Here is a 56,035-nt window from a genome sequence, read left to right as displayed (position 1 = left end):
GATCAAAGACATGGTCGTGTTCAGGCGTCGTCGGACAGGCGCGCCAGGAACGCCTGGGCGGCCTCCTTGTGGCGAGGTTTCAGCGTCTTGCCCAGGATCGCCACCAGGGCGGCGATCACGGCGGCGTCATCGGTGAAGCCGATGGCCGGCAAGACGTCGGGCAGGGCGTCGGTCGGCAGGACGAAATAGGCCAGGCCCGCCAGCATCATGCCCTTGGCCGCGATCGGCGTTTCAGGATCGCGCGCGGCCCACCAGACCGACAGGGCGTCGGCTGCGAACGGGATCTTCGCGGCCACCTTGCGGATCTTCGGCAGGAAACCCTCGCGGACCTTCTCCTCGTTGACGCGCACGGTGGCCGGGACCAGCGCCTTGGCCGGATCCAGCACCTCGTTGACGTTTACGTCGGGGGACGGTTTGGCGTCGCCGCTCATCGGGATAAACCTCTGTTCAAATTCGATCCTAACCGCGAACGCTTCAAACGCGAACTAGCAGGGAAACGTCCAATGAAACTCGACAACACCGTCGCCGCCGTCGTCACCGGGGGCGCTTCGGGCCTCGGCGAAGCCACCGCCCGCGCGCTCGCCGCCCAAGGCGTCAAGGTCGCCCTCTTCGACATGAACGAAGAGCGCGGCCTGCAGGTCGCCAAGGAAATCGGCGGCGTGTTCTGTAAGGTCAATGTGACCAGCGACGCCGATGTCGACGCCGGTTTCGAAAAGGCCCGCGCCGCCCACGGCCAGGAGCGCATCCTGGTCAACTGCGCCGGCACCGGCAACGCGGCCAAGACCGCCAGCCGCGACAAGGCCACCGGCGAGACCAAGCACTTCCCGCTCGACGCCTTCGACCGCATCATCCAGATCAACCTCGTGGGCACGTTCCGCTGCATCGCCAAGTCGGCCAAGGGCATGCTGGATCTGGAGCCGCTGGAAGACGGCGAGCGCGGCGCCATCGTCAACACCGCCTCGGTCGCGGCGGAAGACGGCCAGATGGGCCAGGCGGCCTATTCGGCCTCGAAGGGCGGCGTTGTGGGCATGACCCTGCCGATCGCCCGCGACCTGATGGGCGAGGGTATCCGCGTCAACACCATCCTGCCGGGCATCTTCAACACCCCGCTGATGAACAACGCGCCCGAAGCGGTGAAAGCGGGCCTGGCCGCCAGCGTGCCGTTCCCCAAGCGCCTGGGTCACCCCGAAGAGTACGCCCAACTGGCGGTCACCATGATCACCTGCGGCTACTTCAACGGCGAGGACGTGCGCCTGGACGGCGGCATCCGCATGGCGCCGCGGTAGTCTGCGCATAAAAATCCTCCCCTAGCGGGGGAGGTGATCGCGAAGCGATCGGAGGGGGAAGCGATGCGGAGGCCCCGCAGACACTTCCCTCTCCGTCGCTCCTTCGGATCGACACCTCTACCCGAGGGAGAGGATTTCCCGACCTACTTCGCTTCCGGCCGCACGATCGTGCTGGCCAGGTTGGCCATGATCTCGCGGGCGTCATAGGCGCGCGGCTCGCCCTGCGGCTTCTGGCCCTTGTGCATGACGATCTCGGCCCCGGCCTCGAACTTCTCGATCGTCCGGATCTGGGCGCGGTCGGCGAAGAAGGGGTCACCCCAGAAGGGATCCCAGGTGCGCCAGCCGTAGGCCGGGCCGTAGTAGCGCCACGCCGGACGCCAGTAGCCGTACGGCCCCCAGCCAAAACCCGGTCGCGAGAACGGATCGGCCTCGACATAGGTGCGCGAGGTGCGGTCGGTGCGATGGTCGGCGGTCTCGAACCAGTCATAGCCCTGCTGCACCGTCAGCTCGGCCGACCGATACAGCAGATAGCGTTCGACCGTTTCCCGCGAGGTCAGGCTGTTGCCGGCGAAGCTGATCCGATAGCGGTCGCTTTCCAGCTTCTGTTCCGAGAATCCGCCCGTGACCGCGCCCGAGGTGATCCGGGGCTGATAGGGCGTTGGCGTCGCACAGGCGGCGAGACCGGCGGTCACCACCAGGGCGGCGGCGAGGGCGACCTTCTTGATCGACATGACGTGCTCCTTCACGCGGAGTCCTTGGACATCAGGCTTAACTCTGGCTGGGCTTTGTGGTTTCGCCAAGGCCGCTTTGCCTCACAGGCGAAAACTTAGCCGCGCGAGACGATCAAGCCGGCGGCGGTGATCAGCAGCACCCCCACCAGGATCGCGAAACCGCGCCGAAAGCCGGGCTCGTTCATCCGGTCGGACAGCGCCGCGCCGCCGACGCCGTAGGCCGACATGCTGATCAGGTCCATGCCGATGGTGGCGCAGGCGAACATCAGCAGCTGCGGGACCAGCGGCCGGTCGACGTCCAGGAACGGCGGCAGGACGGCGGTGAAGAACAACAGGGCCTTGGGGTTGGCGATCTGCACGGCGAAGCCGTCGACAAAGGCGGACTTGCCGCCCCGCACGGCGGCGACCGCGTGGCTTTCGGCGTTTTTCCAGCCGGCCCACAGGGACTTCAGGCCCAGCCAGACCAGATAGGCCGCGCCGGCCAGCGCCAGGAGGTGAAAGGCCTGAGGAAAGGCGATGATCAGGGCGCCCAGGCCCAGGGCCGAGCCGATGAACCAGATCAGGGTGGCGCAGTTCATGCCCGCCACCCCCGCCAGGGCCGCACCCTTGCCCTTTTCCATGCCGGTGGCGATGGCGAACAGGTTGGCCGGTCCCGGCGTGATGGCCATGACGAACATCGCGACCAGAAAGGCGCCGTAGCGGGCGGGATCGACGGGCAGGTGGTCCATGGCGCGGATATAGGCCGCTCCGCCATGGACCACCAAGTGGTGCTAGGCTCCAATCACCGCGTAGACGTAGATCGCCTTACCCAGGGCGCCGAACAGCAGCACCGCGGTCGCCAGCATCTGGATGATGAAGCCCAGCTCGCGCTTCCTGGCGTCGGCCGCGTAGCCGAGGGCGTAGAGGATGCGGCCGATGATCCAGACGACGCCGGCCGCCGCGGCGAACAGGTCGTTCCAGTAGAGCGCGAACAGCCACAGCGAGGGCAGATAGATGACCAGCCACTCGACGGTGTTGGCCTGCACCCGCAGATGGCGCTCCAGCTCCGGATCGCCGGTCATGGCCGGGGCGTCGATGCCGGTGCGACGGCGCGCGCCGCCGATCCTGAAGATCATCCAGACATAGACCAGCAAGGATAGCAGGGTGACGATCGCCACCAGCGCATGGGATTGCTGCATGTGTTTGTTCCCTCCCCACGGCCTTCGCGGCCGCTTAGGGGACGACCCTAGCCGGGTTCGAGGCGGCTTGGCATCCCCGCGCGCGGGGCCTTTAAGGACTTGCGCGTTAAACAATTGTTAGAGATAGCTGTCACCGCGCGCGCGACCGGGCCGTTGGAACCTCGCCCGCGCTCGTTCGCTTTTCCCGATGACGATCCTCATCCGCGGAGGCTTTGCGCCATGCGAGTGGAATCCACGGCGATCGCCGACATCGCCTACACCCCCGAACACGGCAAGCTGTTCGTCACGTTCCATGACGGCGACGAATACGTCTATGTCGGCGTGCCCGAACGGATCAGCGCGGCGTTCTATAGGTCGCGCTCAAAGGGCCGGTTCTTCCAGCGGATCATCCGGGATCGGTATCCGTACAACCGGGTGTAGGGTGGACCGAGATTTCCTTCTCCCCTTGCGGGAGAAGGTGTCAGCGAAGCTGACGGATGAGGGGTTGAAAGGCGTCTCAGGATAGCGGAGCGCGACCCTCACCCGACCGCCTTCGGCGGCCACCCTCTCCCGCAAGGGGAGAGGGGTTCCCGAACGCGCCCCCCTCGCGCCAACGAAAAAGGCGCCGCGAGGTCTCCCTCGCGACGCCCTTTGATCGTCCGGCCCTAAAGCCGCCTAGCCGCGCTTGTCGCGCTTGGCCAGCACCCGCAGGCGCAGGGCGTTGAGCTTGATGAAGCCGCCGGCGTCGCGGTGGTCGTAGGCGACCTTGCCTTCTTCGAAGGTCACCAGGTCCTGGTCATACAGCGAGTAGGGGCTCTCGCGGCCGATGACCGTGACATTGCCCTTGTACAGTTTCACGCGGACGCGGCCGGTGACCTTGTCCTGGCTGTAGTCGATGGCGGCCTGCAGCATCTCGCGCTCGGGCGAGAACCAGAAGCCGTTATAGACGAGCGAAGCATACTTCGGCATCAGCTCGTCCTTCAGGTGCATGGCGCCGCGGTCCAGCGTGATGCTCTCGATGCCGCGGTGGGCGGCCAGCAGGATCGTGCCGCCGGGAGTCTCGTAGACGCCGCGCGACTTCATGCCGACGAAGCGGTTTTCCACGAGGTCCAGACGGCCGACGCCGTTGTCGCGGCCCAGCTCGTTCAGCTTGGTCAGCAGGGTGGCCGGGCTCATCGCCACGCCGTCGATGGCGACCGGGTCGCCCTTTTCGAAGTCGATGGTGATGATGGTCGGGGCGTCCGGCGCGTCTTCCGGCGCGATGGTGCGCATGTGGACGAACTCGGGGGCCTCGACCGCCGGGTCCTCCAGGACCTTACCCTCGGACGAGGAGTGCAGCAGGTTGGCGTCGACGCTGAACGGCGCTTCGCCGCGCTTGTCCTTGGTGATCTGGATCTGGTGCTTCTCGGCGAAGTCCAGCAGGGCCTCGCGGGACTTGAAGTCCCATTCGCGCCAGGGGGCGATCACGGTGATGTCGGGCTCGAGGCCATAATAGCCGAGCTCGAAGCGGACCTGGTCGTTGCCCTTGCCGGTCGCGCCGTGGCTGACGGCGTCTGCGCCCATCTTGCGGGCGATCTCGATCTGCTTCTTGGCGATCAGCGGACGGGCGATCGAGGTGCCCAGGAGGTACTGGCCCTCATAGACCGTGTTGGCGCGGAACATCGGGAAGACGTAGTCGCGCACGAACTCTTCGCGGACGTCCTCGATGAAGATGTTCTCGGGCTTGACGCCGGCGGCCAGGGCCTTGGCGCGGGCCGGTTCGATCTCTTCGCCTTGGCCGAGGTCGGCCGTGAAGGTGATGACCTCAGCGCCGTATTCGGTCTGCAGCCACTTGAGGATGATCGAGGTGTCGAGACCGCCCGAATAGGCGAGCACGACCTTCTTCACGGACTTGTCGGCCATGAGCGGGGTCCTTATCGAGGAAACACAAAGTCGCGCGCCTTCAACGGCGAAAGCCCGCGCGGGTCAAGCGTAAATAGGGCCGCTAGAGCTGGCCCTCGTCCTGCAACGTCTTGATGACGGAGCGCAGGTGGAAAAGCTGGGCCATGGCCAGGACGGCGCCGAGGGTGGCGCGCACGCAGAACACCATCACCGCCTCCAGCCCCTGCGCCCGGAAGGTCGTCCCAGACAGGGTGAAGGCGAAGATGATCGCCATCGACGCCACCGGGATCCACAGCAGGCCGGCGGCCTTGGTGAGCCGAAGCGCGGGCTTGCCCTCGCGACCCCAGACGATCGGCACGCTGGTCCCGGCCGGGATGCGTTTCCACGCGCCGTGAGCGGTGGTGGCGATGATGGTCAGGGCGGCGATCGACAGGCCGTCGCCGAGGATCCTCAGGGCCGTTTCCATCGCCTAGACGGTGACCTGCGCGCCCAGCTCGACCACGCGGCCGGGTGGGATCTTGAAGAAGTCCGTCGGGTTGGCGGCGTTCCGCATCAGGTAGATGAACAGGCGGTCCTGCCACAGCGGCATGCCGCTGTTGGCCGACGGCACGATCGAGCGGCGCCCCAGGAAGAAGCTGGTGGCCATGATGTCGAACTTCAGGCCCTGCTTGCGGCACACGGCCAAGGCTTTGGGGATGTTCGGGCTTTCCATGAAGCCGTAGTTGACCACGACCTTCTTGAAGTCGTCGTTGACCTTCTCGATCTTGACCCGCTCCTCCTCCGACACACGCGGCGTCTCGGCGGTGCGGACGGTCAGGATGACATTGCGCTCGTGCAGCACCTTGTTGTGCTTGAGGTTGTGCATCAGGGCCACCGGCGTCATGTCCGGGTCCGAGGTCAGGAAGATCGCCGTGCCCGGCGCGCGGTGCGGGGCGCGGGCGCGCAGGATGTCCATCAAGTCGGCGACGGGCAGGCTGTCCCGACGGGTCTTGTCGGTCAGGATCTGGCTGCCGCGCACCCAGGTGGCCATGATCGTGAACAGCGCCGCGCCGATCAGCACCGGCAGCCAGCCGCCCGAGAAGAAGCGCAGGGCGTTGGCGCTGAGGAAGGTGATGTCCAGGGCCAGGAACGGCACGAGGAAGAGCAGCGCCATCGGCATGCTCCACTTCCACAGCTTGCGCATGACGATGAAGGCCATGCAGGTGGTGACGATCATCGTGCCGGTCACGGCCAGGCCATAGGCGTGGGCCAGGGCCGAGGACGTCTGGAAGGTGAACATGATGGCCAGCACGCCCAGCAGCAGCATGGTGTTGAGCTGCGGCACAAAGATCTGACCCGACTGGGTTTCGGAGGTGCGGCGCACGTCCAGGCGCGGCAGCAGGCCCAGCTGGATGGCCTGCTGGGTCAGCGAGAACGCGCCGGTGATGACGGCCTGGCTGGCGATGACCGTCGCCGCGCCGGCCAGCAAGACCAGCGGCAGGCGAAGCGCCTCGGGGGCCATCTCGAAGAACCAGTTCAGCTCGGGCATCGCCTTGCCGGCGGCCTGCGCGGTTTCAAGCGTCGTGAGGGCGAAGGCGCCCTGACCCAGATAGTTCATGGCCAGGCACGGCAGCACGAAGAACAGCCAGGCGGCCTGGATCGGCCAGCGGCCGAAGTGGCCCATGTCGGCGGTCAGGGCCTCGACCCCGGTCACGGTCAGGAACACCGCACCCAGCACGATGAAGCCGGTCAGGCCGTGCTCGGCCAGGAACTCGACAGCATAGTAGGGGCTGATGGCCATCAGGATGCCGGGATTGGCCGCCAGGTTCATCAGGCCCAGCGAGAACATGACACCGAACCACACGGCGCAGACCGGACCGAACAGCTTGCCGACCGAGGCCGTGCCCCGGCTCTGGATGAAGAACAGGCCCAGCAGCATCACCGTGGCGATCAGCAGCACGACCTCGTTGGTCACGCCATGTTCTAGCGCGGGAATGGTGCGAAGACCCTCGACCGCCGACAGCACCGACATGGCCGGCGTGATCACCGCGTCGCCATAGAACAGCGCCGCGCCGGCTACGCCCAGGACGAAGACCAGGGTGGTGCGCTTGCCCATGGCATGTTGCGCCAAGGCCATCAGCGACAGGACGCCGCCCTCGCCCTTGTTGTCGGCGCGCATGATGAAGACGACGTACTTGATCGTCACGATCAGGATCAGCGCCCACAGGGCCAGCGACACCACGCCGAAGATCTCCGAGCGGGTGACGCCGTCATGCGAGGCCGCCGCCAGGGCTTCCTTGAAGGCGTAGAGCGGGCTGGTGCCGATGTCGCCGAACACCACGCCCACCGACCCCAGGGCCAGGGCGAAGAAGCCGTGCCCCTTCAGGTCGTGGCCATGCCCGTTGGTCGAGCCGCCGTCCTGTTGCGGAATGTCGGAAGACGCGGGCGCACAGTCGGGTGCGGAATCGTGGGGGGCTTCGGAAGCCATGTAATCCCTCCGGGGAGCCCTCGCAAAACGCTGCTGGCCGACCCATATCGCGATCAAGCGCGGCGCGATACACCCAAACCGCGCCGGGTTCAATCGTCACGCTGCGTTGCGTCATTCGGTCCTGCCATCGATGAAGGCTTTCGGCGCAGGACAGTTTTCGGTTGAACGCGTGGGCGGCCACCTTACGTTCCCGGGTTGAGATGTCGGACAGTCAGAAATTCCCCGTCGCGGCCCACGCCCTGGCCTATCTGGCCCACAAGGCGGCCTTCTCGGCCGACCGCGCCGTGGCCAGCGCCGAACTGGCCGCCTCGGTGCCGACCAATCCCGTCGTCGTGCGCCGGGTCACCGCCATGCTGGGCAAGGCCGGACTGATCGGCGCCCGCGCCGGGGCCAACGGCGGCGCCTGGCTGCTCAAGCCCGCCGAGACCATCACGCTCGACGTGGTGCTCCGGGCCGTCAATGGCTGCGCCCATCTGGGCGTCGCGCCCAAGGGCGTGAAGGGCTGCCCGGTGGGCGAGAAGATCCCGGACGCGGTCCGCGCCGCGATCCTTTCCGCCGACCAGGCCGCCGCCGAGCGGCTTTCCCAGATTACGGTCGCGGACCTGCTGGTCGGGCTTCAGTAGCGCGCTTGCCGGCTTTGGACGGTTGCTTGAACCAAATCGCGGGCCGTGCTCGTCTCCAGCGAAGTCTCGCCTTCCACTGGATCCCCATCTCATGGCCCGTCGTCTCGCCCTGATCACCGGCGCTTCCGCCGGCATCGGAGCCGCCTCCGCCCGCATCTACGCCAGCCACGGCTATGACGTGGCCCTGACCGCGCGCCGGGCCGACCGCCTGGAGGGCCTGGCCGCCGAGATCACGCTGCGCTCGGGCGTCGAGGCCTATGCGATCCCCGCCGATCTCGCCGAACCGGGCGGTGTCGGCGCCGTCCTCGCGGCGATCGCCGAGCAGGGCCGGGAGGTCGACGCCCTGATCAACAACGCCGGCTATGGTTTGCCCGGAACCTATGACGCCACCAGCTGGGAGGATCAGGCCAAGTTCCTCCAGCTGATGCTGACCAGCGTCTGCGAAATGACCCACAAGGTTCTGCCGGGCATGGTCGAGCGCAGGTTCGGCCGCATCGTCAATGTCGCCTCGCTGGCGGGTCTGGTTCCCGGCGCGGCCGGCCACACCCTCTACGCCGCCACCAAGGGCTTTCTGGTGAAGTTCTCCCAAAGCCTACACCTGGAGAACCTGGCCAACGGCGTCCATGTCAGCGCCCTGTGCCCTGGCTTCACCTATTCGGAGTTTCACGACGTCAACGGCACCCGCGCCCAGGTCAGCCAGGGCGTGCCCGAGTGGATGTGGCTGGGGGCCGACGAGGTCGCCGCCGCCGGTTACGAGGCCGCCGAGGCCAACCGCTCGATCTGCGTGCCCGGCGCGCCCAACAAGGCCATCGCCGCCATCGCCAAGATCGTCCCCGACGACTGGGCCCTGGCCCTGATGGCCAGCCAGGGAAGCCGGTTCCGGAAGGTGTAGGGCGACGTATGCTGTCATCCCGGCCAAGCGCGAAGCGCGCCGAGCCGGGACCACAGGAAGCGCCGTGTTTTGGGCGGTCCCGGATCTTCGCTGCGCTCCGTCCGGGATGACAGGGATTAGGTCGCAGGCCGGTCCTTTTGGAAAACCGGGCCTGATCTGCTATAAGCCCGCCTCGACCCCGAAGAGCCGGACATCCCCTTGAGCGTCACCCTTGACCTGTCGCGCGTCTCGTCCGACGCCGCGCCCGCCACCCCCGTCACCAAGCCCCTGATCAACCTGTCGGGCCTGACGCGTCCGCAGCTGGTCGCGGCCCTGGTCGAGAGCGGCGTGGTCGAGCACGGCAAGGCCAAGATGCGGGCCACCCAGATCTTCCGCTGGATGCACCATCGCGGCGTCACCGATTTCGCCGACATGAGCGATGTGGCCAAGGAGACCCGCGCGCGTCTGGCTGAGGCCTTCACCATCGCCCGCCCCGAGATCGTCGAGCGCCAGGTGTCCAAGGACGGCACCCGCAAGTGGCTGATCCGCATGGCCCCGGGCATCGAGGTCGAGAGCGTCTATATCCCCGGGGTCGGCCGCGCCGGCGCCCTGTGCGTGTCCAGCCAGGTCGGCTGCACGCTGAACTGCAGCTTCTGCCACACCGGCACCCAGCCTCTGGTCCGCAACCTGACCGCGGCCGAGATCGTCGCCCAGGTGCAGGTGGCCAAGGACGACCTGGCCGAATGGCCGTCCGACAAGGAAGACCGCCAGCTCTCGAACATCGTGTTCATGGGCATGGGCGAGCCGCTCTACAATCTGGGCCAGGTGGCCGACGCCATCGAGATCATCAGCGACAACGAGGGCATCGCCATCTCGCGTCGCCGGATCACGGTCTCGACCTCGGGCGTCGTGCCGATGCTGGAAAAGCTGGGCTCGACCACCCAGGCCATGCTGGCCATCAGCCTGCACGCCACCAACGATCCGTTGCGCGACGTGCTGGTGCCGCTGAACAAGAAGTACCCGATCGCCGAGCTGATGGCCGGCATTCGCGCCTATCCGGGCCTGTCCAACGCCCGCCGCGTGACCTTCGAGTACGTGATGCTGAAGGGCGTCAACGACAGCCCCGAGGAAGCCCGCGCCCTCGTCAAGCTGATCAAGGGCATTCCGGCCAAGATCAACCTGATCCCGTTCAATCCCTGGCCCGGCAGCGACTATCAGTGCTCGGACTGGGCGACGATCGAGGCCTTCGCCGCGATCCTCAACAAGGCCGGCTATTCCTCGCCGATCCGCACCCCGCGCGGCCGCGATATCCTTGCCGCTTGCGGCCAGTTGAAGAGCGAAAGCGAGAAGGTCCGCGCCTCGGCCCTGCGCAAGCTGTCGCTGGCGGCGATGGCGGGCGTGCTGTCTGACGACGACGAGGACGAGGCGGCTTAGGCCTCTTCCGTCTCCACGATCGTCTTAAGCCGGCTAAGCATGCTTGCCGCATAGGCCGCGTAGGGCCCGATCCAGCGCTCGTGGATGGCGTGGATCGGCAGGGCGTCCAGGTGGTTCCAGCGCTCGCGCCCGCGCCGTTCGGCGACCACCAGGCCCGCCTCTTCCAGCACGCCCAGATGCTGCATCACGGTGCAGCGATCGAGTTCGGGAAACCGCGCGCACAGCATGCCGGTCGTCAGCGGCTCTTCCTTCAGAAGGTCCAGCATCCGTCGCCGGACCCGGTGCCCCAGCGCCTTGAAGATCAGGTCCGATTCGTCCTCGCTTGACATGTTATAGAATTATAACACATGGTCCCGCCTAGCAAGGACGGAGCCTATCCATGCCCTACGAATTCACGGTCGGCGGCCGTATCGCCAAACCCTTGGCCGAGGTCTTTGAGGCGGTGGTCGACCCCGCCAAGCTGTCGGGCTATTTCACCACCGGCGGCGCCCAGGGCCGCCTGGAGACGGGTGCGACGGTCACCTGGGACTTCCACGATTTCCCGGGCGCGTTCCCGGTCGAGGTGGTCGAGGTCATCGCCAACGAAAAGATCGTCCTGCGCTGCGATGCGCCCACGGGCGATACGACGACGGTCACCATGACCTTCGCGGACACGGGCGACGGCCGCACCCTGGTCCGGATTCATGAGACCGGTTGGAGCAACACCCCGGTGGGCGAGAAGGCCGCCTTCGGCAATTGCGAGGGCTGGACCGGCATGCTGTGCGCTCTGAAGGTCTTCATCGAGCACGGGATCAACCTGCGCCAGGGCTTCTAAAAGTAGCGCGCATTTCCCCGCGCACGGGCGCCCCCTACGCAAGCCTTGCCGACCCGTGTTAGTCAGGGGGCTGTAAGTCCACCAGGGTTGATCCGCGTCCATGCCGTCCCAGCTCCAGTCGCCCGAGGTCCAGGCCTTCGCCACCGGCTTTCCGATCACCCTGCTGCATGCGAGCGTGACCCTGGTCATGCTGATCCTGGGCGCGGCGCTCTACGCCCTGCTGACCCCGCACAAGGAAATCACGCTGATCCGCGAGGGCAACTCCGCCGCCGCCCTGTCGCTGGGCGGGGTGTTCGTGGGTCTGGCGATCCCGTTGGCCGTGTCCCTGCGCGCCTCGACCTCGGTGACCGAGATCGTCATCTGGGGCGCGGCCACGATCGCGGTGCAGCTGCTGGTCTTCCGCATCACCGACATGCTGCTCAAGGGACTGCCCGAGCGGATCAACGAGGGCGAGGTCGCCGCCGCCGCCCTCCTGGTCGGGGCCAAGCTGGGCGTGGCGCTGATCCTGGCCGCGGCGGTGGGCGGCTGATACACTCGCGCCTGGAGGTCGTCCGGTGCATTTCCCCAAGCTTCCCGACTGGCTGGTCTATGCTGCGGCGGTGAGCGCCCTGGTGATCGTCGCTGTCGGTCGCCAGGAGCGGTCGGACGCGCCGCCGCCGCCGCCGCCCGTGCCGGGTGAGGAAGGCTTGCCGCTGGGACCATCCTCGCCGTTCGATCCTTCCATCGTGGTCCAGGTGCCCGACAAGCCCTCGCCGGGCTCGGGAACGGCGTTTTCGGTCGGCGACGACGGCGTCTGGCTGACCGCCCGCCATGTGGTCGACGGCTGCAAGCAGGCGGCCATCGTCGTGGCCGACGGGCGCGGCGTCGCCGCCAAGGTCCATGTCGACACCCGCGCCGACGCGGCGGTCCTGACCACCGAAGGCGGCGCGCCCGCTGTGCCGATGGGCCTGGACCAGCCGCTGCGCCGGGGCGCACGCGCCTATCATCCTGGCTTCCCGCAAGGCCATCCGGGCGAAGCCGCCTCGCGCCTGCTGGGTCGCGAGAACCTGGTCGTCCATGGTCGCGGCGCGCGCACTGAGCCCGTTCTGGTCTGGGCCGAGGTGGGCCGCACCGACACCCTGAAGGGCACGCTTTCTGGTCTTTCGGGCGCGCCGGCCCTTGACGCGGCGGGCCGGGTGATCGGCGTGACCGTGGCCGAAGCCCCGCGTCGGGGCCGCATCTACACGACCGCGCCCGAAACCCTGAAGGCCGTGCTCGGCTCACACCGTCGCCCGGCCGCCTCGGAGTTCGCGCCCAGCGAGCCGATCACCACCGAGAACTACGGCCGCGTCGCCGACGGCCTGCGCCGCGACCTGCGGGTGGCCCAGGTGGTGTGCCTGGCGGTTTAGGAGGCGGCGAGGGTCTTGCCCTGGCGGGCCGCCACCATGAACGACAGGACGATCGCGACGACTCCGATCAGGGCCGTGTACAAGAAGAACGCGGTGTAGCCCGCTGCCAGGGCCGGGGCGCTCACCCCCAGCTTGGCGCCGGCGGCCGTAAAACTCTCAGGCGGCAGGCGGGTGAACAGGCCCTTGAGCGGCGCGGTGAAGCCCCCGGCTTCTGCCGCCTTGGCCGACGCCTCGACGATCCGGCCCGACTGCGAGGCGATCAGCTTGCCCGGCAGGGCGTACAGCGACGAGAACAGCGCGTACTGCGTGGCCGTGAAGCCCGCGCTGGTCAGGCTGGACATGTAGGCGATCAGGGCCGTGCCGGCGATACCGCCGGCGATGTTGTCCAGGCAGATTGAGGCGAACAGCATGCCGGTGTTGTGGCCGCTCATGGCCAGCAGCGCGAACATCAGGTTGCTGATCGGCTGGGCGAAGGCGCCGATGACCAGCGCCTTGATCAGGCCCAGCCGCGCGACGATGACGCCGCCCAGGAACACCCCCGCCATCGAGGCGATGATGCCGAACACCTTCCGGATCTCGGCGATCTCGGTCAGCGTGAAGCCCATATCGCGGTAGAACGGGTTCATGATGTTGAGCACGAAGTCCGAGACCCGATAGACGCAGATCGCCGCCAGGATCAGGCCGGCCACACCGTGGAAGCGGGTCAGGAATTCACCCAGCGGCTCGCCGAACGCCTTGGACATGTAGACGCCGGGCTTGGTGCGCACCTTCGGGATCGGCCAGGCGGCGACAACGACGATGGCGAGACCCGTGATCACGCCCACCAGCTGCAGCCAGATCCCGTTCGGCTTGGCGGTCCAGGCCTCGGCCAGTGCTTCGCCGCCGACCAGCTTGGAGAGCAGGGTCGCATCGCCCGACAGGCCAGAGCCCAGCGCCAGCGCGCCGAGCAGGAGGATGGCCAGGCGCACAAGCCACTCGGTGACTTCCAGCGCTTTCGGTTGCTTGACGTCGTCGGTCGGGATCGGGCGGATGGTGTGCTCGGCCTCGCGCGGGGCGCAGAGCGTGGCCAGCACGCCCAGGCCCACGACCAGACCCATCACGGCGTAGGACAGGTTCCAGCCGAACCGCTCGGCCAGCAGCAGCGGCCCGGCGCCGGCCACGATCATGGCGACGCGATAGCCCCACTGGTAGGCGACGACCATCGGGCCCTGCTCTTCCTTGTCGGCGACCTCGATGCGCCAGGCGTCGATGACGATGTCATGCGAGGCCGTAGCGAATCCGACGGTGACCGCGGCGGCGGCCAGGAAGCCCAGCTGGTTCAGCGGGTTCATGGTCGAGATCGCCCAGAGCCCCAGCACCATCACGGTCTGGAACACCAGCATCCAAGCGCGGCGATGCCCGAGAAGCTTGTGCAGGACCGGCACCGTGGTGCGGTCGATCAGCGGCGCCCACAGGAACTTGAACGAGAACGACAGGGTCGCCAGGCTGAAAAAGCCGATCACCGCCAGCGACAGGCCCGCATCGCGCAGCCACAGCGACAGGGTGTCGAAGATCAGCATGAACGGCAGGCCCGAGGCGAAGCCCAGGCCCAGCATCACCAGGCTGCGCCGCTCGCCGAAGAAGGCGAGGGTCTGCAGAAGGCTCTTCTTTTCCGGCGCCTTGGCTTCTTCGGACATGCGGCGATCCCCCAGCGGGGGACGCCCCCCGTATCAGCCGGCGACCTTGGCTCGCGTCGCGGGTTTCGTCCAGCCGCCCGAGACGCCGCCGGTGGTCCAGCGCTTGAGCGCGTCGCGCAGGGCCTCCTGGGTCAGGGGCTTGACGAGGAAGTCGTCCATGCCGGCCGCCAGGCAGGTGCGGCGGTCCTCGTCGAAGGCGTCGGCGGTCAGGGCTGCGATCGGGGTGGCCACGCCCTTGGCGCGCAGGGCGCGGGCGGCCTCGATCCCGGTCAGGCCCGGCATTCGCAGATCCATCAGGATCAGGTCATAGACCCCTGCTGAGGCCGCGGCGATGGCCTGCTCGCCGTCGGCGACGCGGTCGACGATGCAGCCTTCGCGCTCCAGCAGGGTGCGGGCCAGCAGCGCGTTGATCGGATTGTCCTCGGCCAGCAGTACGCGTGCGCCGCTGGCCACGGCGCCGGCGATGCGGTCGTCGTGGGCGGGCTCATCCTCGGCCACACCATCAGCCGTGACCGCCTGCAGCACCTGGGCGACCAGCGAGGCCGCGCGTAGTGGCTTGATCAGATAGCCCGAGAAGCCGGCGGCCTTCAGGCGGTCGATGCGGTCGCGCTGTTCGGGCGTCAGCAGCACCACCGAGCGGCGGCCGGCGGGCGGCTTCAGGGCGCCGCGTGGGCCTGAGAGAGCCGCGTCGATCAGCAGCACCGCGTCGGCGGGCGCGCCGGCCAGGGCCGAGGCGATGTCGACGGCGGCGTAGGCGCGTCCGCCCGCCGCCTCGATCTGGCGGGCCGTGGCGGCGCGGACAATGGCGTTGGGCGAGGCGATGGCGACGTTGCGGCCCTCGAGCGGCGCGGCGCGCACGGGGGCGGCGGCTGTGGCTAACGGCGCCTCGAACCAGAACTCCGCGCCCTGGCCCAGCTCGCCACCGACCCCGACCGCGCCGCCCATGGCGGCCGAGAGCCGCGAGACGATGGCCAGGCCCAGGCCCGCGCCGCCCAGCTGGGTGGCGTGGGTGACATCGGTCTGGACGAAGGCTTCGAAGATGCGGGCGCGGGCGTCTGGCGCGACGCCGGGGCCGGTGTCGGCCACCGAGAAGCGGACGCGGCCGCCGTCGATCGCGCTGGCGGTCAGCAGCACGCCGCCGACTTCCGTGAACTTCACGGCGTTGCCGGCGAAGTTCAGCAGAATCTGTCGTAGCCGGCCTTCGTCGGCCAGGATGGTCGGCAGAGGCGAGGAGACGGCCCAGGCGATCTCGATCCCTTTTTCGTGCGCGCGCGGGCTCATCAGCTCGGCGACTTGGCGCAGCAGGCCCTCGATATCGACCGGGGCCAGCGACAGCTCGATCGCGGCCGCGCCCAGGCGGGCGAAGTGCAGCACGTCATTGACCAGCGACAGCAGGTGGTCGCCGCTCTCGCGCAGGGCGGTGACATAGGACCGCTGCTCGGCCGTCAGCTTGGTGTTTTCCAGGAGCCGCGCCATGCCCAGCACGCCGTTCAGGGGCGTACGGAACTCGTGGCTCAGGGTCGCCAGCTGCTCGGGCGTGACGCTGGGATGGCGGTCGTCGGATCTGCTGTCGCTCATGGCGTACAGGGATAGCCGGCGCGGCTTAACGCCCGGTTCAAGAGCGCCTGGACAGCTGGATCAGCCCAAGCCGACAGGCCTGCGGGGGCCTTCTGTGTGTCGGAGGCGATACAATGGCTTGAGCAATTGCAAGTCAGTCGCATCATTCTATTGCGAGTGACACTCAGACTTACTAACAGACGCCGCTCGGTCCGACGGGGTCGATCTGTTCAGAGTCATAGGTGTCCATCGTGATCCGCTCCCATCGACACGCCGTCCGTTTCGGGGCGTCCCTTTCCGTCCTGGCCCTGCTGGGTCCGGCGTTCGGGGCGAATGCGAAGGAAGCTGCGCCCTTGGACGCAAAGGCCGATACCGAGATCAGCGAGGTGCTGGTGCTGGGGCGAGGCGCCCAGCGTCTCAGGATCGCCGGTTCGAGCCATGTGGTGAACGAGGCCGACCTGGAACGGTCTCGCGTCCTGACCGTCAATGAGGCCCTGCGCCAAGTGCCCGGAGTCTATGCGCGCGATGAGGAGGGCCTTGGCCTGCGTCCCAACATCGGGATTCGCGGTTTGGCGCCCACCCGATCGACCAAGATTCTGCAGCTGGAGGACGGCCTGCCGCTGAGCTACGCCCCCTATACGGACAACGCCAGCTACTCGATGCCGCCCTTTCGTCGGTTTGTCCGCATCGAAACCCTCAAGGGCGCCAGCCAGATCCGGTTTGGCCCCAACACCGTGGGCGGGGTCATCAACTTCATCACCCCCAGCGCGCCGGAGACCTTTGGCGGCGACCTGTTCATGGCCGCTGGCGGGCGGGGCTATCAGGAGCTGGACCTGAAGATCGGCGGCCCGGTCCTGGGCGAACTCGCTGCGATCGGTCACGCCAACCGCACGCGTTCGAACGGCGTTCGCGACAATACGGCGCTGGAGATCCAGGACCTTTGGGGCAAGCTTGAGGGGCGGCTGTCGGCGCACCACGCCATCGCCCTGCGGGTCGGCCACGCCACCGAGGACAGCCAGGTGACCTATTCTGGCCTGACGGCGGCGGAGTATGCGGCCGATCCCCGGCAGAACCCGTTCGCCAACGACCATTTCAAGATCAAGCGCGCGACCGCGGCGATCACCCACGGCTGGACGCTGTCGGAGTCCCTCAACCTCAAGACCTCGGCCTATAGCCTCTGGTTCGACCGCGACTGGTGGCGGCAATCCTCAAACTCCGGCCAGCGACCCAACGACGCCAGCGATCCGGCGTGCGGCGGCATGGCCAATCTGAACACCACCTGCGGCAATGAAGGCCGCCTGCGCGAGTACAACACCTATGGCCTCGACACCCGCCTGACCTGGACGGGCGCGCTGGTCGGCGCCCAGGCGGTGATCGAGGCGGGCGCGCGCCATCAGTGGGAACGTCAGAACCGGCTGCAGTTGAACGGCGATCGCCCCACAGCGCGCACGGCGGGAACCTCGGTCAACGGCGGGGTTCGCGAAAACAATCTGCGCTATGGCGAGGCCAGCGCCGGCTTTGTCAGCCTCAGCCTGACCTGGGACCGCTTGACGGTGAATCCGGGCCTGCGGGTCGAACAGATCGACTATCGTCGGGTCAACCGGCTGAACGGGACGACCGGCGAGACCGACCTGTCTGAGGTGATTCCGGGCCTGGGCTTCGCCTGGGCGGTCAAGCCGGGGGCCTACCTCTATGGCGGCGTCCACCGTGGCTTCGCCCCGCCGAGGGCCGAGGACATCGTCAGCGGCACGGGCGGCGTGGTCGACATCGACGCCGAGGAGAGCGTCAACAGCGAGATCGGCTATCGCAGCGCGGTCCGGCCCGGCCTGTTTGTGGACATCAACGCCTTCCGCATGGACTTCGACAACCAGGTGATCCCCGCCTCGGTGGCCGGCGGCGTCGGCGCCACCCTGACCAATGGCGGCAAGACCCGTCACCAGGGCGTGGAGCTGTCGCTAAAGGGTTCGCTGCGCGAGATGGGCATGATCCGAGGGGGCGACGTCTTCTTCCGGTCGGCCCTCACCTGGCTGCCCGACGCCGCCTTCGTGGGGACGCGTCGTTCCAGCGTCAGCGGCTTTGGCGGGGTCTCGGTGTCGGGCAATCGCCTGCCCTATGCGCCCCGCTGGCTGGCCTCGGCGGCGATCGGCTACAGCTTCGGCGTCCACACCGACGTCCAGCTTGAGGTGCAGCACACCGGGAAGATGTTCACCGACGATCTGAACACGGTGGCCCAGACCGCCGATGGTCAACGGGGCCTGATCAAGTCCGCCACCGTTTGGAACGCCAGTCTCAACACCCGTCCGTTCGGTGATCGCACGACGCTGTTCCTGGCCGTCAAGAACATCGGCGACAAGCTCTACATCGCCGACCGGTCACGCGGCATTCTGCCGGGCGCGCCCCGGCTGGCCCAGATCGGGCTCAGCCAGCGCTTCTAGACGTGTTCTCGATTCGGCGAGGCGGCGAGCCGACGTCTTCGTCGCCCGCCGCGCTGGTGCGCCGATAGGCCAAGGCCTCGGCCACGTGGAGCCGCTTGACGCTATCGACACCCTCCAGGTCGGCGATGGTGCGCGAGAGGCGTAGCACCCGGGTCCAGCCGCGGGCGCTGATGCGTCCGGCCTCGGCGGCGCGGGACAGCAGGTCCCGGCCGGCCGTATCGAGCCCGGCGATCTTTTCCAGGAAGGCGCCCTCGGCGCGGCCGTTCAGGCCATCGGCGGCGCCCAGCGCCTCGGCGCGGTCGACCTGCAAGGCCCTGGCCCGCGCCACGCGCGCGGCGACCTCGGCGGAGCCTTCGAGCGGCGGGGGCAGGGCCAGATCGGCGGCGGTGACGGCGGGCATGTCGACGGCCAGATCAATCCGGTCGAGCAGGGGCCCGGAGATGCGGCCCTGATAGTCCTTCTGGCACCGGGGGGCCTTGCCGCAGGCGCCGCGCCCGGCGCCGCCATGGCCGCAGCGGCACGGGTTCATCGCCGCGGCCAGCTGGACCTTGGCGGGATAGCGCACATGCGCGTTGGCGCGGGCGACCATAACCTCGCCCGTCTCCAGCGGACCGCGCAGGCTGTCCAGCGCCTGGACCCCGAACTCGGGCAGTTCATCCAGGAACAGGACGCCATTGTGCGCCAAGGAGACCTCGCCCGGCTTGGCGCGATGCCCGCCGCCGGTCAGGGCGGCCATGCTGGCGCTGTGGTGCGGAGCGCGGAAGGGCCGCGCGCGCGTCAGCGTGCCCCGGGCGATGAGCCCCGCCACCGAATGGACCATCGAGGTCTCCAGCAGTTCGGCCGAGGTCAGGGGCGGCAAGAGGCTGGGCAGGCGCTGGGCCAGCATCGACTTGCCCGAGCCCGGCGGACCACAGAACAGCAGGTTGTGGCCGCCAGCCGCCGCGATCTCCAGCGCGCGCTTGGCGTGTTCCTGGCCTTTGACGTCGCGCAGGTCCTTTGGCGCCTCGCCCTCAATGATCGGGCCCGGCGTCGGGGCTGAGAGGATCTGGCTGCCTCGGAAGTGGTTGATCAGCGCGACCAGCGAGCGCGGCGCCAGGATCCGCGTGCCGCCGGCCCAGGCCGCTTCCGGTCCCGAGGCTTCGGGGCAGATCAGCCCCAGGTCCATGGCTCCGGCCGCCATAGCCGCAGGCAGGGCGCCGGCGGCGGGCACGATGCGCCCGTCCAAAGACAGCTCGCCCATCGCCGCCCAGCCGTCCAGGGCGTCCAGCGGGATGACGCCCAGGGCGGCCATCACCGCCAGGGCGATCGGCAGGTCGAAGTGCGCGCCCTCCTTGGGCAGGTCGGCCGGCGCCAGGTTGGCGACGATGCGTTTGCCGGGCAGCGACAAGCCCAATCCTGCGAAGGCCCCGCGCACGCGTTCGCGGCTTTCGGCGACCGCCTTGTCGGCCAGCCCCACCACCACGAAGGCGTGCTGGCCCGTCGTCAGCTGGACCTCGACATCGACCCTGCGGGCCTCGACGCCTTCGAACGCGACGGTGACGACCCTGGCGGCCATCGTAACTCCTTGAGGAACTTCAACTTATCCACAAGGAGCAACATAACTGGCGAAATGGAGCAAGAACGAAAAACGAACGTTTCGGGAAATCTTGCCGTTTACGCAGAGTTACCCACCGTTCGCCCGAATGTCCTCGATCCGATTCCAAAGTACTTCGGCGGCGTTGACACCGGTAAACCGCTTCAGCTGTTGGGCGCCCGTCGGTGAGGTGACATTGATCTCGGTGAGGTACTCGCCGATCACGTCGATCCCGACAAAAAGAAGGCCGCGACGCTTCAGTTCCGGGGCGATGATCTTGCAAAGCTCCAGGTCGCGGGCGGTCAGCTCCACCGCTTCGGCGCGGCCGCCGACGCGCAGGTTCGAGCGGACCTGGCCGCTGGCCGGCACACGGTTGATCGCGCCCACGGGCTCGCCGTCGACCAGCAGAACGCGCTTGTCGCCCTTGCTGACGGCGGGAACGAACTTCTGGGCGATGACCTGCTCGCGGCCGATCATCGCATGCAGTTCCAGGAGGGCGTCGAGATTGGGGTCGTCGGCCAGCAGACGCGCCACGCCCGAGCCGCCGCCGCCATAAAGGGGCTTGAGCACAATGTCGCCGTGCCGGGCGCGGAAATCGTAGATCGCCTCGTGGTCGCTGGTGATCAGGGTCGGCGGCTGCACGCCCGGAAAGTCGGTGACGAACAGCTTTTCAGGCGCGTTGCGCACCTCGGCCGGGTTGTTCACGACCAGGGTGTGCGGGTGGACCTTCTCCAGGAAGTGCGTGGCCGTGATGTAGGCCATGTCGAACGGCGGATCCTGGCGCATCAGCACGACGTCGATGTCGTCCTTCATGTCCAGCATCACGGTCTCGCCCAGCCTGGCGTGCGCGCCCTTGTCGGCGAACACCTCGACCGGCTGGGCGCGGGCGAACACCCGGCCGTCTTCCTGCGAGAGTTTGTCGGGAGTGTAGAACCACAGCTTATGGCCCCGGCTCTGGGCTTCCATCATCATCAGGAAGGACGTGTCGGTGTCGATATTGATCCCCAGGATGGGATCCATCTGGACGGCGACTCGCAGCGACATGGGGGCTCCTGGGGTTCTGGGTCTGGAGCCTAGTTAAGCCGTTTTGGCCGGAACGCTAGTTCAGTCGCAGCCTGACCCGCTCGCGGGCGGCCCGGGCGGCGATCGCCGCGCCGCCGTCGAGAATCTGGGCGCGGGACAACGCCTGCAGCGCGCCGGCCAGAGCGCCCTGGCCCTCACGGGCGGCGGCGACGTCCAGCCAGGGGCGGTGGTCCTTGGGATTGAGCAGGGCCCGGCGCAGGGCCGAGCGCTCGGCGCGGGGCCAGTCCTTGGCCTGCTGGGCGCGGGCGAAGATGTTGTTCTGCAGGCGGATCAGCACGGCGCGGTCGCTGATCGGGGCCATCAGAAGCTCAAGCCGCGCGGCGACGTCGGGCATCAGCCCCGTGCGCAGGGCCCGGCGCGACAGCTCGGACGGCAGCACCACCCGGCCTTCGCTGAACGGGTCGAGCGCCAGCGGGCCCTCGTCGGTCTCGATCCGCAGCAGGAAGTGTCCGGGGAAGTCGACGCCGTAGAGCTCCAGCCCCACGGCGCGGGCGGCGTGCAGGTAGAAGACGCCCAGCGCCACGGGCAGGCCCCTACGACGGTGGGCGATGGCGATGACGTCGGCGTTGTCGGGGTGATCATAGGTGATCACGTCGCCGGTCAGGCGCAGGTCGCCCGCCAGGGTCTCGGCCACGGCCTCTTCGGGTGACTCGCTCTCGGCGCGGCGGCGCAGACGCTCGACGGCGTCACGGGCCAGATCGACGGCGGCCTTGGTGTCGCGGCTGGGGTCATCGTGCACGGCGCAGGCCAGGGCGGCCTCGAACAGCGGAAAGCCCTCGTCGGGGCCTTCGCCCGCCTTGATCAGGATCGCCTCGGCCTCTTCCCGGGTCATCTCAGGCTCCGCCCCAGGCGTCGGGAAGGTGTCGCGGCGGCCTGCCGGGCGCCATTGCAATGAGGTCCAGCCGCACCAGCAGGTCGCGCAGTCCGGCGCGGTGCGCGGCCAGATGCGTTGCGGCGCGGCGCAGGCGCTCTCTCTGGGTCGGCTTCACGGCGTCCAGTGCGTCCTCGATGGTGGTGCGTTGCTTGACTTCGACAACGGCCAGCACCTTGCCACGTTGCGCCAGGAGGTCGATTTCGCCAAGCGGCGTCGCCAGCCGGAAGCCGAGGATGCGGTAGCCCTTGGCCATCAGCCAGAGCGCGGCGATGACCTCGGCGCGGCGCCCGACCTTACGCGCGGCGGTCCCGCGCGCCTGGCGAACGCCGGCCGCCATCAGGCCTGCTCCTTCAGCGCCAGCGCCTGGCGGTAGAGATCCTTGCGCGACAGGCCCAGCGCCTTGGCCACTTCCGAGGCCGCCTCGCCCAGCGGCAGGCGGGCCATGGCTTCGCGCAGGGCGGCCTCTGCGTCGTCGGCGCTGGCGACCTTTTCGACCCCGGGCCCGACCAGGATCACGATCTCGCCTTTCGGGGCGTCGAAGCGCGGATCGGCGGCCAGGTCGCTGAGCGGGCCGCGCACGCAGGTTTCATAGAGCTTGGTCAGTTCGCGGCACACCGCAGCAGGGCGATCAGCGCCGAACACGGCCGCCATGTCGGCCAGGCAGTCGGCGACCCGCGAGGCGCCCTCATAGAAGATCAGCGTGGCGCGGGTGTTGGCGAACTCCTCGAAGAAGGTCCGACGCGCGGCGCTCTTGGGGGGCGGGAAGCCGGCGAACAGGAACCGCTCGGTGGGCAGACCGGCCAGGGTCAGGGCGGCGAGCGCGGCCGAGGCGCCGGGGATCGGGATCACGTCATGGCCGGCGGCGATCGCCTCGCGGGCCAGGCGATAGCCGGGGTCGGAGACCATCGGCGTGCCCGCGTCCGAGACCAGCGCCACGCGCTCGCCGGCGGCCAGACGCTCAAGGATTCCGGGGATCGCCCGCTCGGCGACGTGCTCGTCATGGCGTTCCAGCCGGGTCCTGATCCCGTAGGCCGACAACAGCTTGCCGGTCACCCGGGTGTCTTCGGCCAGCAGCACGTCGCAGCCGGCCAGCACGTCCAGGGCCCTCAGGGTGATGTCGCGCAGATTGCCGATCGGCGTCGCCACCAGATAGAGGCCGGGCGCCAGGGGCGCGTCGGACAAGGCTGGCGGGGGAAGCAGACGACTCAAGAGCGCGGTGTCCTTCGGTTGAGTCAAACCCATATCAGGTTGCGAGCGCGCCTGTCAGCCGATCCAGCACCAGCCGGCCCGCGCGCGTCGCCCTCAGCCGCGCGCGATCCTCTACCAGAAGGCCGGTCTCGACCAGATCGCGGACCTTGGCGACGTCCGGGTCAAGGCCCAGGATCGCGACCTCGTCAAAGCCGACCCCGGCGTCGATCCGCATCCCCAGAACCAGTCGCTCCAGGGCCGCGTCCTCGGGCGTGAGGATCTCCGACTGAAAGCCGACGCCGTGATCGCCGACGGCGGCGATGTAGTCCTTGATGGCGCGATGGGCGGTGGTGGCGGCGCGGCCCTCGGGCAGGGCCAGGCGGCCATGCGCCCCCGGCCCGACGCCGACATAGTCGACGCCCCGCCAGTAGACGAGATTGTGCCGCGCGCGGGCGGCCTCGCCTCGGGCGTGGTTGGAGACCTCGTAGGCGTCGAAGCCGGCGGCCTCGAGGATTTCCTGGGTGGTCTCGAACAGAGTGGCGGCCAGGTCCTCGTCGGGCGTGACCAGGGTTCCGCGCCCGACCGCGCGGTCAAAGGCGGTGCCGGGCTCGATGGTCAGCTGGTAGGGCGAGACGTGCTCGGGGCCCAGAGCGATCGCTTCGGAGAGCTCGGCGCGCCAGGCCGCATCGGTCTGGCCCGGGCGGGCGTAGATCAGGTCGATCGACAGGCGGGGAAAGGCCCGGGCTGCTGCGGCTATGGCTCGCCGCGCCGCGCCGGCGTCGTGGTTACGGCCCAGCGCCTTGAGAGAAGCGTCATCCAGCGCCTGCACGCCCAGCGACAGGCGCTGAACCCCGGCGGCGGCGAGGGCCGCGAAGCGATCGGTCTCGGCGTCGGTGGGGTTGGCTTCCAGGCTAATTTCAAGATCGTCGGCCGGCGACCACAGACGCTTGGCGGTCTCGATCACCCGCGCCACCTGCGCCGGGTCCATCAGCGAGGGCGTGCCGCCGCCGAAGAAGATCGACAGCAGACGACGCTCGCCGGTCAGGGCGCGCTGGGCTTCCAGGTCCGCGACGATGGCGTCCGCCAGGGCCCGCTGCTCGTCGGTCCGCCCGCGATCGCGCACGACATTGAAGTCGCAATAGGGGCAGATTCGCGCGCAGTAGGGCCAGTGGACATAGATCCCCACAGCCTCGGCGCGGGGATCAGTCAAACAGGGCCGCCTTCAGCTTGGCGAAGGCGCGGGCCCTATGGCTCATGGCGTCCTTGGCGGCCGGCTCCATCTCGCCGAAGGTCAGGGCGTGGCCCTCGGGGACGAAGATCGGATCATAGCCAAAGCCGCGCGTCCCGCGTCCCGGGAACACCAGGGTTCCATCCACGCGGCCTTCGACCACGACCGCCGGGCCGTTCGGCCAGGCCACGGCCAGGGCCGAGGTGAACCAGGCGGTGCGATCGTCCGACGCGGTCTCTTCCAGGCGCTCCTCGACCTTCTTCATGGCCAGGGCGAAGTCCTTGCCCGGACCGGCCCAGCGGGCGGAGAAGATGCCCGGCGCGCCGTCCAGCGCGGTGACCGACAGGCCCGAATCATCCGCCAGGGCGGGCAGGCCCGACAGGTCTGCGGCGTGGCGGGCCTTCAGCAGCGCGTTGCCGACGAAGGTGCTCTCGGTTTCGTCCGGTTCGGGCAGGCCCAACTGGCCGGCGGTGACGATCTCGAACCGGCCATCCAGCAAGGCGGCGATCTCGGGGACCTTGCCAGGATTGTGGGTGGCGGCCACAAGCTTTGCTCCCACTTCAAGCTTCAGCGCCATTCGTCGTCTCCAGGAAATCCATCGATGCGGCTTCTTTACTCGCCCTTGTCGCCGTTTGCCCGCAAGGTTCGTGTTCTGACCATGGAAAAAGGGCTGTCCGAGCACCTGACGTTCGAGACGATCGCGCCGTTCCAGGACGAAAGCCTCCGGGTGCTGAACCCGCTGAACAAGGTGCCGACCCTGGTGCTGGAAGGCGGCGAGACGGTGTTTGATTCCGCCGTGATCGTCGACTTCCTGGACGGACTGTCCGAGCCGACCCTGATTCCGAGCGCTCAGCCGGCGCGGCGGCGGGCCCTGACCCTCGAAGCGGCGGCCGACGGTTTGGGCGATGCGGCCCTGCTGATCGTCCGCGAGCGCATGCGGCCCGAGGCGCAGCACCGCCAGGACCTGTTCGATCGCCAGCTGCGCGCGGTCCACGCCGCGCTCGACCTTTTCGAAGCGGCGGACCTGCCCAGCGATCGGTTCGAAATCGCCGAGATCGCGATCGCCGTGCAGCTGGCCTATCTGGATGTGCGGCAGGTGGTCGCCTGGCGTCCCGGTCGCCCGGCCCTGTCGGCCTGGTACGATGCGGTCTCCAAGCGCGCCTCGATGATCGCGACCGACCCCTCCACGGCCTGAGTGTGCGCCGATAGCGCGGGCGACACGCCGCCGCCGATCATTGCCAAAGTTTAATATCGTTTCTCGATAAACGACATTGGCGGAACCGCAAACCCGGCCTATCTGTTCAGTGTGGCGAAGGGGCGAATGTTTCGGCCCTGGCCATGTCTCTCAAACTGGAAAAAGCGATGTCCGCCGCCCGTCTGTTCCATATCGCCGACAAGGTTGTCATGACCGCCATCACCGCCGCGCTGATCGTGGCCGTGCCGGTGTCGGCCGTGGCGTTCCTGGCGCAGACGCTTTAGGGGCGCGTTCGCCGTTTTGACGTCTCCCCGCGACGCGGGGCATGTTGCTTAGCGTCGCTGTGGGGGGAAACAGCCATGCGCGCCTTGGGGCCTGGCTCGGTTTCGAGTTTTCTGAAGATCATCCTCGACGTGATCTATGTCGGGCTGTGGATCTTCGTCAGTCTGCTGTCGCTGTTCACGCTGATCGCGCTGCTGTTCAGCTTCAATCCCGAACTGCTGGCCGCGATGTTGCCGATCAGCGATGCGGTCGAGGCGGTCAGCCGCAATGGCCCGCTGTTCGCCGGGGCCCTGGCGGCCTGGGCCCTGCTGCTCGGCGGCTGGATGGTCATTGTCGAGCGCTTGCGCAAGATCTTCGCCACCCTGACGGCCGGCGATCCCTTCCACCCCGACAATGTCGTGCGCCTGCGCCTGATCGGGCTGGTGCTGGCGGGCCTGGAGGTCGGCCGTTACGTTTTTTCGGGTCTCGCCCGCTGGCTGGCCCCGAAAGCCAAGGTCATCGACGACAGCTTCACCCTGACCGCCTGGTTCTCGGTGCTGGTGGTGTTCGTCCTGGCCGAAGTCTTCCGCGAGGGCGCGCGCCTGCGGCGCGAAGCCGAACTCACGATCTGATCCGGAGCGATCCTGAATGCCCGTCCGCGTGAACCTCGACCGCGTGCTTCTGGAGCGCCGCATGTCGCTGACCGAACTGTCGGATCGTGTCGGCGTGACGATCGCCAACCTGTCGATCCTGAAGACGGGCAAGGCGCGCGCGGTTCGGTTCTCGACCCTCGACGCGCTCTGTCGCGAACTGGAGTGCCAGCCGGGCGACCTGCTGAGCTTCGAATACGGCCCGGCGGACGCGAACGACGACTAGTTCAACCGCCGCTTCTTCAGCAGGTTGGCGCGGTCCATCGAGCGGACCTCCATCTCGAAGGCGTCGCCCTCGCGCAGGATCTTGAGCGGCACGGTGACGCCGGCCTCTCCCAGACCCCAGAGCGCGTCGTAGAACGCCGACAGATCCGAAACCGGCTTGCCGTCGATCGCCAGGATGAGATCGCCGGGGCGCAGCTCGGCGCGCGCGGCGGGGCCCTTGGGCGAGACGCCGACGATGACGACGTGGTTCTCCATCTCCTGGGCGAAGACGCCCAGCCAGGGACGCGGCGGATGCGGGCTGCGGCCGCGCGCCAGGTCATCCAGGATCGGCGGCAGCAGTTCGGCCGGCACGAACATGTTGAGCGGGCGGGCCTCCCCGTTCTGGTCGCGGCCTTCCAGGGTCAGGGATCCGAGACCGACGAGGTCGCCCTTGGGCCCGATCAGGGCCGCGCCGCTCCAGTGCGGGTGGGCCGGCGCGGTGATGATCGCGTCGTCGAGCTTGTATTCCCAGTAGCCGGCGAACGGGATGCGGGTCAGCACCTGGCCCGCCACCGCGTGGGCCCGGCCGCCGGCGCCGGCGGCGATGATCGGCGAACTGGGCTCCAGGTCGCGGGCGCTGCCGATGGTGATCGCCGGCAGGTCCAGCGGCTCCAGCGCCTGAACCAGGCCAAGGCCCGATCGCGCGTCCAGGCCCAGGACATGGGCGGTCACGCGCCGACCGTCGTTGCGGGTCAGCACGACCTCTTCGGCCTCAGTGATCAGATAGGCCATGGTCACGACGAGGCCGCTGGGGCTGATCACCGCGCCGTTGCCGACCCGCTCGGTCCCGAGGATCGCGGCGGTGTAGGCGTCGGCGGGAACCTTGGCCTCCAGGGCGACCATCGAGGCCAGCGCCTGGTCCAGGTCGAAGCGATAGGCCTCGGCCGAGGGACGCAGGCGGGCTTCGACTTCATAGCCTTCGAACGGGGTGGGCACGCGAGACTCCTGGAGCGTTCGCCGGTGAGGTGGAATCACCTGGTCGACCAGCGAGAGCGATCTACAAAGAACCTGGAGCCTTCGGCGCCTCAGCTGAGGCGTCTCAGGCTCTGGACTTCAAGACCGGAATCTGGGGCCGCCGCCCCCGTTCGGCAAGCCTTTAGGGTTAACCACCGATCGCCGCGCGCTGCAGGGCGAACAGTTCGTTGATCCCCTTCTCGGCCAGCCCGTAGAGACTTTCGAACTCGGCGCGGGTGAAGCCGCGCTTTTCGCCCGTGGCCTGGATCTCGACGATGTCGCCCACGCCCGTCAGGACGAAGTTGCTGTCGGCCTCGGCGTTGCTGTCTTCCTCGTAGTCGAGGTCCAGCACCGGCACGCCGTTGAACACGCCGCACGAGACGGCGGCCACCTGGCCAAGAATCGGATCGGTCTTCAGCACGCCCTCGTCCAGCAGGTACTTCGTGGCCAGGCGCAGGGCGACCCAGGCGCCGGTGATGGCGGCGGTGCGGGTGCCGCCGTCGGCCTGGACGACATCGCAGTCGAGCGTGATCTGGCGCTCGCCCAGCGCTTTCAGGTCGACGACGGCGCGCAGGGAGCGGCCGATCAGGCGCTGGATTTCTTGGGTGCGGCCGGTCTGCTTGCCGGCGGCGGCTTCGCGGCGACCGCGCGTATGCGTCGCGCGCGGGAGCATGCCGTACTCGGCCGTGACCCAGCCGGCGCCCTTGTTGCGCATCCAGCCCGGCACGTTCTCCTCGACCGTGGCGGTGACCAGCACCTTGGTGTGGCCAAATCCGATCAGGCAGGAGCCCTCCGCATAGCGGTTGACGCCGGTTTCCAGCGTGACGGCGCGCAGCTGGTCGGGGGCGCGTTCGGACGGACGCATGGGAAACTCCTGATCGACGGGGAGATTTGAATGTGTGTGGGTGGCCGCTTATCCTATTGGAAGCCGAACTTGAAAGGGGCCGACCGCTTTTGTTCGCCGACCGGGTCTTCGAAGTCACGCTTGATCGGAGCGCAGGGACATGACGCAGCTCTTCCCAGGGCCGATCGTCCGTACGCCTGGGCTGGCCGAGCTGGACGCCCGCGCTCGCGACATCTTCCGGCGCGTCGTGGAGTCGTATCTCGAGACCGGTGAGCCCGTCGGTTCACGCACCATTTCCAAGGGCGGCGTCGCCCTGTCGCCGGCCTCGATCCGCAATACGATGCAGGACCTGGCCCAGCTGGGCCTGCTGGACGCCCCGCATACCAGCGCCGGTCGTATGCCGACCCATGCGGGCCTGCGGATGTTCGTCGACGGCTTTCTGGAGGTCGGTGACGTCGCCGAGCAGGAAAAGCGCGCGATCGAGGCGCGCCTCGCCGTGAAGGGCCGCTCGTTCGAGGAGGCGCTGGCCGAGGCCTCGTCGATCCTGTCGGGCCTGGCCGGCGGAGCCGGGATCGTCGTCACGCCCGTTCGCGAAGGCGGGGTCAAGCACGTGGAGTTCGTCCCCCTGGGCGGCGGCCAGGTGCTGGCGGTGATGGTGTTCGAGGATGGTCAGGTCGAGAACCGCCTGATGCGCCAGGCGCCGGGCGTCACGCCCTCGGCGCTGCAGGAGGCGTCCAACTTCCTCAACGCCCGCCTGCGCGGCCGCACCCTGACCGAGGCGCGGACCGAGATGGGCGGCGAGCTGGACGCCGCGCGACGGCAGCTGAACGAGACGGCCGCCCGCCTCGTCGAGGACGGGCTGGCGGCCTGGAGCGGCGGCGAGGGCGATGCGCGCTCGCTGATCGTGCGCGGCCAGGCCAACCTGCTGGCCGACGCCCGGGCCCGCGAGGACATCGACCGGGTGCGGCAGCTGTTCGACGATCTGGAGCAGAAGGGCCAGCTGATCGGCCTGCTGGACGACGTGCGCGACGCCGAGGGTGTTCGCATCTATATCGGGGCCGAAACACGTCTGTTTTCGCTTTCGGGTTCCTCGGTGATCGCGGCGCCCTATATGACGGGGCGTCAGAAGGTGCTGGGCGCGATCGGCGTGATCGGGCCCGCCCGCTTGAACTACGCTCGGGTCATTCCGTTGGTGGACTATACCGCCCGGGTGCTCGGGCGGATGATGGATGGATAAGGACTTTACCCAATGACCGACGAGCAAACGCCGGCGGAAGAGATGCCGTTCGAAGCCGATGACGCCGCGCAGGAGATCGAGGCGCTGAAGCTGGAAGTGGCGCAACTGAAGGAGCAGGCGCTCCGCTACGCCGCCGAGGCCGAGAACACCAAGCGCCGCGCCGAGCGCGAGATGAACGATGCGCGCGCCTATGCGATCCAGAAGTTCGCCCGCGACCTCCTGGGCGCCGCCGACAATCTGGGCCGCGCCACCGCGCACAGCCCCAAGGACTCGACCGACCCGGCGGTGAAGAACTTCATCATCGGCGTCGAGATGACCGAGAAGGAGCTGCAGAGCGCCTTCGAACGCAACGGCCTGAAGAAGATCGATCCGGCCAAGGGCGACAAGTTCGACCCGCACCTGCACCAGGCCGTCACCGAGCAGCCCTCGACCGAGGTCGCCGCCGGCGGCGTGCTGATGGTGATGCAGGCCGGCTATGAGCTGATGGGCCGCTTGGTTCGTCCCGCCATGGTCGCCGTGGCGGCCAAGGGCTCGACGGGGCCGGCCTCGCCGGATGCGCCCGCAGCCTCGGCCAACCCCTACGCCGGCGCGGCCGCTGAGGGCGACAGCACGGGCGGCGCGTTCGACGCCAAGGCCTGATCGCCGGATCGGTCGCGCGCTCGCTGATCGGCGCGCGACCACAGCCGCTCATGGATATTGAAGGCCACGGTCTGGACCATCGGTTCGACCAGACCGACCGCCAGCGCCACCCGCCAGTCGCGGGTCAGGGCGTAGGCCACCGCCACGGCGACCGTCAGGTGCATGGACGCATAGGTCAGGGTCTTGAGGGCAAGGCGCATCTTCATGCTCTTACTTGAGAATCATTCTCAGTAAATGGCGCCCGAATCCCGCGCTGCAAGGGTTTCGGCCTCTTCCCCGCGCGCGTGTTTTCGCTAATGTCGGCGGTCCCTTCTCCACGGGTTCGCGCGGGGCTGATTCTCCCCGGCGGCGGCTGAACCCGACATCTGGACCGGACTATGAAGCTTACGATCGAACGGGCGGCGCTCCTGAAGGCGCTGGGGCATGTGCAGAGCGTCGTCGAGCGCCGCAACACCATCCCGATCCTGTCGAACATCCTGCTGTCGGCTGAAGGTGACCGGCTGTCGTTCTCGGCCACGGACCTGGACATGGAGATCATCGACGAGGGCTTCGCCCAGATCGACGTGCCCGGCCAGATCACTGCGCCTGCCCACACCCTCTATGAGATCGTCCGCAAGCTGCCCGACGGCGCCGATGTGTCGTTGAGCTTCAGCGGCGATGACCCGCGCCTGGTCATCCAGGCCGGTCGCTCGCGCTTCAACCTGCCGGTGCTGCCCGCCGGCGACTTTCCGGTGATGAGCTCCGATGGCCTGTCCAGCCGCATCGCGGTCGACACCAACGAGCTGATCCGCCTGATCGACAAGACCCGTTTCGCGATCTCGACCGAAGAGACCCGCTACTATCTGAACGGTCTCTATGTGCACACGGTCAACGAGGGCGGTGAGACCAAGCTGCGCGCCGTCGCCACCGACGGTCACCGCCTGGCCCTGGCCGAGATGCCCGCGCCCGAGGGCGCGGTCGGCATCCCGGGCGTGATCGTGCCGCGCAAGACCATCGCCGAAGCCCGTCGCCTGATGGAATCGGCCGGCGAGACGGTCGACCTGCAGGTCTCCCCGCAGAAGGTCCGCTTCGAGTTCGGCGCGGCCGCTCTGACCTCCAAGGTCATCGACGGCGCCTTCCCCGACTACATGCGGGTGATCCCGCGCGATAACGCCAAGATCCTGACCCTCGACAACGATCTCTTCGCCAAGGCCGTGGACCGGGTGGCCACCATCTCGGCCGAGAAGAGCCGCTCGGTGAAGCTGGCCGTCGAGCCGGGCCGCATCACCCTGACCGTCCGCAACATGGAAGCCGGCCAGGCCGTCGAAGAGGTCGAGGTCGACTATGACGGCGAGCCCTTCGAGATCGGCTTCAACGCCCGCTATCTGCTGGACGTCTGCGGCCAGATCGCCGGTCCCCAGGCGGAGTTCCGCTTCGCCGACCCGGCCAGCCCGACCCTGGTGGTCGATCCGGTCGATCCGGGCGTGAAGTACGTGCTGATGCCGCTGCGGGTCTGATCCGCAGCCGGGTCATCGGGCCATTGAGAAACGGGCGCCCTCGGGCGTCCGTTTTTGCGTTCAAGGTTCGCCCGCCTGCTCTCCAAGGCTCAAGCTGTTGCGCCGGCGCTGGCCTTAACCATACTAAGCCATATGGCTGAGCAATCCGAAACCTTGGACGCAGTGTTCCAGGCCCTGGCCGATCCGACCCGGCGGGCCATCCTGAGCCGATTGGGTCAGGGTCCCGCCAGTGTGGGCGAGCTGGCCGCGCCGCATGACATGGCGCTGACCTCCTTCATGAAGCACCTGAAGATCCTGGAGCGGTCCGGCTGGATCGTCAGCGCGAAGACGGGCCGCGTCCGGACCTGCGCGATCGTCACCGATCGCTTCGCTGACGTCGGGGCCTGGGTCTATGGCCACCGCAGCCTCTGGGAGGGTTGACGCCCAGGGCAAGTTGCAAGCGCCGGGAGTCACGATAAGGTCCGTTTCATATCAAAACGGGAGGCTGCCCATGGCCAAGCTGAACTATGTGACGGTCGGATCCAACGACCTGCCGAAGGCCAAGGCCTTCTATGACGCGCTCCTGGCCTCGGCCGGGTTCAGACCGCTTTTCGATCATCCGTCGGGCGGTCGTCTCTATCGCGGCGAGGGCTGCATGTTCGGGGTGCTGGGCCCGCATGACGGCAATCCCGCCTGCGTCGGCAACGGCATGATGGCCGGCTTCGCCTTCGCCACCCCTGCCGAGGTGGACGCCTTCCACGCCAAGGCCTTGGAACTGGGCGCAGTGTGCGATGGTCCTCCCGGCGAGCGGATGCCCAAGGCCTATTTCGCCTATTTCCGCGACCTCGATGGCAACAAGCTGTGCGGCTACAAGCTGGGCTGACCTCTCGGAGACCAGCGGATTCTTAATTCGCATCCATGAAAGGGCCCCGCAGCGATTTTGCCATGGTCTCGCCACAGAGTGGCGGCGAGCTTGGCCGCGGCGGGGCCCATATGTCGCGCAAGTCTCAGGAGGGCCATTCCGAGGCGGGGCCCGCTCCAGCGTCCTCATTGGAGCGGGCGTCTCGGCCCGCCTAGCCCCGGGGGCCGACACCCCTTAAGAACGCCCGCATGGCGTCGGCCGCACTGCTTTCCCTGACCCTGGCGGACTTTCGGTCCTACGAGCGCGCGCGCCTGGAGACCGGCGGTCGCAGCGTCTACCTGTTCGGCGCGAACGGGGCGGGGAAAACCAATCTCCTCGAAGCCATCAGCCTGCTCAGCCCCGGCAAGGGCTTGCGCGGGGTCAGTCTCGCCGAGGTCGGTCGGCGGCTGCCGGGCGAAGCGGCGGGGCGGGCCTGGGCCGTGGCCGCCGAAGTTCAGTCCGGCGAGGATGCGCCGGTCAGGATCGGTACGGGCGTGGAGCAGGGCGGGGCGGCGCGTCGCACCGTGCGGCTCGAGGGCGAGACCGTGCCGCCGGGCCGCCTCGCCGACCATGTGCGGCCGATCTGGCTGACCCCTGCTCAGGATCGACTTTTTCTCGAAGCCGCGTCCGAACGGCGCCGCTTTTTCGACCGGCTGGTCTTTGCGGGCGAACCGGCCCACGCCGCCAACGCCAACGGCTATGACAAGGCGCAACGCGAGCGTATGCGCCTGCTTGTCGACGCCGCCGAAACGGGCGCGCCCGCTGATGCGGCCTGGCTGACCGCTCTGGAGGCTCGCCTGGCCGAGTTCGGCGCGCTTCTGGCCCAGGCGCGGGCGCGCACGCTGCTGGCCCTGCAGGCCGAGATTGACGGACGGGGGGATCGCCCGTTCCCCCTCGCGCGCCTTGGCCTGACCGGAGAGTGGGAGCGCATGGCGCTGGAGGGCGCGCCGTTCGCCGAGATCGAGCTGAAACTGGCCCAGGCCCTGGCGTCCGCGCGGGCCCGCGACGGCGCCGCCGGCAGGGCGTTGACGGGCCCGCATCGCGGCGATCTGGCGATCTTCCATGTCGAGAAGGACCGTCCGGCGGCGGAATGCTCGACCGGCGAGCAAAAAGCCCTGATTTTGAACCTGGTTTTGGCCCAGGCGGCGCGACTTTCGCGTGCGGAATCCGCGCCGAATCCTGTAATATTGCTCGACGAAGTCGCCGCGCATCTCGACCTTACCCGGCGAGCCGCTCTGGCTGACGAACTCACGGCGCTCAAGCTCCAGGCCTTCCTGACCGGCACGGACGAGTCGCTGTTCGACCATCTCAAGGGTCGGGCGCTAGGCGTTCGCGTGGGCGACGCCGGCCTGACTACTCTGGAAGACGAATGACCGAGAACACCGAAGACCAAGTTCCCGACCTGTCGACCCCGGAAATGACGACCGAGGAAGCCGCCGCCCAGTACGGCGCGGACTCGATCAAGGTGCTGAAGGGCCTCGACGCCGTCCGTAAGCGTCCCGGCATGTATATCGGCGACACCGACGACGGTTCTGGCCTGCACCACATGGTCTATGAGGTGGTCGACAACGCCATCGACGAGGCCCTGGCCGGCCACGCCACCAAGGTCCAGGTGATCCTCAACGCCGACGGCTCGGTGACGGTCACCGATGACGGTCGCGGTATCCCTGTCGACATGCACGAGGGCGAGGGCGTCTCGGCGGCCGAGGTCATCATGACCCAGCTGCACGCCGGCGGTAAGTTCGACCAGAACAGCTACAAGGTCTCGGGCGGTCTGCACGGCGTGGGCGTCTCGGTCGTGAACGCCCTGTCGGATTGGCTGGAGCTGCTGATCCACCGCAACGGCAAGGTCCACCAGATGCGCTTCGAGCGCGGCGACGCGGTCACCTCGCTGAAGGTCACCGGCGACTCGCCCGTGCGGACCGAGGGCCCCAAGGCCGGCGAGACCCTGACCGGTACGGAAGTTACGTTCTTTCCGTCGAAGGACACCTTCGCCTTCATCGAATTCGACCGGAAGACGCTGGAGCACCGCCTGCGCGAGCTGGCCTTCCTGAACTCGGGCGTGACGATCTGGTTCAAGGACCATCGCGACGTCGAGCCGTGGGAAGAGAAGCTGTTCTACGAGGGCGGCATCGAGGCCTTCGTGCGCCACCTCGACAAGGCCAAGACGCCGCTGCTGAAGGCCCCGATCGCCGTCAAGGGCGTCAAGGACAAGGTCGAGATCGACCTGGCCCTGTGGTGGAACGACAGCTACCACGAGCAGATGCTGTGCTTCACCAACAACATCCCGCAGCGGGATGGCGGCACGCACCTGTCGGCCTTTCGCGCGGCCCTGACCCGGATCATCACCAGCTACGCCGAGAGCTCCGGCATCCTGAAGAAGGAAAAGGTCAGCCTGGGCGGCGAAGACAGCCGCGAGGGCCTGACCTGCGTGCTGTCGGTCAAGGTCCCGGATCCGAAGTTCAGCTCGCAGACCAAGGACAAGCTGGTCTCGTCCGAAGTGCGCCCCGCCGTTGAGGGCCTGGTGTCGGAAGGTCTCTCGACCTGGTTCGAGGAACATCCGAACGAGGCCAAGGCGATCGTGACCAAGATCGCCGAGGCCGCCGCCGCCCGCGAGGCCGCCCGCAAGGCGCGAGAGCTGACCCGCCGCAAGAGCGCGCTCGACATCACCAGCCTGCCCGGCAAGCTCGCCGACTGCTCGGAACGCGATCCGGCCAAGTCCGAGATCTTCATCGTCGAGGGCGACTCGGCGGGCGGCTCGGCCAAGCAGGCCCGCAACCGCGACAACCAGGCCGTTCTGCCCCTGCGCGGCAAGATCCTGAACGTCGAGCGGGCCCGCTTCGACAAGATGCTGTCGTCCGACCAGATCGGCACGCTGATCACCGCCCTGGGCGCGGGGATCGGCCGCGACGACTTCAACCCGGACAAGGTGCGCTACCACAAGATCGTGCTGATGACCGACGCCGACGTCGACGGCGCCCACATCCGCACCCTGCTTCTGACCTTCTTCTACCGGCAGATGCCGGAGCTGATCGAGCGCGGCTACATCTACATCGCCCAGCCGCCGCTCTACAAAGCCAGCAAGGGCAAGTCTTCGCGCTACCTGAAGGACGACGCCGAGATGGACGCCTTCCTCGTCGATGAGGGCGTCGACGGGGCTGAGCTAGATCTGGCGTCGGGTGAGCGGATGACGGGCCAGGACCTGCTGGCCTTGGTGCAGACCTGCCGCTCGGCCAAGGCCAATATTGACCGCCTGGCCGCCCGCGCGCCGGCGACCGCGATCGAGCAGGCGGCCCTCTCTGGCCTTCTGGGCGAGTCGCCGAACGCCGCCGCGGCCGCCACCCGCCTGGATCTCTACGCCGAGGAAGGCGATGGACCTTGGTCGGGCGAGCGCGGCGACACCGGCTTTGTGTTCAGCCGCGTGCGTCGCGGTGTTTCGGAGCGGGTTGTTCTGGACGATGTGCTGCTGCACGCCGCCGACGCCCGTCGCCTGGCCGAGCGCGCCGTCAAGCTGACCGAAATCTTCTCGGGTCGCGCCATCTTCCGCCGCAAGGACAAGTCGACGACCGTGCGCGGGCCGCTCGACTTGGTCAACGCGGTGCTGGACGCCGGCCGCAAGGGCCTGACCATCCAGCGCTACAAGGGTCTGGGCGAGATGAATCCCGACCAGCTGTGGGAGACCACCCTGGACGCCGAAGCGCGCACCTTGCTGCAGGTCCGCGTCAACCACGCCGACGACGCCGACGACATGTTCAGCCGCCTTATGGGCGACCTTGTCGAGCCGCGCCGAGAGTTCATCCAGGAGAACGCCCTCGACGCCGAGGTCGACGTCTAAAGCTCATCCTTGCAGCTAAGTGTTGTTGCAAGTGTTTGTTCCATAAGCGCCGGGCGCCCAATCCAGGGGCGGCCCGGCGTTTTCTTTTCCAGAAACGCCCGTCTCGCCTTGGCCGCGGGCCCCAGTCGCTTCGCGTCGCCGTGACGGGGGCGTCATCTTGCTGCTCTCGGATCGATTCGGCCGAAAGTTTGCTTTGGGGCGCGTTGAGTATGGAACAGGACGCCAGTCTTCGTCCGGAACGGATCCTGGATCTTTCGGAGCGGCTGTCCAGCGTGGCGGGGGCCAAGATCGGCGAAATCGCCAGGGTGAACCGGGCGGCCAAGATGCTGGCGATCAACGCCCTCATCGTCGCCGCGCGGGCCGGCGAGGCGGGCAAGGGCTTCGCCATCGTCGCCGAGGAGTTCAAGAAGATCTCCACCGAGATCGACGCCGTGGCGGCCGCCCTGGAAAGCCAGGTCCGCTCCGACCTCGACGAACTCTCGGCGATCGGCGGCGCGATCCTGGGCCATATGCGCGGACAACGCCTGGCCGACCTTGCCCTGAACGCGATCGAGATTGTCGACCGCAATCTCTATGAACGGACCTGTGATGTCCGTTGGTGGGCGACGGACTCGGCGGTGGTGGCCTGTCTCGCGCAGGGCGATGATCCGACGGCGCGGCGTTACGCCAGCGAGCGCCTTGGGGTGATCCTCGACGCCTACACCGTCTATCTCGACCTCTGGATCTGTGACGCCCAAGGGCGCGTGATCGCCAACGGCCGCCCCGGACGATATCCCAATGTCGTCGGGCGCTCGATCGCCGACGCACGATGGTTTCAGGAGGGTCTGCGAACGGCGACGGGCGATGAGTTCGTCGCGTGCGATATCGAGCGCTGCGCCGCGCTGGGCGACGCGCCGGTGGCCACCTACGCAACGGCCATCCGGGCGGGCGGCGAGGCCGCCGGCAAACCCTTGGGCGTGCTGGGGGTGCACTTCGACTGGCGTCCCCAGGCCCAGGCGGTGGTTGATGGCGTACGCTTGACGTCCGAGGAGCGCGAACGTTCGCGCGTCATGCTCCTGGACCAGCGGGGGCGCGTGCTTGCGGCGTCGGATGGTCAAGGCGTGCTGACGGAGACCTTTGTGCTGGATACCTCAGCGGGGCCGATGGGCAGCTACGCCGATGGCGACGTCACGGTCGGCTACGCTCGCACGCCAGGCTATGAAACGTATCAGGGACTCGGCTGGTATGGGTGCCTAGTCCAGGCGAAGGCGCTCGCGGGGCGGACTGTCGCGGCCGCCTGAGCGGGAATGTTGAACGCTCGCGCAGAGAAAGAGTACGCATTTGTTATCGTCCGCGTCCAACCCAATACGGGATGGCATGCTTCCGGGCGCCTTCCTGCGGAATTTTTGAACTAGTTTTTCGCCCTGAAAGCGAATTCGTTCAGAACTCTGGCGCCGTCGTTGGATTCGATATGACATTTGTTGTCTTGCCAGCGTCATCATGTTTGTATAGCGCATTGCCGGCTTGCTGTTTCAGTCGCTGGACACAACCAGCGCGGCGGGCCGGTCTGGACATTCGACTAGCCGAAGACCCAAAGTTCTTTTTCCGGGTGGGGAATTGAACCGCGAGTGTGTTCTTTGGGAAACGCCATCGTTGTAATTCAGCGATGACGGCGTATCCAGAGTAGAGCATTTGTTTTAGTTGTCCTAAGAGGACGCCGTTCAATTGGAGGGAGCAGTCATGGCTTCTAACCGTTTCCGCGCCGTGGCGATCAGCCTGGCTGTTGCGATCGCGCCGGTGAGCGCTGGTCACGTTCTGGCCCAGACCGCCCCGGCTCCGGCCCCGGCGCCTGCTGCTGAGCCGTCGCCCCAGGCGCTGCAGTCGGCTATCGCCGCCGCCGCCGCCGAGGCCGCCTCGCAACCTGGCTTTGCGGCTCTTTCGCCCGCCGCCAAGCTCGCCGCGATCCAAGCGGCCGTCGCGTCGGCTCTGGCGGCCACCGGCGCTTCGCCGAACGCCATCGGCGCTGCGCTCGTTCAGGCTGTCTCGAGCGGCGTGGTGAGCGCCGGCGTCGCCGTTCAGGTCGCTGCCGCAGTGGCACCCCAGGTGGCCACCACCGTCGCCCAATCGCCTGCGGTGCAGACCCAATTGGCGCAAACGAATCAGACCGCAACGGTCACCACCACGGCGGCTACGACCACTGGTGGCGCGCCCAGCGTGCTGGTCAGCCTCCAGGGTGCGGCCTCGACAAGCACGGGCGGTGACGCTGCGGCCGGTGGTGCGGGTGGCGCGACCCCGGTCACGCCTGCGCCGTTTGATCCGTGCGCGGGCGTCATCGCCGCTTACTGCGGTTAATCGACTTGTCTCAAGGCCGACCAGCGCGTCACGACGCGCGCTGGCGGCCTTCAATATGGTGGGGATATACCATGCGAATTCTAACGTGTTCGGCCATCGCGGCCTGTATCGCGTTTAGCGCGCCACAGCTTGCGCAAGCGCAAGATCTCGGCAGCAGCTTCAAGCGCGATAAGAACACCAGCGTCCGTGAGCGTCCGCGTCCTGACTATGAAGCCGTTGGCCAAAAGGCTGGCGGTTTCACCGTCTACCCGCGGGTCACGGTGGACCTTGAGCACAACGACAACATCTACGCCGTCGCGGCGGGTAAGACGAGCGATGAGATCTGGCGCGTGAAGCCGGAGCTGGCCGTCCGTTCGGACTGGTCGCGTCATGCCCTTGGCTTCTTCGCCGGCGGTAACGTCATTCGCTACGCCGACAATGGCAGCGAGGACGCGGAAGAGTTCACTGTCACGGCCAATGGCCGCGTCGATATCGAGCGCGGCTCGAACCTGACCGGCTCAGTCCAGACCCAGCGTCTGGTTGAACCGCGTACGGCCCCGACCTCGCCGGTCGCTGCTGGCGCTCCGGTGAAGTACGATCTGACGTCGGGTTCGGCGACCCTGGTCAAGGAATTCAATCGCCTTCGCGTGACGGGCCGCGTGGACAACCGCGACTTCAACTACAAGGACGTCGCCAACATTGCCGGCACCGGCGTGGTCGATCAGGACTTCCGTGACCGCAACGAGCTGAGCTACGGCGCAAAGGCGGAGTACGCAGTCAGCCCCGACACGGCCATCTACGCCACGGCCACGGGCAACAAGAAGGACTACGACACCAACGTCGCCACCCAGGACCGTTCGTCGGATGGCTATGTGATCGGTGTCGGCGCCAACTTCGACGTTTCCGAAGCAATGCGCGGCGACGTGCAGATCGGCTACATGAAGCAGTCGTACGACAGGGCGGCCTTCAAGGAGATCAGCGGCTTCAACGCAAACGCCAATGTTGAGTGGTTCCCGACCCAGCTGACCACCGTCGGCGTGAACGCTTCCCGCTCGATCCAGGAAGCCGTGGCGCTCGGTTCGCCTGGCTACATCGCCAACACTGTCGGCGCCTCGATCGACCACGAGCTAATGCGGAATGTTCTGCTTTCTGCGAACTACAGCTACGGGAAGGACGCTTACAAGGGCGTGGCACGGGACGACAAGCGCAATAACTTCTCGGCGACGGCGACCTATCTCCTGAACCGCCGTGTGGGCCTGTTCCTGACCTACAACTATCTCAAGCAGGACTCGTCGGGCGCGCAAAAGGGCGCTTCGTTCAAGGACAACAAGCTGGTGGCTTCGGTCGCCCTGCAGTTCTGATCAACGTCCACGAAACGGCAAGGTTTGCCGGTTACTGAGAGTAGTTATGGACGGCTCCAGGTTTGAAACTTCGAACGCTCCGGTGAATGACACCGGAGCGTTGTCTTTTGATCTGAACATCGCGATCGCGACGTTCAGACGGCGCTTCCGGCTGTTCGCAGCGGTGGCGGTGGTGGTGTTCGCGGCGGTGGTGTTGTTCACCCTGCAGCAAACGCCAAAATATACGGCGATCGCGCAGGTCATGCTCGATGTGCGCCAGGAGCAGGTCACGGACATGAGCGCCGTGCTGTCTGGCCTGCCTGCGGATTCGTCCGTCGTCGATACTGAGGTTGAGGTGCTCAAGTCGCGCTCGCTCGCCGCGCGCGTCGTCAAAGAGTTGAAGCTGGAGCAAGATCCCTACTTCAATCCTTATCTCTCCAACGCTGAGGGGGCGGGGGCGTGGCTTTCTACTGTGCGAAAAGCCGCTGCTCCGCTCGATAATGTGGATTCCGTCGAACTGCAGCGCCGCAGTGAACGGATCGTCGATAGCGTCCTTGGCGGACTTAAGGTTCGCCGGGCGGGCCTGACCTATCTGATCTCGATCGAGTACACGCACAAGGATCCCAAGCGCGCTTCGGAGTTGGCGAACGCCTTCGCGAACCTTTATCTGACCGAGCAACTTGAAGCGAAGTTCGACGCCACGCAGAAGGCCAACGAATGGCTGGACACCCGCGTGGGAGAGCTCCGTGAGCAGGTGCAAGCAGCCGACGCTGCGGTTCAGCAATACAAGATTCAGAACAACCTGCTGAGCGCCGAGGGCGCGACCCTGACCGAGCAGGAAATCTCCAGCCTGAACCAGCAGCTAGCGCTCAGCCGCGCCTCTCAGGCTGAGACCGACGCCCGCCTGAACATCGCGCGTCAGCAACTTGCCAGGGGCAGCACCGGTGAGGACGTTGGCGAGTCGCTGAACTCGCCGGTGGTCCAGCAACTGCGCAAGCAGCGCTCCGAAAAGAGCGCCCAGGTCGCCGATCTTGGCGGTCGCTACGGCGATCGCCACCCTGAGCTGCTGAAGGCCCGGCGTGAGCTGGCCGACATCGACAGCCAGATTCAGGCCGAGATCCGCCGGATCATCTCCAACCTGGAAGCTCAAGCTCAGGTCGCGCGTCAGCGTACGGGTTCGGTGGCGTCCAGCGTCGCCGCCTCGAAGGGCACGCTCGCCGGCAACAACCGGGCCAGCATCGGTCTCGCCGAACTGGAGCGTAAGGCCCAGTCGGTCAAGACCCTCTACGAGACGCTGCTGTCGCGCTTCAAGCAGACGACCACCCAGGAGGGTATCGAGCAGGCAGACGCCCGCGTGGTTTCCCCGGCCAAGATTCCGACCCGTCCGAGCTATCCGAAGCCGACGCTGAACCTGGCCCTTGGCCTGGTCCTGGCTCTGGGTGCCGGCTTTGCAGCCGTCGTTCTCGCCGAGATTCTGATGGCGGGTCTGTTCACGGAGGACGAGGTCGAGCGCCGTCTGGGCCTGCCCTATCTGGGCGCGGTCCCGAGCCTTGGCACCACTGTTGACGATGCCAAGACCCTCAAGGGCATGACGCCGCCGGACTATCTGCTGGCGAAGCCGCTTTCGAGCTTTGCTGAAAGTCTGCGCAAGCTCCGAGCTTCGATCCTCTTCTCGAAGGTCGGCGAGACGGTTCAGGTGATTGCGGTGACCTCCTCGCTGCCGGGTGAGGGCAAGACGACAACCACGTTCTCGCTGGCCCGCACGCTCGCGACGTCTGGTGCGAACGTAATCGTCGTCGACTGCGACCTTCGACAGAGCGCCATCAGCCAGTTCCTGAAGGAGCCGGCGCCCGTGGGTCTTCTGGAAGTGCTCAATGGCGTCGCAACGCTTGAGCAGGCCGTGATGCACGATGAAAGTGGCGCGCATATTCTGCCGCTGGCGAAGTCGTCCTACACGCCGCGCGATGTGCTCGGCTCTTCGGCCATGCATCGCCTGTTGCAGGAACTGCGTCAGAAGTACGAGATCGTCCTTCTCGACACCGCGCCGCTGCTGGCTATCGCCGACACGCGTATCCTGGCGCCGCATACCGACGCCGTGGTGATGCTGGTCCGCTGGAAGAAGACCCCGGTCAAGGCCGTCCAATCGGCTCTGGCGCTGCTGCAGGGAACTCGAGCATTCATCGCCGGCGTCGCCCTGACCCAGATGGATCTGAAGGCGCAGTCTCGCTATGGCTACGGCGACTCCTACTACTATTACGCGAATTATCGAAAGTACTATGCGGACTAGCAAGCGGTTGGGCGCCGGCTCGTCCTCGTTCGGATCGTCGGGCTCAAGACGGCTCAAAGTGTCGGAGGGCGTCGCTGTCGGCGCCCTCCTGACACTGATTCTCGCCGAGATCATCGCGTTCGGCGCGAGCGAGCTGGCGGTTTCGTCCGCCTTCGCCGCGCTTCACGCGCTGTTTCCTATTGTTCTGCTGGCCACCTGCGGCTGGGCGCGAAACGCAGCGCGACAGGGCGTCAGCCCGACCTTGTGGCTGCCTTTCGCCATCCTCATGCTCGTGACGGCCTGGGCGCTCACGCCGTTCGGGCCAGGTGGTCCGCACCCGATCTGGCTATATGTCGAGCCAAACGGGGGGGCGATTACGGTCGATCGGTCATCCCTGATTCTGAACCTGGTCCGCCTGGGCGGTTTGGCCTGCCTGTTCCTGGCGGCTCAGATTATCGGCAGCTCCGAGACACGACGACGCGCCCTGTTCTGGTCCTTGCTCGTCGCGCTCGGCGCCTACGCTATCCTGGCCATTCTGCAGCATGTCGGCGTCCGAGCCTCGGGGCGCATGACCGCCACCTTGCTGAGCCCCAATACCCTCGCCACGCTGATGGGTGTGGGCGCTGTGTTCGCGGCGATGTTTGTCACCCAGTTCATCCAGCGGGCGGGGGGCAGGCTGTCCCTCGACAAGTTGCCGCTGGACGCTAGCATCAGTCTTGCCCTTCTCGCGGTGTTTGCGGTGGCGCTCGCCTTCACAGGATCCCGTGGCGGGGTCTTCGCAACTGTGGTCGCGCTCGCGACCTTCCTGATCTGGCAGGTGCTGGCCCAGGGCAAGCGCGCGCGGGTCGTGGTGATGATCGGCGGCGCTGCTGTGCTCTTCGCCGCGGTTGGTCTGGCGATGCGCAGCGCCGACATCACCGCCGCCCGGCTCGAAAATCTGGGCGGTGACGTCGCCACGCGTCAGACCATCTTCGCCGCGCACTGGCAGGCCTTCAAGGCCAGCCCTTGGTTCGGCTACGGCCTCGGCTCGTTTCCGGCCGTCAACCAGATGGTGATGACGAGCGAAACCCTGCCGGCTCTGTTCGATGTCCGTGCGACCCACAATCTCTATCTCCAGTGGCTCGAGGAAGCTGGCCTCGTCGGCGCGCTGAGCATGCTGGGTCTGCTGGGCGTCTTGTTGTGGCAGGTCTGCGCCGCCGCGAACAAGTCAGGGACCAGCGGTGCTCTCGCCCGCGCGGCGATCGCTTCGACGGCTCTGGTGCTCCTGCACGGCATGTCTGACTTCGCCGTCCAAGCGCCTGCGCTTCAGGCTCTCTTTGCGGTCGGCCTCGGCGCGCTGGTCACTTCGTCGCCGGCGCGGCGGGGACGCCTTCCGACCTTCAGCGCGACGCCGACCTTCGCTGGGGTCGTGTTGGTCAGTGGGCTGCTCGTGTCGGCGCCACTTGTCGCCGCGCGTTTCGGGGGAGACCTGAGCGGTCTGCCGACGGCGCCGGCGGAGTCCCTGGCGTCGAGCGTCGAGACGGGACTGGCCAGCGGTGCGACAGACCAGGCTATGCTTGACCGGCTGGACGCCCTGAGCCGGCGCGAAGTCGCTATGCGCCCCGGCGTCGGCGCGGCCTGGCTCCGGAAAGCGGCGGTGGATTTCAAGCGCGGTGACTTCGCCCGCGCTAATGAGGCGCTGGACCGATCCTATACGGTCGCTCCGTTGCACACGAGCGCGTTCCTGGCCCGCACGCGCCTCGCCTACGAGCATTGGGCGAGGCTGACGCCTGCCGTCCGCAAGCAGGTGATCTACCAGGTTCGCGTCGAGTATAAACGTCCAGACGGCGACAAACGGCTTACGGCTCTGGCCAACAGCATTCAGGACCCGTCCGGCCGTATTGGCCTGGCGCTTCTGATCGCCGCCGAGCGCATGACTAAGACAGCCGATCAGTAGGCGTTGTCGGTCGTCAGCAGGCTGGGGACTGTGCGCAGCACGATCTTCAGGTCTCGCCAGAGCGACCAGGTCTGGATGTAGTCGATGTCCGCCGCGATCCGCTGGCGCATGAGCTCAACCGTCTCGGTGCCGCCGCGTAGGCCTCTGACCTGGGCAAGTCCGGTCAGGCCAGGTCGCGCCTGGTGACGGGCGATATACTCAGGGATCCGCGCGCTGTAGTAGTCGTCATGGGCGGTGGCGTGAGGCCTGGGTCCCACCAGGGACATGTCGCCGCGCAGCACGTTGAGCAACTGCGGCAGCTCATCGATGCTGGTCGCACGTAGGATGCGGCCCACCCGGGTGACGCGGTCGTCACCCCGCTGCGCCTGCGCGACGTCTGGGCCGTCCTCCCGGCAATGCATGGTCCGTAGTTTGAGGATCTGGAAGGGGGCTCCACCCAGACCGCCACGGGTCTGCCGGAAAAGGGCGGGACCCGGTGACTCGAGTTTTATGGCGAGGGCCGCCAGTAGTAGGAGCGGGGCGAACAGGGCGGTCAGCAGCGCCGCGGCGACCACATCCAGGACGCGCTTCCGTAGATCCACCGCCACCCGAGGCAACGGTCCTCCCGGCCTCAGCGTCAAGAGCTGGGTCGATGGCCCTAGATCCACCGGATGATCCTTTAATTTCCCCAGCGCGTCGGAGAGAGGCTGTTCAAGTTCACAGGCCCATACGCTAACGCAATCGCTTGATGTCGTCGTGCACAAAAGGGGCGAGGCGCAGGCGATAATGTTAACAGCCGGTAGACCTTGTTCTTTCACGGGCCATTAGCGGCGCGACGGTTACATCATCGACAGCAGGAGCACTGTCTGATGATCGACGCAAAGTTGTCCTTCGCCCCGATTGAATCTGTGTCGGCGCGGCGGCTCCCGCCGCTGGCGGGCCTCGCGTTGGCCGCGGTACTCTCGGCGGGCCTCTGGGCGCTTCTGGCGGTGGCCATCGCGCAGTTGGTCTGATCCGACCGGATCACCAGAGCCAAATCTTCGTTCACGACAGAAAGCCCGCTCGGCGCCGCCGGGCGGGCTTTCTGTTGTCCGGGTGTTTGGGTTCCACCGTGCGAAAACCCCGAGCCTGGGGCTCGGGGTTTAAAGCTCAACGGACCCTTGCGCGAGAAACGTTAGGCGATCGACGTCCACAGGGCGGTGCCGGGGACTTGACGCTCAACCCAGCGATAGTTGAGGTCCGCCCACGGCGTGGCCCACGGCGTGAGGTTGTCGAGCACCCAGTCGCCGCTCTTCAGCGACACCATCAGGACCGCGTGCCCCTCGCCCCGCGCCGTCACGGCGACGGCAATCGACAGCGCCGACTCGGACACGCCGGCGGCGATCAGTTGGCGACGCTTCTCGAGGACGTAGTCCTCGCAGTCGCCATAGAGCTTGCCATCGACCATGCGCGGCAGCGCCCAGTACTCTTCCTGGCCGTACAGGTCGCTGTCATTGGCCTTCTTCACGTCGCGATTGACCTGCTGGTTGATCCGGTTGAGCAGCTTCATCTGGTCGCGTTCGTTACGATCGAACCAGGTCAGGACGGTTTCGGGCTCTCCGACCGGCGTGAACGCGCGCATCTGGCCGGCGGCGACGAAGTCTTCCACGGGGCCAAGCGTAAACGCCTCGATCATCTCCACCGACACCAGTGCGACGTCCGCGTCGCTGTCGCTATTCAAAGATTCCGTCGGCGCGAAGGTCCGCGTGGGGGCCAGGCCTACGGACGACGTCGGCGTCATGCCCTGGCGGCTCTGGGGACCTAGCAGCGCCAGCTGGGTAGTGGGAAGCCCGCACGTCTCGAGGTCGCGTCGGCAAAGGTCGGCGAAACCTGCAGGAGCCAGAACGCCATGGCCGCGCGGCATGAACGGCATCCCGCCGGCCTGTGCCTGGGCGCTCGTCATCAGCGCAGCGGCGCTGAGCAGTCCCATAACAATGTTTCGCGCCTTGAACATGCTGACCTCGCTGTGTTCGTGAGGTCAGTATTCATGTGAGGTCCGAAAACGAGTTGAATTTAGATGGTATAATCCATGTGTTTAACTGTCCTAAATTCGATATTTACCAAAACAGAACTCTAATTTACTTGGTAAATTGCGCGAAAAAGATTGTGATGAATTGTAGGTTAATGCGGCGGCTTTCGGTTGAACGCTGGAGCGCCGTGAGGCAAAATTGGTTCAAAGTCCCGGCGACGCACCGTGGCGTACGTGGCGAGTTCGATGTTCAAGGCCTTATTTCGTTCCAAGCAGAAAGAGCGCCGCGCGGTCTCCACGGGAGGGCGCGTGCTCTACGCCATAGGCGACGTTCATGGGCGCCTGGACCTGCTGGACGGCCTGATCGCGCGCATGACCGATGACTATCGCGCCCTCGGGCGTGAGGACCCGCCCGTGTTGATCATGCTGGGCGACTATGTGGATCGGGGCGCGCACTCGTCTGGCGTGATCGACCGCCTCATCGCGCTAAGCCAGCAGGCGGCCGAGGGGCGCTTCGAGTTCCGCGCCCTGATGGGCAACCACGAGGAGACCCTACTGCACTTCCTTGATGATCCGCAGGCCGGACCGTCGTGGGTGGAGTATGGCGGCGGCGAGACGATGGCTTCGTATGGCGTGCAGCGTCCCGTGGGGCGCGCCGATCTGGAGGTCTGGGAGCAGACGCGGGTGGCTTTCCGCGCAGCCTTCCCGCCCCACCATGAACAGTTCCTGCGTCGACTGGAGCTGATGGCCGTCTATGGCGACTATGTCTTCGTGCACGCCGGCGTCAGGCCTGGCCTGCCGCTTGAGCGACAGGTCGCCGCAGACCTGCTTTGGATCCGCAACGATTTCCTGGACAACGCCCACGGGCTAAAAGCCACCGTCGTTCACGGCCACACGCCAGTCGAAGAGGTTTTCGTCGGGCGCCAGCGGATCAATGTCGATACGGGCGCCTACGCCACAGGCGTGCTGACCGCGGTGAGACTTGATGGTGGTGAGCCCAAGATCATCCAATTTAGTAAACCGCGCGCAGCTTAGAGTTCGTCTTGTTCATCGCGCGGTCACGTGCGATGTGGCATTGCAACTTCCAGGTCTGACAAGTCCGAGATGAGACGCTTTTCCATGATCGGTTTTTCGAAACTCTCTCGCGCGCTCGCCATGTTGGCGGCCGTGGTTTTCATGATGGTCTCGACATCGAATGGTGTCGCCCATGCCCAGGTCGGCTCCGAGCCCGCCCCCTTCGCGGGAGCGGCGCAAGCGGTCGACTATCTTCTGGGCCCTGGCGATAAGGTCCGGGTCACGGTGTACGGTGAGGAGTCGCTGTCGGGCGAGTTCTTCGTCGCCGGCACTGGGCTGATGTCCTTGCCGCTGATCGGCGAGATCAAGGTCGGCGGCATGACCGTCGGCCAGTTCCAGACGGCGGTTCAGGACAAGCTGAAGGATGGCTACCTGAGGGACCCGCGCGTAAGCGCCGAAGTGCTTACGTTCCGTCCCTTCTACATTCTGGGCGAGGTCGAGAAGCCTGGCACCTATCCCTACACCTCGGGCCTGACCGTTCTGAACGCCGTGGCGACGGCGGGCGGCTTCACCTACCGGGCCGACAAGAAGATCGTCTACATCAAGCGCAACGGTGATGCGTCCGAGATCAAGGGCGAGCTGAAGCCTTCGACCCTGGTGTCGCCCGGCGACACGATCCGCATTGGTGAGCGCTTCTTCTAGTTGGCTTGCCAGCATTGTTCGCAAAGGCCCGGCGGTGACGCCGGGCCTTTTTCGTTTGCGCTGCGCACCGACGCGCTCACGATGAGGCTTTAGGCGAGCGCATCGATCGATCCGCCGCCTTCATAGCGCGTGTCTGGTTCGAGATGGCTCAGCTAATGCCTAGGGGCTTTGACTCAAAAATATCAAGAAAAACAACGGCGAGGCCGAGAATAAATATCCTTATACAGATTAAAATCTCGGTGGGCGCACCCCGAGCTTCTTTATGCGGTTAGCGGGGATGTAATCCCAACCTCAAAAAATGAACTCCAATTCGAGTTCCAAGTCGAATCTGTCAAAAAAGCTTCTCACTTTCGTGATAGGAGATTCTCCCTCATAATATTCGGCCACGAATAGTGAATCTAATTCGGCCCTGTATTCCCGCAGATGGGGAATCCTCTCTATCGTAAGAAGTGCAACGCTCAGGCGCCTTGTATTGAGCGCCGACTGTTCCGCAAAAACTGTCACAATTGCCGACTAAACACCCCCGGAGGCTTGATCGCCTGCGTTCGTCGCGGCTTGAGAAACCAGAGGGGCTCCTGTGAAGCTGTATAGAAACCTAATCCTCATGAGCTGCGCGGCCATGGCGCTCGCTGGCTGCGGCTCGGATGACATCTCCTCGCCGGGAACGGGCGGTAACGTCACCATCAACAATCCGACCACCCCGACCACCCCGACGACCCCGACCACGCCGGCGGGCGTGACCCCGGCCTCGGGCTGCCCGACCATCGCCGATCCGCAACAGCTGAAGGACGACGGTACGATCACGGGCCCGACGGGCACCTGGCGCGTGTGCACCCTGCCGTCGCGCGTCAACCGCTCGATCACCCTGCCGAAGATCCCGGGCCTGCTGTATCAGCTGGCTGGTCGTGTTGACGTCGGCACGGATGGTGGCTTCACCAGGACCGCTGCGGACACCAATGTGACCCTGACCATCGAGCCGGGCGTCATCGTCTACGGCGGCACGGGCGTGTCCTGGCTCGCGGTCAATCGCGGCAATAGGATCAACGCCGTCGGCACCGCCGCGCGTCCGATCGTGTTCACCAGCCGAGACAACATCCTGGGTCTGAACACCGAAACCTCGCAAGGCCAGTGGGGCGGCATCGTGCTGCTGGGTCGCGCGAAGATCACCGACTGCTCCACCGGTTCGACCACTGCGAACACCTGCGAGCGTCAGACCGAAGGCGCGGCCGACCCGGCCCTGTTCGGCGGTTCGGACGACGCCGACAACAGCGGCATCATGCAGTACGTGCAGATCCGTTATTCGGGCTACGTGCTCGGCGCGAACGTGGAGCTGCAGTCGCTGACGCCGTCGGGTATCGGCAGCGGCACCGTGCTGAGCCACATCCAGAGCTACAACAGCTCGGACGACGGCGTGGAGTTCTTCGGCGGCATTCCACAGATGAAGTATTTCGTGTCGGTCGGCGCGGACGACGACAGCCTCGACGTTGACGTCGGCGCTCGGGCCAACTTCCAGTACGGTCTGATGATCCAGCGCGACGGCGCGGGTGACGCGCTGATGGAAATCGACAGCAACGGCCGTGAGACCGAGCTGCCGCGTACCGATCTGCGTCTCTCCAACTTCACGATGATCCAGCGTCAGGTGAGCAGCAACAACGAAGCGTCCAACCAGGCTTCGCTGCTGCTGCGCGGCAACTCCGACACGACGATCGCCAACAGCATCATGCTCTCGCCGAACAACGAATGCCTGCGCATGAACGGCTCGGGCACGACGCCGGCGACGCTGACGGCGCGCTCGTTCGTGATGAGCTGTAATGCGGCGAAGTACCTGGGTACGGGGACTTACAACGCGACCACCGTGGCGGCTCAGTTTGGTTCGGGCGCCAACAACAACAACGACGCCTTCACCTCGACGCTCAACGCCTTTGTCAACGGCGCCAACGAGCTGGCCGTCGCCGTGTTCAACGCCACGGGTCTGGGCGCCTTCTTCGGCGCCACCACCTACATCGGCGCTGTCCGCGACAGCAACGACACTTGGTACGCCGGTTGGACCTGCAACAGCGGCGCGGCGAACTTCGGTTCGACCAGCACCGCCTGCACGTCGCTGCCGACCAACTAAGACGACGCGACTTCGTCGAAGCGGGGGGCGGCTGGAACACAGCTGCCCCCCATTTTTACCTGCCTAGCTCCCCGGGGGATTGGATATGATTACGCGTCGGCTAACGTCCCTGCTGCTTCTTTCGACCGCGCTCTCGATGCCGACCTGGGCGCTGGCGCAGACCGCCCCGTCGGCCGAAGAGGCCGCCAAGCCGACGGCTGCGGCGGCGCAGTCCGATTTTCAGCAACCCGAAGTCTCGATTCCGGGCATGGTCGACGCGGTGGTCATCACGGCCAACCGCTCGGGCAACGTCGTCCGCACCGGTTCGCAGGTCGTCTCGGTGCTCAGCGCGGCGGAAATCGCGCGTACGGGCGAGGGCAATATCGCGGGCGCGCTCACCCGGGTCACCGGCGTGACCCTGGTCGGCAACGGCTATGTCTATGTTCGCGGCCTGGGCGATCGCTATTCATTGGCCCTGCTCAACGGTTCGCCGTTGCCGAGCCCTGAGCCGCTGAAGCGTGTGGTTCCGCTGGACCTGTTCCCCAGCCGCGTGATCGCCTCTTCGCTGGTTCAGAAGAGCTATTCCGCCAACTTCCCCGGCGAATTCGGCGGCGGCGTGATCAACCTGACCACCAAGTCGATCCCGAGCGAAGGCTTCATCAGCATTGGCGGCTCGGTGTCCGGCGACACTGAAACCACCAATCAGCTGGGCTATGACTATTACGGCAGCAAGTCCGACTGGACCGGCTTTGACAACGGCAACCGCGACACCCCTTCCGCGCTGGCCGCCTTCTTCGCCAGTGGTGAGCGGATCAGCTCTGGCAAGGTCAACACCGCCGACATCGCCAGCCAGCTGGTCAACAGCCGCAATGGCGTGGTCCAGAAGTGGAACCACCTGCCGGCCAACTATTCGATGGACATCACGGCGGCCAAGCCGTTCGACCTCGACTCGATGGATCTCGGCGTTATCGGCACGATCGGCTTCAGCAACCGCTGGTCCACCCGTGACGCGCAGATCCAGAGCTCGCTGAACGCGGATCTCGAGGACAAGGAATCGGATTTCCGCCGCGTCAGCACGGACAACCGCATGGTCCTGAACGGGCTGTTCGGCGCGTCTCTGGGCTTTGGCGAGAACAAGATCCGTTGGACCAACCTCTACGTCCACGACACGATCAAGAATACGCGTCTGGCCATGGGCCGGCGTGGCGGCACCAATGTCGACTACATGCAGCAGAACACCGGCTGGTTTGAGCGCCAGCTGATCAACACGCAGTTGGTCGGCGAGTTCAAGCCGATGGATAAGCTCAACGTCGACGTTCGCGCCAACTACGCCAATACCCAGCGTGAAGCGCCGGCCGAATTGTCGTTCGAGTACGTCCGCACCAACGCGGCGGCCGATCCGTTCGGCGCCTACTTCGTCAACCGCCTGAACAACGGCAATGGCGGCGACGCGCGCATCAGCTATTCGGATCTGGACGAAGACCTGTGGTCGGGCGGCGTCGACGCCACCTACAAGCTGGCCCCGGGCTTCGCGGCGACGGTCGGCTACGCCTATGTCCATACGGACCGCGACAGCTCGCGCCGCGACTTCCAGTTCCAGGCGTCGAACACCTTCCCGCGCGGCGTCGACATGCTGCGTCCGGACCTCTTGCTGGCGCCGGCGATCATCAAGAACTTCAACATCGCGCTCGTTGACACCAACGAAGGCAATCCTGCCTTCCGCGCCCAGCTGCAGAACCATGCGGCCTACGGCAAGCTGAACGGCACGGTGTTCCAGGATCTCGATTTTGACGTGGGCGTTCGCTACGAAACCGCGCGTCTGAAGGTGGCTCCGACCGAGGTCTTCAAGACCCCGGGCGCCTCGCTGGCCTCGACCCGCCAGAACGAGACCTACTGGCTGCCGTCCGCCACGGCGACCTGGCACGTGAAGTCTGACCAGCAACTGCGCCTGAGCGCGTCGAAGACGATCGCCCGCCCGCAGTTCCGCGAGCTGATCTATCAGTTCTATTTCGATCCCGACAGCAACCGCATGTATCGCGGCAACCCGCTCCTGACGGACAGCGAGCTGACCAACGCCGAAGGTCGCTACGAGTGGTACTTCGCCAGCGATCAGCGCCTGACGGTGGCGGGCTTCTACAAGACCATCGATCGTCCGATCGAGAGCTTCGTCTCGGGCAGCGACCTGTCGACCAGCTTCGCCAACGCGCCCAAGGCCAAGCTCTATGGCGCCGAGTTCGAAGTGCAAAAGTACTTCGATCTGGCGGACTTCAAGGGCGACTTCTGGGCCAGCCGTCGCCTCGTGGCGATCGCCAACTATACCTACTCGAAGTCGGAGCTGCAGGTTTCGGCCGGCGACACCGTCTCGGTCTTCGCCGCGACCTCGACCAAGGCGACCGACTACTTCACCGACGGCGCCCCGCTGACGGGTCAGTCGGATCACGTGGTCAACCTGCAACTGGGTCTTGAGGACACCGAGCGCCTGTCGCAGCAGACCCTGCTGATCAACTACGCCAGCAAGCGAGTCACTAGCCGTGGTCTGGTCAACAGCGGTCAGCCCGACGTCGAGGCCTATCCGGGGACCCGCATCGACTTCGTCGCGCGCCAAGGCCTGGAGCTGTGGGGTCGCGAAGTCGAGCTGAAGTTCGAAGCGCGCAACCTGACCGGCGTCGGCTACGAAGAGTATCAGAAGGCCGGCAAGAACCGGGTCGACGTCAATACCTATGACGTCGGTCGTTTCTTCTCGATCGGCGCTTCGGCGAAGTTCTAGGCGGCCTGCCGAGAGGCGGAGTTCTCCGCTCATCGGTGGGTTTCGCAGAGGGTGCAAATCGACGGCGCTCCCGGCTCGGATCATCCGAACCGGGAGCGTTTGTCGTATTTCTGTAGTAAAATCGTTGCAGAAGTGCGGCGCCGCCGCGCTACATCGCTTCGACCGTAAGCGACCTGTTGGCGGACCCCATTGTCATTCCTTGACCTTCACCGTTCGCCAGGTCCCAGGCTCATCCTCGCGCTTGAGATCCTGGTCGTTCTCGTCCTCGCCGCCCAGGCGGCGCGCCTCGTGTGGGTTCTCGCCGCGCCCGTCGGCGCGGTCTCATCGCCCGCCAAGGCGCCGCGGCCGCCGGTCGACCTGAGCGTGCTTGCCCGGTTTGACGCCTTCGGCGCGACCGGCGGGTCGGCGGGCGGCTCGGCCATCGACGGCTTCCGCCTGTTTGGCGTGCGGTCCGGCGGGCCGGGCGGCGGCTCAGCCATTATCGCTGGACCCGATGGCGTCCAGAAATCCTACGCCGTCGGCGAGACCATCGCCGATGGCGTCACCCTTGCCTCGGTCGCCGCCGATCATGTCGAACTGTCCCGTGGCGGCGCACGCGCGACCCTCTCCTTCCCGGTGTCCCAATGACCAAGGTCGCTTCGTCGCGTTCCGTTCTGGCCGCTGTCGCTGCGGCGCTCGTCATGGGCGGGGCGAGCCTCGGGCCGGCCCCCGTGCTGGCCCAGACCCAGCTGCTCAATGTCCAGGACGCGGACATTCGCGTCTTCATCCAGGACGTCGCCAAGTCGACCGGCACGACCTTCATCATCGATCCCCGCGTCAAGGGCACGGTGACCGTGGCCAGCAACGGTCCGCTGAACCGTCGCGAGCTGTTCGAGGTGTTCCTCGCCACCCTGCGGGCCAATAACTTCGTGGCGACGCCGGCCGGTAACGGCGCCTACCGCATCGAGCCGTCCGAGAACGCCGCCCGTCAGCCTTCGGCGGCCGGCGGGCAGTTCGCCACCGAGGTGTTCCGTCTGCGCACCCTCGACGCCGCCAGCGCGGTGGAGATGCTCAAGCCGCTGGTCGGGCCGCAGGGTCAGGTCGTGGCCAATCCGCGCGGCGCGGTCGTGGTGGTGGCTGACTATGCCGACAATGTCCGGCGCATTCGCGGGCTTCTGGCCCAGGTCGACCAGGACCGGGCGATGGTCCACACCGTCACCCTGACCCACAGCTCGGCCCGCGAGATCGCCCAAGTCCTCAACGACATGCTCGCAACGCCGGGCGCCGAGGGCAAGAGCGGCCGTGGCGCGGTCACCGTCGTGCCGGTCGACAGCAGCAATTCGGTTCTGCTGCGGGGCGACTCCGACGCCGTCCAGCGCCTGCTGCCCGTCATCGCCGACCTGGACCGTCGCGCCGAGTCCAGCGACGACGTGCGTGTCGTGTTCCTGCGTCACGCCAACGCCGAACAGATGCTGCCGGTGCTGCAGCAACTGGTGGGTCAGGCGACCACCTCGGTGACGACCTCCTCATCGCGCGGTCTGAGCAACGCGCGGACCGCTACGGGCGCCTCCACGGCGACGACCGCCCCCTCCGCGCCGGTCGCGGCGACCACGTCCGCCAACGGGCCCCAGGCCACCATCGCGCGCTTCCCAGGCGCCAACGCTTTGATCATCAATGCGCCGCCCGAGACCCAACGCACCCTGGCGGAGGTCATTCGCCAGCTGGACGTCCGCCGCGAGCAGGTTCTGGTCGAGGCGATCGTGGTCGAGGTCACCGACGGCACCGCCAAGCAACTGGGCGTGCAGTTCCTGCTGGGCGGGACCAACGGCACCATTCCGTTCGTCGCGACCAACTACACCAACGCCACGCCCAGCCTGCTGCCGCTGGTTGGGGCTGCGGCCACCACCACCAGCGGCGCCGACACCGAGGCGCTGAAATCGTTGCGGGACGCCGCCGTCAGTTCGTTGCTGACCGCCTCGGGCGTGACGTCGGGCGTCGTGGGCCGCAGCGGCGATGCGCTGTTCGGCGCGATCATCAATGCGGTGAAGAAAGACACGGGCTCGAACCTTCTGTCGACGCCGTCGATCATGACGCTCGACAACGAGGAGGCCCGCATCTTGGTCGGCCAGGAAGTGCCGATCACCACGGGCGAAGTGCTGGGCGACTCCAACGCCAATCCGTTCCGCACCATCCAGCGCCAGAACGTCGGCATCCAGCTGGAGGTGAAGCCGCAGATCAATGCGGGCGGCGGCATTACCCTGTTCCTGCGTCAGGAAGTCTCCAGCGTCGCCGGCCCGGTCAGCGTCGGCTCCAGCGAACTGATCATCAACAAGCGCGAGATCGAGACCACGGCCCTGGTCGACGACGGTGACATCGTCGTGCTGGGCGGCCTGCTGGATCAGCAGGAGACCCGGTCGGCCCAGCGCACGCCGGGTCTGGGCGACGTCCCCGGTCTGGGCGCCCTGTTCCGCAGCACGGCGCGCGAGCGCAAGAAGACCAACCTGATGGTCTTCATCCGTCCTCGCATTATCCGCAGCAGCGCCGACGCCCGCGACCTGACCGCCCCGCGCTACGACTACATGCGCAATCTGCCGCCCATGACGACGCCGGACGGCGACAACTCGCTCGACGCGGTCATGCGCGACTATCTGAACGCGGCGCGTCCGGTCGCCGCGCCGACCGCCGCGAAGCCGGCGACGACGCCATGACTACGCCGATGCTCGCCTACGGTTTCGCCAAGCGAAACGGGGTGGTCCTGCTGTCCCTGGGCGAGCGAGCGGTGATCGGCGTGCGCGAGGGCTATGACCCGATGGCGCTGGTCGAGATCCGTCGAGCGGTCGGCGCGCCGCTGGCGATCGAGCCGATGACGGCCCCGGTGTTCGACCGCAAGTTCTCGGAGGTCTATGCGGGCGCGGGCTTGGCCACCGCGTCGAGCGCCGACAGCCTGGACCTGGAAGGTGGCCTTGGCCTGCTGCTTGAGGACATGCCCGCCGCCGCCGACCTCCTCGACCCGCAGGACGACGCGCCGGTCATCCGCCTGATCAACGGCCTGATCGCCGAGGCCGTGCGCCTGGGGGCGTCGGACATTCACATCGAGCCCTTCGAGAAGGCCCTCATC

The 56,035-nt window shown here is 66.8% G+C and carries 56 protein-coding genes (2 of these 56 only partly in view); 33 read left to right on the top strand and 23 right to left on the bottom strand.

Going from position 1 to position 56,035, the window contains the following annotated elements:
• Both CVUC_RS07645 and CVUC_RS07640 read right to left on the bottom strand, forming a co-directional pair.
• On the bottom strand, positions 1–12 hold the start of the coding sequence (locus tag CVUC_RS07645; RefSeq protein ID WP_096032170.1) for a hypothetical protein. 447 nt of this gene lie to the left of the window's left edge; 12 of the gene's 459 nt are visible here — the first part of the coding sequence; the start codon lies at positions 10–12; the stop codon falls past the left edge of the window.
• A gap of 8 nt (positions 13–20) precedes the next feature.
• Complete coding sequence (locus tag CVUC_RS07640) at positions 21–431, bottom strand: YkvA family protein (protein WP_010918012.1); 411 nt, start codon at positions 429–431, stop codon at positions 21–23.
• Positions 432–503: 72 nt separating this feature from the next.
• Between CVUC_RS07640 and CVUC_RS07635 the strand changes: the two genes are divergently transcribed.
• Positions 504–1,286: an SDR family NAD(P)-dependent oxidoreductase gene (locus CVUC_RS07635; protein ID WP_096032171.1), complete on the top strand. Its 783-nt coding sequence runs from the start codon at positions 504–506 to the stop codon at positions 1,284–1,286.
• Between the two features lie 143 nt (positions 1,287–1,429).
• Here the strand turns inward: CVUC_RS07635 and CVUC_RS07630 are convergent, their stop codons facing one another.
• From CVUC_RS07630 to CVUC_RS07620, 3 genes are all read right to left on the bottom strand, one after another.
• Entirely contained in the window at positions 1,430–2,017 is a 588-nt protein-coding gene (locus CVUC_RS07630; protein WP_024265501.1) for a CC0125/CC1285 family lipoprotein, read from the bottom strand.
• Between the two features lie 95 nt (positions 2,018–2,112).
• On the bottom strand, positions 2,113–2,781 hold the full coding sequence (locus CVUC_RS07625) for a LysE family translocator (protein ID WP_010918015.1): 669 nt from the start codon (positions 2,779–2,781) through the stop codon (positions 2,113–2,115).
• A gap of 6 nt (positions 2,782–2,787) precedes the next feature.
• Positions 2,788–3,195 carry an MAPEG family protein gene (locus CVUC_RS07620; RefSeq protein ID WP_096032172.1) on the bottom strand — a complete coding sequence of 136 codons (408 nt, stop codon included), beginning with the start codon at positions 3,193–3,195 and terminating at the stop codon, positions 2,788–2,790.
• 219 nt (positions 3,196–3,414) lie between these two features.
• Between CVUC_RS07620 and CVUC_RS07615 the strand changes: the two genes are divergently transcribed.
• Positions 3,415–3,615 (top strand): KTSC domain-containing protein, encoded by a 201-nt coding sequence (locus tag CVUC_RS07615; protein WP_096032173.1) that lies wholly within the window; start codon positions 3,415–3,417, stop codon positions 3,613–3,615.
• Between the two features lie 234 nt (positions 3,616–3,849).
• Here the strand turns inward: CVUC_RS07615 and CVUC_RS07610 are convergent, their stop codons facing one another.
• The 3 genes from CVUC_RS07610 to CVUC_RS07600 all read right to left on the bottom strand — a co-directional run bounded on the left by CVUC_RS07610 (position 3,850) and on the right by CVUC_RS07600 (position 7,522).
• Positions 3,850–5,076 carry an argininosuccinate synthase gene (locus CVUC_RS07610; RefSeq protein ID WP_010918018.1) on the bottom strand — a complete coding sequence of 409 codons (1,227 nt, stop codon included), beginning with the start codon at positions 5,074–5,076 and terminating at the stop codon, positions 3,850–3,852.
• Positions 5,077–5,158: 82 nt separating this feature from the next.
• Positions 5,159–5,521: a hypothetical protein gene (locus CVUC_RS07605; RefSeq protein ID WP_010918019.1), complete on the bottom strand. Its 363-nt coding sequence runs from the start codon at positions 5,519–5,521 to the stop codon at positions 5,159–5,161.
• Positions 5,522–5,524: 3 nt separating this feature from the next.
• Entirely contained in the window at positions 5,525–7,522 is a 1,998-nt protein-coding gene (locus CVUC_RS07600; RefSeq protein WP_096032174.1) for a potassium transporter Kup, read from the bottom strand.
• Positions 7,523–7,722: 200 nt separating this feature from the next.
• On the opposite strand from CVUC_RS07600, the gene CVUC_RS07595 reads away from it, so the two are divergent.
• The 3 genes from CVUC_RS07595 (at position 7,723) to rlmN (ending at position 10,450) form a co-directional block, all read left to right on the top strand.
• Positions 7,723–8,145, top strand: coding sequence for an Rrf2 family transcriptional regulator (locus CVUC_RS07595; protein WP_012639886.1), 423 nt, complete (start codon positions 7,723–7,725; stop codon positions 8,143–8,145).
• 91 nt (positions 8,146–8,236) lie between these two features.
• On the top strand, positions 8,237–9,037 hold the full coding sequence (locus CVUC_RS07590) for an SDR family NAD(P)-dependent oxidoreductase (protein ID WP_096032175.1): 801 nt from the start codon (positions 8,237–8,239) through the stop codon (positions 9,035–9,037).
• 198 nt (positions 9,038–9,235) lie between these two features.
• Positions 9,236–10,450, top strand: coding sequence for a 23S rRNA (adenine(2503)-C(2))-methyltransferase RlmN (gene rlmN, locus CVUC_RS07585; RefSeq protein WP_096032176.1), 1,215 nt, complete (start codon positions 9,236–9,238; stop codon positions 10,448–10,450).
• Here the strand turns inward: rlmN and CVUC_RS07580 are convergent.
• On the bottom strand, positions 10,447–10,779 hold the full coding sequence (locus CVUC_RS07580; RefSeq protein ID WP_096032177.1) for an ArsR/SmtB family transcription factor: 333 nt from the start codon (positions 10,777–10,779) through the stop codon (positions 10,447–10,449). The genes rlmN and CVUC_RS07580 overlap by 4 nt on opposite strands.
• A gap of 50 nt (positions 10,780–10,829) precedes the next feature.
• Here CVUC_RS07580 and CVUC_RS07575 point away from each other — a divergent pair, with 50 nt between their 5' ends.
• From CVUC_RS07575 to CVUC_RS07565, 3 genes are all read left to right on the top strand, one after another.
• Positions 10,830–11,264, top strand: coding sequence for an SRPBCC domain-containing protein (locus CVUC_RS07575; RefSeq protein WP_096032178.1), 435 nt, complete (start codon positions 10,830–10,832; stop codon positions 11,262–11,264).
• Between the two features lie 100 nt (positions 11,265–11,364).
• Positions 11,365–11,793, top strand: a complete 429-nt coding sequence (locus tag CVUC_RS07570) for a DUF350 domain-containing protein (RefSeq protein ID WP_010918024.1) — start codon at positions 11,365–11,367, stop codon at positions 11,791–11,793.
• A gap of 25 nt (positions 11,794–11,818) precedes the next feature.
• Entirely contained in the window at positions 11,819–12,652 is an 834-nt protein-coding gene (locus tag CVUC_RS07565) for a S1 family peptidase (protein WP_096032179.1), read from the top strand.
• Here the strand turns inward: CVUC_RS07565 and CVUC_RS07560 are convergent.
• Complete coding sequence (locus tag CVUC_RS07560) at positions 12,649–14,328, bottom strand: AmpG family muropeptide MFS transporter (protein ID WP_096032180.1); 1,680 nt, start codon at positions 14,326–14,328, stop codon at positions 12,649–12,651. The genes CVUC_RS07565 and CVUC_RS07560 overlap by 4 nt on opposite strands.
• A 33-nt stretch (positions 14,329–14,361) precedes the next feature.
• Positions 14,362–15,906: a response regulator gene (locus CVUC_RS07555; protein ID WP_096032181.1), complete on the bottom strand. Its 1,545-nt coding sequence runs from the start codon at positions 15,904–15,906 to the stop codon at positions 14,362–14,364.
• Positions 15,907–16,127: 221 nt separating this feature from the next.
• On the opposite strand from CVUC_RS07555, the gene CVUC_RS07550 reads away from it, so the two are divergent.
• Entirely contained in the window at positions 16,128–18,320 is a 2,193-nt protein-coding gene (locus tag CVUC_RS07550; RefSeq protein ID WP_096032182.1) for a TonB-dependent receptor family protein, read from the top strand.
• On the opposite strand, the gene CVUC_RS07545 is transcribed toward CVUC_RS07550, so the two are convergent.
• The 7 genes from CVUC_RS07545 to rdgB all read right to left on the bottom strand — a co-directional run bounded on the left by CVUC_RS07545 (position 18,304) and on the right by rdgB (position 24,843).
• Positions 18,304–19,875: a YifB family Mg chelatase-like AAA ATPase gene (locus CVUC_RS07545; protein WP_096032183.1), complete on the bottom strand. Its 1,572-nt coding sequence runs from the start codon at positions 19,873–19,875 to the stop codon at positions 18,304–18,306. The two genes, CVUC_RS07550 and CVUC_RS07545, sit on opposite strands and share 17 nt — an antisense overlap.
• 108 nt (positions 19,876–19,983) lie before the next feature.
• Positions 19,984–20,937, bottom strand: a complete 954-nt coding sequence (gene gshB, locus CVUC_RS07540) for a glutathione synthase (RefSeq protein WP_010918030.1) — start codon at positions 20,935–20,937, stop codon at positions 19,984–19,986.
• Between the two features lie 55 nt (positions 20,938–20,992).
• Positions 20,993–21,808 carry a SirB1 family protein gene (locus CVUC_RS07535; RefSeq protein WP_010918031.1) on the bottom strand — a complete coding sequence of 272 codons (816 nt, stop codon included), beginning with the start codon at positions 21,806–21,808 and terminating at the stop codon, positions 20,993–20,995.
• 1 nt (position 21,809) lies between these two features.
• The gene (locus CVUC_RS07530; protein WP_096032184.1) at positions 21,810–22,187 is read right to left on the bottom strand and encodes a YraN family protein; all 378 of its coding nucleotides are present in this window, start codon (positions 22,185–22,187) and stop codon (positions 21,810–21,812) included.
• Positions 22,187–23,059: a 16S rRNA (cytidine(1402)-2'-O)-methyltransferase gene (gene rsmI / locus CVUC_RS07525; protein ID WP_096034709.1), complete on the bottom strand. Its 873-nt coding sequence runs from the start codon at positions 23,057–23,059 to the stop codon at positions 22,187–22,189. Before rsmI ends, CVUC_RS07530 begins: the two co-directional genes overlap by 1 nt.
• 34 nt (positions 23,060–23,093) lie before the next feature.
• The gene (gene hemW / locus CVUC_RS07520; protein ID WP_096032185.1) at positions 23,094–24,248 is read right to left on the bottom strand and encodes a radical SAM family heme chaperone HemW; all 1,155 of its coding nucleotides are present in this window, start codon (positions 24,246–24,248) and stop codon (positions 23,094–23,096) included.
• Entirely contained in the window at positions 24,241–24,843 is a 603-nt protein-coding gene (gene rdgB / locus CVUC_RS07515) for an RdgB/HAM1 family non-canonical purine NTP pyrophosphatase (protein WP_012639888.1), read from the bottom strand. Before rdgB ends, hemW begins: the two co-directional genes overlap by 8 nt.
• A gap of 24 nt (positions 24,844–24,867) precedes the next feature.
• On the opposite strand from rdgB, the gene CVUC_RS07510 reads away from it, so the two are divergent.
• The 4 genes from CVUC_RS07510 (at position 24,868) to CVUC_RS07495 (ending at position 26,598) form a co-directional block, all read left to right on the top strand.
• Positions 24,868–25,461: a glutathione S-transferase N-terminal domain-containing protein gene (locus CVUC_RS07510; protein WP_096032186.1), complete on the top strand. Its 594-nt coding sequence runs from the start codon at positions 24,868–24,870 to the stop codon at positions 25,459–25,461.
• A gap of 167 nt (positions 25,462–25,628) precedes the next feature.
• Positions 25,629–25,745 (top strand): hypothetical protein, encoded by a 117-nt coding sequence (locus CVUC_RS07505; RefSeq protein WP_024265502.1) that lies wholly within the window; start codon positions 25,629–25,631, stop codon positions 25,743–25,745.
• Positions 25,746–25,820: 75 nt separating this feature from the next.
• Complete coding sequence (locus tag CVUC_RS07500; protein WP_012639889.1) at positions 25,821–26,354, top strand: DUF2975 domain-containing protein; 534 nt, start codon at positions 25,821–25,823, stop codon at positions 26,352–26,354.
• A 16-nt stretch (positions 26,355–26,370) separates the two neighbouring features.
• Positions 26,371–26,598 (top strand): helix-turn-helix domain-containing protein, encoded by a 228-nt coding sequence (locus CVUC_RS07495; RefSeq protein WP_012639890.1) that lies wholly within the window; start codon positions 26,371–26,373, stop codon positions 26,596–26,598.
• Here the strand turns inward: CVUC_RS07495 and CVUC_RS07490 are convergent.
• The gene (locus CVUC_RS07490; RefSeq protein WP_096032187.1) at positions 26,595–27,572 is read right to left on the bottom strand and encodes a S1C family serine protease; all 978 of its coding nucleotides are present in this window, start codon (positions 27,570–27,572) and stop codon (positions 26,595–26,597) included. The genes CVUC_RS07495 and CVUC_RS07490 overlap by 4 nt on opposite strands.
• A 166-nt stretch (positions 27,573–27,738) precedes the next feature.
• Positions 27,739–28,455 (bottom strand): ribonuclease PH, encoded by a 717-nt coding sequence (rph, locus tag CVUC_RS07485; protein ID WP_010918041.1) that lies wholly within the window; start codon positions 28,453–28,455, stop codon positions 27,739–27,741.
• A 139-nt stretch (positions 28,456–28,594) separates the two neighbouring features.
• On the opposite strand from rph, the gene hrcA reads away from it, so the two are divergent.
• The gene (gene hrcA / locus CVUC_RS07480; protein ID WP_012639892.1) at positions 28,595–29,671 is read left to right on the top strand and encodes a heat-inducible transcriptional repressor HrcA; all 1,077 of its coding nucleotides are present in this window, start codon (positions 28,595–28,597) and stop codon (positions 29,669–29,671) included.
• A 12-nt stretch (positions 29,672–29,683) separates the two neighbouring features.
• Positions 29,684–30,310 carry a nucleotide exchange factor GrpE gene (gene grpE, locus CVUC_RS07475; RefSeq protein ID WP_012639893.1) on the top strand — a complete coding sequence of 209 codons (627 nt, stop codon included), beginning with the start codon at positions 29,684–29,686 and terminating at the stop codon, positions 30,308–30,310.
• Here grpE and CVUC_RS07470 read toward each other — a convergent pair.
• Complete coding sequence (locus CVUC_RS07470; RefSeq protein ID WP_010918044.1) at positions 30,250–30,510, bottom strand: DUF2061 domain-containing protein; 261 nt, start codon at positions 30,508–30,510, stop codon at positions 30,250–30,252. The genes grpE and CVUC_RS07470 overlap by 61 nt on opposite strands.
• Before the next feature lie 177 nt (positions 30,511–30,687).
• Here CVUC_RS07470 and dnaN point away from each other — a divergent pair, with 177 nt between their 5' ends.
• From dnaN to CVUC_RS07420, 10 genes are all read left to right on the top strand, one after another.
• On the top strand, positions 30,688–31,806 hold the full coding sequence (gene dnaN / locus CVUC_RS07465; protein WP_010918045.1) for a DNA polymerase III subunit beta: 1,119 nt from the start codon (positions 30,688–30,690) through the stop codon (positions 31,804–31,806).
• Positions 31,807–31,938: 132 nt separating this feature from the next.
• Complete coding sequence (locus CVUC_RS07460) at positions 31,939–32,226, top strand: ArsR/SmtB family transcription factor (RefSeq protein ID WP_024265503.1); 288 nt, start codon at positions 31,939–31,941, stop codon at positions 32,224–32,226.
• Positions 32,227–32,296: 70 nt separating this feature from the next.
• Positions 32,297–32,668 carry a VOC family protein gene (locus CVUC_RS07455; RefSeq protein WP_164468034.1) on the top strand — a complete coding sequence of 124 codons (372 nt, stop codon included), beginning with the start codon at positions 32,297–32,299 and terminating at the stop codon, positions 32,666–32,668.
• A gap of 227 nt (positions 32,669–32,895) precedes the next feature.
• Complete coding sequence (recF, locus tag CVUC_RS07450; protein ID WP_096032190.1) at positions 32,896–34,059, top strand: DNA replication/repair protein RecF; 1,164 nt, start codon at positions 32,896–32,898, stop codon at positions 34,057–34,059.
• Complete coding sequence (gyrB, locus tag CVUC_RS07445) at positions 34,056–36,521, top strand: DNA topoisomerase (ATP-hydrolyzing) subunit B (protein ID WP_024265504.1); 2,466 nt, start codon at positions 34,056–34,058, stop codon at positions 36,519–36,521. The genes recF and gyrB overlap by 4 nt, the downstream gene beginning before the upstream one ends.
• A gap of 140 nt (positions 36,522–36,661) precedes the next feature.
• Entirely contained in the window at positions 36,662–37,801 is a 1,140-nt protein-coding gene (locus tag CVUC_RS07440) for a methyl-accepting chemotaxis protein (RefSeq protein ID WP_096032191.1), read from the top strand.
• Between the two features lie 424 nt (positions 37,802–38,225).
• Entirely contained in the window at positions 38,226–38,852 is a 627-nt protein-coding gene (locus CVUC_RS07435; RefSeq protein ID WP_010918051.1) for a hypothetical protein, read from the top strand.
• Between the two features lie 71 nt (positions 38,853–38,923).
• Complete coding sequence (locus tag CVUC_RS07430; RefSeq protein ID WP_012639895.1) at positions 38,924–40,192, top strand: outer membrane beta-barrel protein; 1,269 nt, start codon at positions 38,924–38,926, stop codon at positions 40,190–40,192.
• A gap of 46 nt (positions 40,193–40,238) precedes the next feature.
• Positions 40,239–42,458 (top strand): GumC family protein, encoded by a 2,220-nt coding sequence (locus CVUC_RS07425; RefSeq protein ID WP_096032192.1) that lies wholly within the window; start codon positions 40,239–40,241, stop codon positions 42,456–42,458.
• Positions 42,448–44,373, top strand: coding sequence for an O-antigen ligase family protein (locus CVUC_RS07420; protein ID WP_096032193.1), 1,926 nt, complete (start codon positions 42,448–42,450; stop codon positions 44,371–44,373). The genes CVUC_RS07425 and CVUC_RS07420 overlap by 11 nt, the downstream gene beginning before the upstream one ends.
• On the opposite strand, the gene CVUC_RS07415 is transcribed toward CVUC_RS07420, so the two are convergent.
• Positions 44,367–45,020, bottom strand: coding sequence for an exopolysaccharide biosynthesis polyprenyl glycosylphosphotransferase (locus CVUC_RS07415; RefSeq protein WP_164468035.1), 654 nt, complete (start codon positions 45,018–45,020; stop codon positions 44,367–44,369). The two genes, CVUC_RS07420 and CVUC_RS07415, sit on opposite strands and share 7 nt — an antisense overlap.
• A 198-nt stretch (positions 45,021–45,218) precedes the next feature.
• On the opposite strand from CVUC_RS07415, the gene CVUC_RS07410 reads away from it, so the two are divergent.
• Entirely contained in the window at positions 45,219–45,365 is a 147-nt protein-coding gene (locus CVUC_RS07410; RefSeq protein WP_024265506.1) for a hypothetical protein, read from the top strand.
• Positions 45,366–45,526: 161 nt separating this feature from the next.
• Here the strand turns inward: CVUC_RS07410 and CVUC_RS07405 are convergent, their stop codons facing one another.
• Positions 45,527–46,345, bottom strand: coding sequence for a transglutaminase-like cysteine peptidase (locus CVUC_RS07405; protein WP_010918056.1), 819 nt, complete (start codon positions 46,343–46,345; stop codon positions 45,527–45,529).
• Positions 46,346–46,585: 240 nt separating this feature from the next.
• Between CVUC_RS07405 and CVUC_RS07400 the strand changes: the two genes are divergently transcribed.
• The 7 genes from CVUC_RS07400 to gspE all read left to right on the top strand — a co-directional run.
• Positions 46,586–47,395, top strand: a complete 810-nt coding sequence (locus CVUC_RS07400; RefSeq protein ID WP_096032196.1) for a metallophosphoesterase family protein — start codon at positions 46,586–46,588, stop codon at positions 47,393–47,395.
• Between the two features lie 84 nt (positions 47,396–47,479).
• The gene (locus CVUC_RS07395; RefSeq protein WP_024265507.1) at positions 47,480–48,076 is read left to right on the top strand and encodes a polysaccharide biosynthesis/export family protein; all 597 of its coding nucleotides are present in this window, start codon (positions 47,480–47,482) and stop codon (positions 48,074–48,076) included.
• A 577-nt stretch (positions 48,077–48,653) separates the two neighbouring features.
• Positions 48,654–50,192, top strand: coding sequence for a hypothetical protein (locus tag CVUC_RS07390; protein ID WP_096032197.1), 1,539 nt, complete (start codon positions 48,654–48,656; stop codon positions 50,190–50,192).
• A 79-nt stretch (positions 50,193–50,271) separates the two neighbouring features.
• On the top strand, positions 50,272–52,938 hold the full coding sequence (locus tag CVUC_RS07385; protein WP_096032198.1) for a TonB-dependent receptor domain-containing protein: 2,667 nt from the start codon (positions 50,272–50,274) through the stop codon (positions 52,936–52,938).
• Between the two features lie 189 nt (positions 52,939–53,127).
• Positions 53,128–53,565: a type II secretion system protein N gene (locus CVUC_RS07380; RefSeq protein WP_096032199.1), complete on the top strand. Its 438-nt coding sequence runs from the start codon at positions 53,128–53,130 to the stop codon at positions 53,563–53,565.
• A complete protein-coding gene (gspD, locus tag CVUC_RS07375) occupies positions 53,562–55,625 on the top strand; it encodes a type II secretion system secretin GspD (protein ID WP_096032200.1) in 2,064 nt (687 codons plus the stop codon). Before CVUC_RS07380 ends, gspD begins: the two co-directional genes overlap by 4 nt.
• A protein-coding gene (gene gspE / locus CVUC_RS07370; RefSeq protein ID WP_096032201.1) for a type II secretion system ATPase GspE crosses the window boundary here: on the top strand, positions 55,622–56,035 show its 5' end (the start). Its footprint extends 1,062 nt past the window's final position; only the first 414 of its 1,476 coding nucleotides appear in the window; the start codon lies at positions 55,622–55,624; its stop codon lies off the right edge, out of view. Before gspD ends, gspE begins: the two co-directional genes overlap by 4 nt.

Source organism: Caulobacter vibrioides (assembly GCF_002858865.1).
GTDB lineage: Bacteria > Pseudomonadota > Alphaproteobacteria > Caulobacterales > Caulobacteraceae > Caulobacter > Caulobacter vibrioides.
The sequence above is the reverse complement of the archived record's forward strand: the minus strand, read 5'-3'. Positions and strand labels throughout refer to the sequence as shown.

Coding starts and splice junctions, on each gene's coding strand:
- CVUC_RS07640 (WP_010918012.1), bottom strand. CDS start 431: ATGAGCGGCGACGCCAAACCGTCCCCCGACGTAAACGTCAACGAGGTG.
- CVUC_RS07635 (WP_096032171.1), top strand. CDS start 504: ATGAAACTCGACAACACCGTCGCCGCCGTCGTCACCGGGGGCGCTTCG.
- CVUC_RS07630 (WP_024265501.1), bottom strand. CDS start 2,017: ATGTCGATCAAGAAGGTCGCCCTCGCCGCCGCCCTGGTGGTGACCGCC.
- CVUC_RS07620 (WP_096032172.1), bottom strand. CDS start 3,195: ATGCAGCAATCCCATGCGCTGGTGGCGATCGTCACCCTGCTATCCTTG.
- CVUC_RS07615 (WP_096032173.1), top strand. CDS start 3,415: ATGCGAGTGGAATCCACGGCGATCGCCGACATCGCCTACACCCCCGAA.
- CVUC_RS07610 (WP_010918018.1), bottom strand. CDS start 5,076: ATGGCCGACAAGTCCGTGAAGAAGGTCGTGCTCGCCTATTCGGGCGGT.
- CVUC_RS07605 (WP_010918019.1), bottom strand. CDS start 5,521: ATGGAAACGGCCCTGAGGATCCTCGGCGACGGCCTGTCGATCGCCGCC.
- CVUC_RS07600 (WP_096032174.1), bottom strand. CDS start 7,522: ATGGCTTCCGAAGCCCCCCACGATTCCGCACCCGACTGTGCGCCCGCG.
- CVUC_RS07595 (WP_012639886.1), top strand. CDS start 7,723: ATGTCGGACAGTCAGAAATTCCCCGTCGCGGCCCACGCCCTGGCCTAT.
- CVUC_RS07590 (WP_096032175.1), top strand. CDS start 8,237: ATGGCCCGTCGTCTCGCCCTGATCACCGGCGCTTCCGCCGGCATCGGA.
- CVUC_RS07580 (WP_096032177.1), bottom strand. CDS start 10,779: ATGTCAAGCGAGGACGAATCGGACCTGATCTTCAAGGCGCTGGGGCAC.
- CVUC_RS07575 (WP_096032178.1), top strand. CDS start 10,830: ATGCCCTACGAATTCACGGTCGGCGGCCGTATCGCCAAACCCTTGGCC.
- CVUC_RS07570 (WP_010918024.1), top strand. CDS start 11,365: ATGCCGTCCCAGCTCCAGTCGCCCGAGGTCCAGGCCTTCGCCACCGGC.
- CVUC_RS07560 (WP_096032180.1), bottom strand. CDS start 14,328: ATGTCCGAAGAAGCCAAGGCGCCGGAAAAGAAGAGCCTTCTGCAGACC.
- CVUC_RS07555 (WP_096032181.1), bottom strand. CDS start 15,906: ATGAGCGACAGCAGATCCGACGACCGCCATCCCAGCGTCACGCCCGAG.
- CVUC_RS07545 (WP_096032183.1), bottom strand. CDS start 19,875: ATGGCCGCCAGGGTCGTCACCGTCGCGTTCGAAGGCGTCGAGGCCCGC.
- gshB (WP_010918030.1), bottom strand. CDS start 20,937: ATGTCGCTGCGAGTCGCCGTCCAGATGGATCCCATCCTGGGGATCAAT.
- CVUC_RS07535 (WP_010918031.1), bottom strand. CDS start 21,808: ATGACCCGGGAAGAGGCCGAGGCGATCCTGATCAAGGCGGGCGAAGGC.
- CVUC_RS07530 (WP_096032184.1), bottom strand. CDS start 22,187: ATGGCGGCCGGCGTTCGCCAGGCGCGCGGGACCGCCGCGCGTAAGGTC.
- rdgB (WP_012639888.1), bottom strand. CDS start 24,843: ATGGCGCTGAAGCTTGAAGTGGGAGCAAAGCTTGTGGCCGCCACCCAC.
- CVUC_RS07510 (WP_096032186.1), top strand. CDS start 24,868: ATGCGGCTTCTTTACTCGCCCTTGTCGCCGTTTGCCCGCAAGGTTCGT.
- CVUC_RS07505 (WP_024265502.1), top strand. CDS start 25,629: ATGTCCGCCGCCCGTCTGTTCCATATCGCCGACAAGGTTGTCATGACC.
- CVUC_RS07500 (WP_012639889.1), top strand. CDS start 25,821: ATGCGCGCCTTGGGGCCTGGCTCGGTTTCGAGTTTTCTGAAGATCATC.
- CVUC_RS07495 (WP_012639890.1), top strand. CDS start 26,371: ATGCCCGTCCGCGTGAACCTCGACCGCGTGCTTCTGGAGCGCCGCATG.
- rph (WP_010918041.1), bottom strand. CDS start 28,455: ATGCGTCCGTCCGAACGCGCCCCCGACCAGCTGCGCGCCGTCACGCTG.
- hrcA (WP_012639892.1), top strand. CDS start 28,595: ATGACGCAGCTCTTCCCAGGGCCGATCGTCCGTACGCCTGGGCTGGCC.
- grpE (WP_012639893.1), top strand. CDS start 29,684: ATGACCGACGAGCAAACGCCGGCGGAAGAGATGCCGTTCGAAGCCGAT.
- CVUC_RS07470 (WP_010918044.1), bottom strand. CDS start 30,510: ATGCGCCTTGCCCTCAAGACCCTGACCTATGCGTCCATGCACCTGACG.
- dnaN (WP_010918045.1), top strand. CDS start 30,688: ATGAAGCTTACGATCGAACGGGCGGCGCTCCTGAAGGCGCTGGGGCAT.
- CVUC_RS07460 (WP_024265503.1), top strand. CDS start 31,939: ATGGCTGAGCAATCCGAAACCTTGGACGCAGTGTTCCAGGCCCTGGCC.
- CVUC_RS07455 (WP_164468034.1), top strand. CDS start 32,297: ATGGCCAAGCTGAACTATGTGACGGTCGGATCCAACGACCTGCCGAAG.
- recF (WP_096032190.1), top strand. CDS start 32,896: ATGGCGTCGGCCGCACTGCTTTCCCTGACCCTGGCGGACTTTCGGTCC.
- gyrB (WP_024265504.1), top strand. CDS start 34,056: ATGACCGAGAACACCGAAGACCAAGTTCCCGACCTGTCGACCCCGGAA.
- CVUC_RS07430 (WP_012639895.1), top strand. CDS start 38,924: ATGCGAATTCTAACGTGTTCGGCCATCGCGGCCTGTATCGCGTTTAGC.
- CVUC_RS07425 (WP_096032192.1), top strand. CDS start 40,239: ATGGACGGCTCCAGGTTTGAAACTTCGAACGCTCCGGTGAATGACACC.
- CVUC_RS07420 (WP_096032193.1), top strand. CDS start 42,448: ATGCGGACTAGCAAGCGGTTGGGCGCCGGCTCGTCCTCGTTCGGATCG.
- CVUC_RS07405 (WP_010918056.1), bottom strand. CDS start 46,345: ATGTTCAAGGCGCGAAACATTGTTATGGGACTGCTCAGCGCCGCTGCG.
- CVUC_RS07395 (WP_024265507.1), top strand. CDS start 47,480: ATGATCGGTTTTTCGAAACTCTCTCGCGCGCTCGCCATGTTGGCGGCC.
- gspD (WP_096032200.1), top strand. CDS start 53,562: ATGACCAAGGTCGCTTCGTCGCGTTCCGTTCTGGCCGCTGTCGCTGCG.